The organism is Streptomyces sp. NPDC107528 (assembly GCF_055639295.1).
The window spans coordinates 702,771-758,891 of sequence record NZ_JBVKAV010000002.1 but is presented as its reverse complement, the minus strand read 5'-3'; the positions used below and the strand labels follow the sequence as shown (position 1 = coordinate 758,891).

The window sequence follows — 56,121 nt, the reverse complement described above, 5'->3', positions numbered from 1 at the left end:
ATGCCGTCGAAGGCGGCCACGATGTCGTCGATCGCCTCCACCGCCTGCGGCTTCTCCACCTTGGCGATCACCGGGAGGCGGCGGCCCTCCTCGTCCATGATGCGGTGGACGTCCTCGATGTCCCGTCCGGAGCGGACGAAGGAGAGCGCGATGACGTCGAAGCCGGTGCGCAGGGCCCAGCGCAGGTCGGCCTCGTCCTTCTCCGAGAGGGCCGGCACGGACACGGCGACACCCGGGAGGTTCAGGCCCTTGTGGTCGGAGACCATGCCGCCTTCGACGACGGTGGTGTTCACACGCGGGCCGTCGACGGAAGTGACCTCCAGGCACACCTTGCCGTCGTCGACGAGGATGCGTTCGCCGGGGATGACGTCCGCGGCGAGGCCGGCGTAGGTGGTCCCGCACTGCTGGCGGTCACCCTCGGCGCCCTCCTCGACGGTGATGGTGAAGGTGTCCCCGCGTTCAAGGAGTACGGGTCCTTCGGTGAAGCGGCCGAGGCGGATCTTCGGGCCTTGAAGGTCGGCGAGGACACCGACGCTGCGGCCGGTCTCGTCGGAGGCCTTCCGCACGCGCTCGTAGCGCTCCTCGTGATCGGCGTGGCCGCCGTGGCTGAGGTTGAATCGGGCGACGTCCATTCCGGCATCGACCAGTGCCTTTATCTGGTCGTACGAGTCGGTGGCGGGGCCCAGGGTGCAGACGATTTTCGCTCGGCGCATGTTTCGACTCTATGACTTACCGGCGGGTAGTGAATTGGCGCCGCATGACTACTCAACAACCTTTGCGTGAAGGGCTATTGACAAGTGTTGAATTGTGCACCGGGGTGCTCCGATGAGCGTTCGAAGCACCCCTAAAGGGCTATTCACCGATGCGTTCACAGATGCGGCGGCGCCATGGTGAATCGTGCATTGACCTCGGCATGGACGTGCTGACGCTCGGGTTCGAGGTCGAGGGGGGCGGCGGAGTCCTCTTCCGCGGCGTAGGCCATCGAGCGCATACGACCACCGCGGGTCTGCGGATAGGCCGGTGGAGCGTTCTCCGCGCCGATGTCGGCGAGTTCCACCAGCGCGGCCAGGGAGGTCCCCAGCGCCTCCGCGTACTCCCGCGCGCGCTGCACGGCCTCCCGTACCGCCTGCTGCCGCGCTTCCCGGTGGGCCGGCGAGTCGGGGCGCAGGGCCCACCAGGGGCCGTCCACGCGGGTGAGCTCCAAGTCGGCCAGGCGTGTCGTGAGTTCGCCGAGCGCCGTGAAGTCCGTGAGTTCGGCGGTGATGTGGACGCGGCCGTGGTGGGCGTGGATGCGTTCGCCGCGGCCCTTGTCCTTCAGTTCGGGGCTGATGGAGAAGGCGCCGGTCTCCAGGCGCTCGACCGCGTCGCCGTAGGTCTTGATGAGGTCGAGGACGGCGGCGTTGCGGCGGGTCAGGTCGTCCAGGGCGGCGCGGCGGTCCTTGCCGCGAGAGGCCACGGTGACGCCGATGCGAGCGATCTCGGGGTCGACCTCGAGGTGGGCCTCACCTCGGACGGCGATGCGGGGGGCGTCGGGGGTGCCGTAGGGGACGGCGGGCTGAAGTTCTCCTGAGGGGGAGGTCATACGTCCCACTCTGTCATCGCTTGGCCGGCCGGGAGCCCGGCAGTTCACAGCTTCGGTCACCAGATCGAAACGTGCGGGGTCTGTTGCAACTCGCCATGGGCAGGTCAGAATCTACGCGCGTTGTTGACCATTCGCCCAGGAGAAGCACTCATGCCGTTGAACCGCCGTAAGTTCCTGACGAAGTCCGCCGTGACCGGAGCGGGGGTGGCGGTGGCCGGTGCGGTGGGCGCCCCGGCGGCGCAGGCCGCGCAGCCGGCGAAGGGGTCCCGGCCGAAGAAGCGGTACGCGCTGACGGTGATGGGCACGACCGATCTGCACGGCAACATCTTCAACTGGGACTACTTCAAGGACGCGGAGTACTCCGACGCCAAGGGCAACGCGAAGGGCCTGTCCCGGGTCTCGACGCTGGTGAACCAGGTCCGCGACGAGAAGGGCCGCCGCAACACGCTGCTCATCGACGCGGGCGACACGATCCAGGGCACCCCGCTGACGTACTACTACGCCAAGGTCGACCCGATCACCGCCAAGGGCGGTCCGGTCCACCCGATGGCGGCGGCGATGAACGCCATCGGGTACGACGCGGTGGCCCTCGGCAACCACGAGTTCAACTACGGCATCGAGACGCTGCGCAAGTTCGAGGACCAGTGCCACTTCCCGCTGCTGGGTGCCAACGCGCTGGACGCGAAGACGCTGAAGCCCGCCTTCCCGCCGTACTTCATCAAGAAGTTCCGTGTGCCGGGCGCCCCGCCGGTCAAGGTCGCGGTCCTCGGTCTGACCAACCCCGGCATCGCGATCTGGGACAAGGCGTACGTCGAGGGCAAGATGGTGTTCCCGGGTCTGGAGGAGCAGGCCGCGAAGTGGGTGCCGAAGCTGCGCTCGATGGGTGCGGACGTGGTGGTCGTGTCGGCGCACTCCGGTTCGTCGGGGACGTCGTCGTACGGTGACCAGCTGCCGTACCTCGAGAACTCGGCGGCGCTGGTCGCCCAGCAGGTGCCGGGCATCGACGCGATCCTCGTCGGGCACGCGCACACGGAGATCGCGGAGCTGCTGGTCACGAACGAGAAGACGGGCAGGACCGTGGTGCTGTCCGAGCCGCTGTGCTATGCCCAGCGGCTGACGCTGTTCGACTTCGAGCTGGTCCTCGACAAGGGCTGCTGGAAGGTCGAGTCGGTGAAGGCGACGGTGCGCGACTCGAAGACGGTCGCCGACGACCCGAAGATCACCAAGCTGCTGAAGGACGACCACGACATCGTGGTGGAGTACGTCAATCAGGTCGTCGGCACGGCGACCGAGAAGCTGACGACGGTCGACGCCCGCTACAAGGACGCCCCGATCATCGACCTGATCACCAAGGTCCAGGAGGACGTGGTCAAGGCGGCCCTGGCGGGCACGGAGCACGCCTCGCTGCCCGTCATCTCCCAGGCCTCCCCGTTCTCGCGCACCTCGGAGATCCCGGCCGGCGACGTGACCATCCGGGATCTGTCGAGCCTGTACGTGTACGACAACACGCTGGTCGCCAAGCTGATGACGGGTGCGCAGGTCAAGGCGTACCTGGAGTACTCGGCGGAGTACTTCGTGCAGACCGCCGCCGACGCGGTCGTCGACGTCGACAAGCTCACGAATGCCGGCAACCGCCCCGACTACAACTACGACTACGTGTCAGGGCTGTCGTACGAGATCGATGTCGCGCAGGCGGCGGGTTCGCGGATCAAGAACCTGGCCTACAACGGTGCCGCGCTCGACGACGCCCAGAAGTTCGTGTTCGCGGTGAACAACTACCGGGCCAACGGCGGCGGCGCGTTCCCGCATGTGGCGTCGGCTCATGAGCTGTGGTCGGAGTCGACGGAGATCCGCACCCGGATCGCGGAGTGGGTGACCGCCAAGGGCGTGCTGGACCCGAAGGACTTCGCGTCGGTGGACTGGAAGCTCACGCGGAACGGCACGCCGGTGTTCTAGCCGGAGTCGGACCAACCGGTCAGGAGCCTCAGATCCCGTCCATCAGCGGTGTCAGCACCCTCGGCTGACGCGCCCGCGGGATCCGGGGCTCCTGCTGTGCGAGGCCGAAGGTGGTGAACGCCGTACGGCTGGGCAGCGGGTAGGTCTCCTTGCCGGTGACGGAGTTGAGGATGCTGGCGCTGCGCCAGGCCGCGAGGCCGAGGTCGGGGGTGCCGACGCCGTGGGTGTGGCGCTCGGCGTTCTGGACGTAGACGTTGCAGCCCGAGCCGGTGACGGACGGGTCCATGACCAGGCGGTACTGGTCGTCGATGCGCGGGCGTTCCCGGCTGTCGAGGCGCATGTAGGGGTCGAGGCCGGCGAGGATGCGGGTGAGGGGGCGCTCACGGTAGCCGGTGGCGAGGACGACCGCGTCGGTGGTCAGGCGTGAGCGGGTGTTCTGGTGGACGTGCTCCAGATGGAGCTCCACCTTGGTCGTGGCGATCCGGCCCGCGGTGCGCACCTGCACGCCTGGCGTGAGGACGGTGTCGGGCCAGCCGCCGTCCAGGGTGCGGCGGTAGAGCTCGTCGTGGATGGCGGCGAGGGTTTCGGCGTCGATGCCCTTGTGGAGCTGCCACTGCGAGGCGACGAGGCTGTCGCGGACCGGCTCGCCGAGTGCCTGGAAGTAGCGGGTGTAGTCGGGGGTGAAGTGCTCCAGGCCGAGCTTGGAGTACTCCATGGGCGCGAAGGCCTCGGTGCGCCCGAGCCAGTGCATCCGCTCGCGCCCGGCCGGCCGGCGCCGCAGCAGGTCGAGGAAGATCTCGGCACCGGACTGTCCGGAGCCGATGACGGTGATGTGCTCGGCGGCGAGCAGCCGCTCGCGGTGTTCGAGGTAGTCGGCGGCGTGGATGACCGGGACGGCGGGCGCCTCGACGAGGGGCCTGAGCGGGTCGGGGACATCCGGTTCGGTGCCGATGCCGAGGACGATGTTCTTCGCGTACGTACGGCCGAGCGCCTCGGCTTCTCCGTCGGGGGCGAGCTGGGTGAAGTCGACCTCGAAGACGTCGCGTTCGGAGTTGAAGCGGACCGCGTCGACCTGGTGGCCGAAGCGCAGCCCGGGGAGGTTCTCGCAGACCCAGCGGCAGTAGGCGTCGTACTCGGCGCGCTGGATGTGGAAGCGCTCGGCGAAGTAGAAGGGGAAGAGCCGGTCGCGGGTCCTGAGGTAGCTGAGGAACGACCACGGGCTCGCGGGGTCGGCGAGCGTCACCAGGTCCGCGAGGAAGGGGACCTGAATGCGGGACCCCTCGATGAGAAGGCCCGGGTGCCAGGCGAACGCGGTGCGCTGCTCGTAGAAGACGGCGTCGAGTTCGGCGAGGGGGTGGGCCAGGGCGGCGAGGGAGAGGTTGAAGGGGCCGATACCGATGCCGACGAGGTCGCGGGGGGTCTCGGGGTCCTGGCCCGGGGGGGTGGAGTGCCGGTCGGCTGGGTTGGTCTGCGGGGTCATCCGGGGGTGTTTCCTTCCACCAGTTTCAGGAGGGCGGCCAGGTCGTCCGGGCGCGTGTGGGGATTGAGGAGGGTCGCTTTCAGCCACAGGCGACCGTCTATGCGGGCCCGGCCGAGGACGGCGCGGCCGTCGGTGAGGAGCGTTCGGCGTACGGCGGCGACGGCGTCGTCGGTGGCGTGTGCGGGCCGGAACAGGACCGTGCTGATGGTGGGCTGGTCGTAGAGCTCGAACGCGGGGTGACCGTGGACGAGGTGGGCGAACTCCAGGGCTCTTGCGCAGACTTGCTCGACGAGCCGGCCGAGGCCGCTGCGGCCGAGGGCCCTGAGAGTGACGGCGATCTTGAGGACGTCGGGTCGGCGACTGGTGCGCAGGGACCGGCCGAGCAGGTCCGGCAGGCCGGCCTCGACGTCGTCGTCGGCGTTGAGGTAGTCGGCGCGGTGATGGAGCACGGCGAGGCCGCCCGGGTCACGGACGGCGAGGAGCCCCGCGGCGACGGGCTGCCAGCCGAGCTTGTGCAGATCGAGGGTGACGGTGTCGGCGGCGCCGAGGCCGGCGAGCCGCTCGCGGTACCGGTCGCTGAACAGGAGGCCTCCGCCGTAGGCGGCGTCGACGTGCAGCCGGGCGCCGTGGGCGGCGCACAGGGCGGCGATCTCGGGGAGCGGGTCGATGAGCCCGGCGTCGGTGGTGCCCGCGGTGGCCGCGACCAGGTGGGGGCCGGGCAGCTGGGTGAGGGCCTCGTCGAGTGCGGCGGGGTCGAGGACGCCGGCGGGCGCGGGCACGACGACGGGGTCCGGCAGCCCGAGCAGCCAGGCGGCACGGGGCAGCGAGTGATGAGCGTTCGCCCCGTGCACCAGCCTGACTCCGGCGCCGTGCGCTTCGCGGGCGATCAGGAGGGCGAGTTGGTTGGATTCGGTGCCGCCGGTGGTGATCAGGGCGGTGGGGGGCCGGTGGGGTGGGGTGGCCCGGGGAGCCGGGGTGACGCGGCGACCCCGCTCCCCTTCCCCGCCACCGAAGACCTCCCCCGCGAGCGCCCCCGTCACCAGCGCCTCCAGCTCCGACGCCCCCGGCGCCTGGTCCCAGGAGTCCAGGGAGGGGTTGAGGGCGGAGGCGGCCAGATCGGCGGCGGTGGCGAGGGCGAGGGGCGGGCAGTGGAGGTGGGCGGTGCACAGGGGGTCCGCCGGGTCGGCGGCGGCTTCTGCGAAGGCCCGGACGAGGGTGTGGAGTGCGTTCGGGTCGCCCTCGTCCGGCAGCGGATCCCCGACGGCGGCGCTCATGCGCTCGGCCACCGCGTCCGGGCCACCCGAGGGCAGAGGGCCCCGGCGTGCGCGGGCGCCCTCGCCCAGCGCGTCGAGCACGGTGTCGAGCAACGGCCGCAGGGCGTGGGAGCCTTCCGGGCCTGAAGCGAGCGACGGCAGCGTGCTCATCGTGGCCTCCCGGGCGCTGGACATGAGGGACTTCCAGCTTGTACGCGGATACGCGATGACGCCCGAAAAGCCCAATGATCGGAACCCGAAAGGGGGTATTTCCGTACGGGGAACGCGTGTCGGAGGCGGCGTGCCGAGGCCGGCGGAGTAAGGGGTGCCTCAGTGCCGGAAGTGGTCGGCGTGGTCCGCGGCCCACCGGGCGAAACCGCGGGCCGGAGTCCCCGTGATCCGCTCCACCGCGTCGGTGATCTCCGGCTGCACGCCTACCGTGGCCTCGAAGGCCTGAGCAGGTCCTTGACCATGTGCGGCGGAACGAACGGGAACAGCTCGGGCCCGGCCTGGTCCGGCGGCACCTCGACGAACTGAAGCTCGCGGCCGACGGCCCGCCCGATCGCCCCGACCTGCCCGGCGTTGGATATCGCCTCGGGCCCGGTGAGCCGCTGGGCGGCGCCCTCGTGGCCGTCGTCGAGGACAGCCCGTTCGGCGACGGCGGCGATGTCGCCCTCGATGGGGTCCCCCCGCTGGAGCGCATTCGAGAGTGGGAGGGCGCGCCGAGCCCGTCGGCGAAGACGCCCCGGACCCGGTCGTCGGCGCGGATCTGCGCGGCCCACTGGAAGGCGTCCACGGCGAAGGCGTTGGGGCGCGGGAAGGTCCACGCGAGGCCGCTGTCGAGGATCTGCCGCTCGGCGGTGGCGTGCATGACGTGGATGGGGTGGGACTCGTCGGCGCCCTCCAAGATGATCCCGGAGGACAGCAGGACGACATGCCGGACCCCGGCCGCTCGCGCCGCCGCCAGGAAGGCCGGGTCTGTTCGCCGACGGCCTGGACGTACAGGAACAGCCTGGTCGGGCCCTCGAACAGGGCGGCAGGCCGGTCGGGTTCGAACCGGACCACCTCGGCGCCCGCGGGCAGTCCGGCCCGCTGCGGCTCGCGGGTCAGCGCACGCACCGGCCGGTCCGCGGCGGCGAGACGTTCGACGAGGGCACGGCCGACGTTGCCGGTGGCGCCGGTCACTACGATCACGGTTTCTCCAGGGCTGAATGCCGAGGACGGACTGATCGACCTCTGACTCGTTCGAGCCCAGGAAGGAAGATCAGCCCACCGCATCGGCCATGGGAACCAGCGCCGTCCTACTTCGCAGGGCCCAGGCCGTGTCCGACCTAGCCCTTTTGGCCCTCCCGCACCCGCAACGCCCGCGCCAGGTCGTCGAGGTGGTCGGCGAGCCGGCGTCGCAGTGCCGGGACCGGCTCGCCGTCGCGCAGGCACTCCTCGCCCAGCCGCAGGGACTCGGCGTCGACGGCGTACCCCGGGAAGGCGTAGCGGCCGGCTGCGTCGGCGATGGCCGGGCCGCGGCGGGCGGCGACGGCGACCGAGTCCTTGTAGTAGCGCGGCACGTACTGCCGCAGCAGGTCGGTCTGTTCGGGCTGCCAGAAGCCCTGGGCGGTGGCGGTGAAGAGGTAGTTGGACAGGGCCGTGGCACCGTCGCCGGCGAACATGGCGTCCCACGCCTTCGCCTTGGCCTCCTCGTCCGGCAGGGCGGCCCGGCAGCGGGCGGCGCCCTCCTGGCCGGTGGCGCTCGGGTCGCGTCCCAGTTCGGCGGCGATGGCGGCCTCGTCCACGGCGCCGAGGACGGCGAGGCGGCCCAGGACGCGCCAGCGCAGCTCGGGGTCGAGTTCGGGTCCGCCCGGCACGGTGCCGTCGGCGAGCCAGGCTGCGATGGTGTCGGGGTGGGCGGCGACGTCGATGAAGTGGCGTACGGCGATCAGGCGCAGGCCGGGGTTGTCGCCGTCCTCGGTGCGGCGGATCAGGTCGCGGCACAGGGCAGAGAGGGTGGCCAGGGCGGCGGGCCGCTCCTCGGGGGTGAGGTAGCGGTCGGTGACCTGGGCGGCGGCGAAGGCGAGGACGCCCTGGACGATGGCGAGGTCGGTCTCGCGCGGGAGGTGGGCGCGGGCGGCCTCCAGGTAGGCGCCGGCGGCCAGTTCGCCGTCGCGGACGGCGTCGCGCAGGGCGTTCCAGACGACCGCGCGGGTGAGCGGGTCGGGCAGACCGGCGAGGCTGCTGCGGACGGTCTCGAAGGACCCGGCGTCGAAGCGGACCTTGGCGTAGGTCAGGTCGCCGTCGTTGACCAGCAGCAGGGCCGGGCGCTTGCCGATGGGCTGCGAGGCGCTCTGCGGGACGTCGACGTCGAGGCGTTCGCGCAGCGTGAGGTTGCCGCCGTTGTCGCCGAGGTCCTGGTCGTACAGGCCGACGGTGACGCGGTGCGTGCGGCTGCCGGCGTGGTCGACGGTGAGGGTGCAGGTGCCGTTGTCGCCGGGGGTGACGGCCGGGGTGAGGGTGTCGACGCCTGTGGTGCGCAGCCAGGAGTCGGCCCAGGCGTGGACGTCGCGCTCGGTGGCGGAGGCGAGGGAGTCGATGAAGTCGGCGAGGGTGGCGTTGCCGAACTTGTGGCGGGCGAAGTGGGTGTTGATACCGGCGAGGAAGTCCTTCTCGCCGAGCCAGGCCACCAGTTGCCGCAGCGCGGAGGCGCCCTTGGCGTAGGAGATGCCGTCGAAGTTGAGCATGGCGGCGGCCGTGTCGTCGACGGCCTCGGGGGCCACGGGGTGGGTGGAGGGGCGCTGGTCGGCGTCGTAGCCCCAGGCCTTGCGGGCGATGCCGAAGTCGACCCAGGTGTCGGTGAAGCGGGTGGCTTCGGCGCAGATCTGGTAGCCCATGTACTCGGCGAAGGACTCGTTCAGCCAGATGTCGTCCCACCAGCGCAGGGTGACGAGGTCGCCGAACCACATGTGGGCCATCTCGTGGGCGATGACCATGGCGCGGACCAGCCGCTCGGTGTCCGTGACGGCGGAGCGGTACACGAACTCGTCGCGGAAGGTGACCAGTCCGGGGTTCTCCATCGCGCCGGCGTTGAACTCGGGGACGAAGGCCTGGTCGTAGGAGTCGAAGGGGTAGGGCTCGTCGAACTTCTCGTGGAAGCGGTCGAAGCACTGCCGGGTGACTTGGAAGAGCTCGTCGGTGTCCACGTCCAGGTAGGGGGCGAGGGAGCGGCGGCAGTGCAGGCCGAAGGGCAGGCCGCGGTGCTCGGTGCGCACCGAGTGCCAGGGGCCGGCGGCGACGGCGACCAGGTAGGTGGAGATCGGCGGGGTGGTCGCGGCCTGCCAGCGGCCGGAACCGAGGGGCTCGGTGACGCCGTTGGCGAGGACGGTCCAGCCCTCGGGGGCGGTGACGGAGAGGTCGAAGACGGCCTTCAGGTCGGGCTGGTCGAAGGCCGGGAAGACCAGCTTGCAGTCGTCCATCGCCAGTTGGGTGTAGACGTAGCTCTCGCCGTCGGTGGGGTCGGTGAAGCGGTGCATGCCCTCGCCGGTGCGGGAGTAGCGCATGGCCGCGTCGACGCGCAGTTCGTGCTCGCCGGCGGTGAGGTTCTTCAGCGGCAGCCGGTTGTCGTCCAGCGTCTCCGGGTCGAGGGGGTGTCCGTCCAGCGTGACGGAGCGCAGCTCGGCAGGCTTGATCTCGACGAAGGTGTCCGCGTCGGCGCGCGTGGTGAACCTGATGACGGTGCGCGAGTCGAAGGTCGTGTCCCCGGTGGTCAGATCGAGTTCGATCGTGTAGCGGTGGACATCGAGAAGCTGGGCACGGGTCTGCGCTTCGTCGCGCGTCAGTACGGACATGCAGGACATGCTGCCTGATGCCGCTGACAAGGCACAGGGGTGGATCACTACGTACGTTATGTCCGGTTCCCCGCCGGGGTGTCGCACTGTGGCGGAACGCGGGCGTCCGGGTGGGGCAGGGCCGGGCGCGGTCCGGGTTCCTCGACCTCGGCGTGGCCCTTGACCAGGGCGCGTAACTCCCGGACCTCCGCCTCCAGTGCGCGGTGGCGCTCGTGGGCGTCGTACAGGTAGCGGACCTTGGTGCGCAGCGCCCACGGGTCGATGGGCTTCAGGACGAGGTCGGCGACGCCGAGCCGGAAGGCGGTGGAGGTCAGTTCCTGGTCCGCACCGAAGCCGGTGAGGAGGATGACCGGTATGTGCTGGGTCTGCTCCACCCGCCGCATGTAGCGCACGACGTCCAGGCCGCTGACGCCGGGCATGCGCACGTCCAGCAGCAGGAGACCGACCTTTCCGCGGAGCACCTGCTTGAGCGCCTGGTCACCGCTGGTGGCCCGGGCCAGCAGGTACCCAAGCGGGGCCAGGGCACTCTCCAGCGCGTACAGCGTGTCCTCGTGATCGTCGACGATGAGGATCTTGGCATCCGACGGCATGGCCCGACGTCCCTCCCGCGTGGACATCCAGGGTATGTCCGGGGCGCTGACGGGGAGTGCGTGTCAGCTGACATGCGGTGCACAGCGCAGCATGCACCGCCCGGAGCGCCGTGTCACTCCCTCGGGGAGGGTCTGTCTGCATCCCGTCGTCCCGGTCGGGCTCTAGGAGCGATTCGGCGTGGACGCGGAGCCGTTGACGGTGTCCTCGGCGATGCTCTCGTGGTGCCTGATGACCTCGGCGATGATGAAGTTGAGGAACTTCTCCGCGAAGGCCGGGTCCAGCTTGGCGTTCTCGGCGAGGGTGCGCAGGCGGGCGATCTGGCGGGCCTCGCGGGCCGGATCGGCGGGCGGGAGCTGGTGCTCGGCCTTGAGGAGGCCGACCTGCTGGGTGGCCTTGAAGCGCTCGGCGAGCATGTGGACGACGGCCGCGTCGATGTTGTCGATGCTGTCGCGCAGCCGGGCGAGCTCTTCACGGACGGCCGGGTCGACGTCGCCGGGGGACGTGTTGCTGGTCATGAGCGCCCAGCCTACGGGGCCCGCTCAGGTGATCGTTCGTTCGATCACGGGTGGATCGTCGGGGTCGGGGACCTGGTTGCTCCAGCCGCCCGGGACGGTCCGGCCCTGCTGGGCGCGGAAGCGGACCGGGGCCATGCCGACGCGGCGGGTGAACAGGCGGGAGAAGTAGGCGGGGTCGTCGTAGCCGACGCGGCGGGCGACGGCGGCGACGGGCAGTTCGGTGGCGGCGAGCAGTTCCTTGGCGCGGCCCAGACGGATGCCGAGCAGATAGTCCTTGGGGCTGCAGCCGGCGCCGCGCCGCACGGCGGTGCGCAGTTCGGCGAGGGTCATGCCGTGCCGGGCGGCGTGGTCGGCGACCGTCAGTGGCAGGCACGCGTCGCGGGCGAGGGCCTTGAGGACCTGGTCGCCGTCGGGGGCGAGGTCGGCGCGGGCGCGGCGCAGGGCGACGAGGAGCTCATGGACGGCGGCGCCGGTCTCCACCTCCAGCAGGGGGTTGTCGCGGCGCGCGGCGCGGGCGATGCGCCCGATGACGGCACGTGGGCCGGCGGCGTCGGACAGCGGCACGACGGGCCTGCCGGGCTCGATGTAGCCGAGTTCGGTGTAGGTCGGTGCGGCGGGCCCGGTGAAGTCGACGAAGCCCTCGTCCCAGCCGGTGCCGGGGTCCGGCGCGTAGTGGTGCGGCACGCCGGGGGTCAGCCACAGCAGCGCGGGCGCGGTGACGCTCGTACGGCGGCCGTCGGGGGCGGCGTACCAGCCGGCGCCGGTACTGATCACGACGGCGACATGGTGGTCCAGGACCCTCGGCCCGACGGTCGGCAGGGCGCCGTACTGGAGGCCCACGCCGAGGCAGACGAGGCCCAGGCGATGGTGGGCGGGGCCGGGCGTGAAGAAACGCATCCAGGTGTGATACATCCGCGTGCCCGCCTCCCGTCCGCTCCTTCGGTCCAAGCAGCGCCGATCTTTGTCCATGGACCCTGCACTGCGCCAGGGGCGAGGGTGGGCGCATGAGCGAGTTCACGGTGGGGGACGAAGACTTCCTGCTGGACGGGCGGCCGGTGCGGCTGCTGTCCGGCGCGCTGCACTACTTCCGGGTGCACGAGGCGCAGTGGGGGCACCGGCTGGCGATGCTGCGCGCGATGGGGCTCAACTGCGTGGAGACGTACGTGCCGTGGAACCTGCACGAGCCGAGGCCGGGCCGGCACCGGGACGTGGGGGCGCTCGGCCGGTTCCTGGACGCGGCCCGGGAGGCGGGGCTGTGGGCGATCGTGCGGCCGGGGCCGTACATCTGCGCCGAGTGGGAGAACGGCGGGCTGCCGTACTGGCTGACGGCCGAGATGGGCGCACGCGCGCGTACGCGTGACGAGCGCTACCTGGGGCGCGTGGCGAGCTGGTTCCGGCATCTCCTGCCCGAGATCGTGCCCCGGCAGCTGGACCGCGGCGGCCCGGTGATCATGGTGCAGATCGAGAACGAGTACGGCAGTTACGGTTCCGACGCGGTGTACCTGGGATGGCTGGCCGACCTGCTGCGGGCCGAGGGAGTCACGGCTGCGCTGTTCACGTCGGACGGCCCCGAGGACCACATGCTCTCCGGCGGCTCGGTCCCGGGGGCCCTGGCGACGGTGAACTTCGGCTCCCACGCGCGAGAGGCGTTCGAGACGCTGCGCCGGCACCGCCCCGACGGCCCGCTGATGTGCATGGAGTTCTGGTGCGGCTGGTTCGACCACTGGGGCGGCGAGCACGTCGTGCGGGGTCCGGGAGACGCGGCGGCGGCGCTGCGGGAGATCCTGGAGTGCGGGGCGTCGGTCAACCTGTACATGGCGCACGGCGGCACGAGCTTCGCGGGCTGGGCGGGCGCCAACCGGGGCGGCGGCGCGCTGCACGACGGGCCGCTGGAGCCCGATGTGACGTCGTACGACTACGACGCCCCGATCGACGAGTACGGCCGCCCCACGGAGAAGTTCTGGGCCTTCCGTGAGATCCTCGCCGACCACGCCGCCGGCCCCCTGCCCGAAGTCCCGCCCGCGCCCGCGCCGTTGGGTGCGCCGGCCGAGGCGGTGCTGACCGACTGGGCGCCCCTGAGTGACGTACTGGAGACGCTGGGCGGCCCGGAGACATCCGGGCCCGTCCCGCCCGCCTTCGAGGAACTGGGCGTCGAGCGGGGTCTGGTGCGGTACGAGGTGACGGTGCCGGGACCGCGGCAGCCGTATCCGCTGACGGTGCGCGGGTTGCGGGACCTCGCCGTGGTGTACGTCGACGGGGAGCGGGCCGGGGTGCTCACGGAGGACGACGCGTGCCTCAAGGAGCCTGTCGCGGGGCACGCGCGCGTGGAGCTGTGGGTGGAGTCCCTGGGGCGGGTGAACTACGGGCCGCGGCTGGGCGAGCCCAAGGGGATCACCGGGGGCGTCCTGCACGAGCGGCAGTATCTGCACGACGTACGCGCGCGTGGGCTGAGTCTGGAGGCGCTGGACGAGATCGAGAGGCTCCGGGCGGTGCCGTCGCGGGAACTGCCCGAGGACGGTGCCCCGGGGCTGTACCGGGGCACCGTCATGGTGCGGGGCGCCGGTGACGCCCGTCTGGAGCTGCCGGACCGGACCCGGGGGTTCGTGTGGATCAACGGCTTCAACCTCGGCCGCTACTGGTCCACCGGCCCGCAGTGCTCGCTGTACGTCCCTGGGCCCGTCCTGAGGGAGGGCGGCAACGACGTGTGGCTGCTGGAGCTGGAGGGGACGACCCGGTCCGGTGAGGCGCAGGCGGCCCCCGTTCTCCGGGCCGTCTGACGCCCGCGGGTGCTGCGGCTGCCTACAGGGCGTCCGCCGCGCGGGCGATGTCCTTCGCGAAGTGGCTGACCTCGGTGTAGATGCCGGGCACACCGGGCCGGGCGCAGCCGTCGCCCCAGCTGACGATGCCGACCTGGAGCCACTTGCCGGCGTCGTCCTTGCGGAACATGGGGCCGCCGGAGTCGCCCTGGCAGGTGTCGACGGCGCCGCGCTGATAGCCGGCGCACAGTTCCTCCTTCGACACCAGCCGGTTTCCGTAGTGCCGCTTGCACACGCGGTCGGCGACGAAGGGGACGGTCGCCTTGCGGAGCTTGGTCGTGCCCGTGTTGGCTCCCTCCTTCATGTCACCCCAGCCGGCGATCGTGAACATGCCGCGGTTGTAGCGGTCCGTGGTGGCGATCTTCAGCGTCGGCTTGTCGATGGGCCGGGCGAGCTTGATCAGTGCCCAGTCCTTGCCGGTACCGTCGTAGCCCGGGGCCACCTTGACCTTGGTCGACTTGACCTTGATCGCGGAGGCGGAGGTGATGTCGTTGGCACCCGCGGTGACGGTGATGCGGGTGTTGTTGCCGGAGCCCTCCATGCAGTGGGCCGCGGTCAGGACGACGTCCTTCTTGTAGAGCGCCCCGCCGCACCCCATCGAGAGATGGACCATGAACGGGAACTCATTCTGCGCGGCGGGCGTTCCACCGACGATGCGGGTGGACGCGGCCTGCGCGCTGAGGGGCTGGAGGGAGGCGACCGCGAGCGCGACGGCACCCACCGCCGCGGCCCTCTTCGCCAGGGTTATGCCGCTTCTCTTCGGGGAGCTGGGGGTCAACATACGTCCTTTCATGGCGTGTTGAGCGGCCCGCAGTATGAAGATCAGGTGGCATGCCTGGCAAGGACGGATCTCACGCCCAGGGCGTGGAACCCCGCCAGGGAAAATCCCCTCACATCCCCGTAGAGTGGAATCGGGTTCAAGGCGTCTTGGGGGTAAGGGCGTGGCGAACGGCGGACCGGTCCAGCACGGCTTCCCGCACCTGGAGACGGTGCGGGCCTCGATCACCGCGCTCTACAGGCGGCTTTCCTATGACACCGTCCAGACGTTCGGGACCAGTGTGGTGCCGGCCGATGTGGCGTTCTGCGACACGGACGATCTGTATCTGGGTGCGCAGCGGGTGGCCCGCGAACTGGTGCGGCACTACCGTCTGCCGGACGCCCGTCCGATCGTCAGCTTCCGGGAGATGACGCACGCGGCGAGCGTCGAACTCGCCGCCGGGCCCGAGTACTTCATCGAGCTGAACGACCGTTTCCGCACCCATCGCCGGGACATCGGAGCGGCCCTGGCCCATGAGGTGATGCACGTGTACCTGCATCGCCTCGGGCTGTCCATGCCCGGCACGCGCGACAACGAGATCCTCACGGACACGGCGACGACGTATCTCGGCGCGGGCTGGCTGCTCCTCGACGCCTACCGGGAGGACTCGGCGTCCTCGCAGAAGCTGGGGTATCTGACGCCGGAGGAGTTCGGGTACGTCCTCGCCAAGCGGGCGCTGGTCTTCAACGAGGATCCGTCGGTGTGGTTCACGAGTCCGCAGGCGTACACGGCGTACGGGAAGGGCATGGCCGAGGCCCGCCGCGACGAGCAGCAGCCTCCGCTGACGGCGGCCGGGTGGGCGGGGCGGCGCCGCTACGCCCGCGATCGGCGTCACGCCCAGGACCAGCACGGGGCCGGTCCCGGGTCCGGGGTGCCGTACGAGTTCACACCGGATGGGCGGGGGCCGCTACGGGTGTCGTTCCCGTGTCCCACGTGCCGGCAGCGGATTCGGGTGCCGGTGCAGGGGCGGGTTCGGGCGCGGTGCGGGTTGTGCAGGACGGTGTTGGAGTGCGACACCTAGGGTTTTCGCCCCCGCCCCTGTCCGGCCCGTCTGGGAGTGCCCCCTCTGGGGGAGTTTGAGGACGAGGCCGTGCAGACCGAAGCGGGGGTCTGGGGGCGGCAGCCCCCAGGGACGGGACGGGTAGAGGCGGCGAGGGCGGCGAAACCTCACGCCCCGTACACCGCCCCCGGCACCCCCGCCTCCCCCAGCAGCTTCACCGCCACCTCCCCCGCCTCCTCCGGAGTCCACCGCGCCCCCTTGTCCACGGTCGGCCCCGCCCGCCACCCCTCCATCACCGTGATCCGCCCGCCCTCCACCTCGAACACCCTCCCCGTCACGCCGTCACTCGCCGCCGAACCCAGCCACACGACCAACGGGGAGACGTTCTCCGGAGCCATGGCGTCGAAGCCGGCCTCGGGGGCCGTCATCGACGCGGCGAAGGCACGCTCCGTCATCCGCGTACGCGCCGCCGGGGCGATCGCGTTGACCTGGACGCCGTAGCGGGCGAGCTCGGCCGCCGCGACCAGGGTCAGCCCGACGATTCCGGCCTTCGCGGCGCTGTAGTTGCCCTGCCCGAGCGAGCCCAACAACCCCGCCCCACTGCTTGTGTTGACGATCCGGGCGACCGGGGTACGGCCCGCCTTCGCCGCCGCCCGCCAGTGCGCGGCCGCGTGCTTCAGGGGGAGGAAGTGGCCCTTGAGGTGGACGCGTACGACGGCGTCCCAGTCGTCCTCGTCGAGGTTGACCAGCATCCGGTCGCGCAGGAACCCGGCGTTGTTGACGAGCGTGTCGAGCCGCCCGTACGTCTCCAACGCGGCCGCCACCAGGGACGCGGCCCCGGCACTGGTCGCCACGTCTCCCCCATGCGCCACCGCCTCACCGCCCGCCGCGCGGATCTCGTCGACCACGTGCTGGGCGGGGCTGCTGCCGACCACCACTTCCCCGGCCGGACCGCCGCCGGCCGTCACACCGACCGGGATGCCGCCGGCCGCCTCCTCGGTCGAGCCGTCCGCGCCCCCTCCCCGGAGCGACCGGCCGTCGACGGCGCCTCGCTGGCGCGGCGGGCTGTCGGACGCCGGCTGCCGGGGGCGCTGCGTGTCCGCGGCCACCTCCCCGGCCGGGCCGCGAACGGCCCCTTGCGCACGCGGCGCTCCATCGGCGGCCTCCCCGCCCGAGCCCTCGCCCCCCGCCACCCCGTCGAGCCCCACACCAAGGTCGTTGACGACCACCTTCGCCCCCGCGGCAGCGAACGCAAGAGCATGCGCACGCCCGAGCCCGCGCCCCCCACCCGTCACGACGACGACCCGTCCCTCGCATATCCGGCTCATGTCAGGCCTCCCTTCACGTTCGTGCCTCCTTGTTGACCGTCGCGGCATCCAGGAACACCGGCCGCTCACCCCCGCCGTGCACGAGCAGGCTCGCCCCGCTGATGTAGGCGGCGGCGTCGGAGGCGAGGAAGGCGGCGGCCGCGCCGATGTCGGACGGTTCGGCGAGGCGGCCGAGCGGGACGGTGCGGGAGACGCCGGCGATGCCGTCCTCGCCGCCGTAGTGGAGATGGGACCGCTCCGTCCGGACCATGCCGACGACCAGCGTGTTGACCCGTACCTCCGGCGCCCACTCCACCGCCATCGAGCGGGCCAGGCTCTCCAGCCCGGCCTTGGCCGCCCCGTACGCGGCCGACCCGGGCGACGGACGGCCGCCGCTGACGCTGCCGATCATCACCACCGAGCCCCGCACCCGCTTCAGATGCTCGTACGCGGCCAGGGACGCCGTCAGCGGCGCGACGAGGTTCAGCTCGATCACGCGCGCGTGCCGGACCGCATCCGCGTCCGCCAATCGCCGGTACGGCGTGCCACCCGCGTTGTTGACCAGGACGTCGAGGCGGGGCAGGGCCGCGAAGAAGGCCTGTACGGCTTCCGGGTCACGGAGGTCGAGCGCCCTGAACTCGGCCCCTGGGAGCGGGACTTCGGGCGGCCTGCGTGCGCAGACGACGACGTCCGCGCCGGCCTCCACGAACGTCTTCGCAATCCCGGCGCCGACACCGCGCGTACCGCCCGTGACGATGACGACCTTCCCGTTCAGCCCCATTCCCGGCTACCCTTCACCTAACAAACGTTTGGTGGAAAGGTAGCTGATGCGGCCATGAGTGTCTCCACCTCGTCTCCGGAAAAGGGGGCGGAGAAGAATGGAATCGCCGTCGTCACGGTCGACTTCCCGCCGGTGAACGCCCTGCCGGTGGACGGCTGGTTCGCCCTGGCCGACGCCGTGCGCGCGGCCGGCCGCGATCCGGAGACCCGGTGTGTCGTCCTCACGGCCGAGGGGCGCGGGTTCAACGCGGGCGTGGACATCAAGGAGATACAGCAGGACGGGCACCGTGCGCTGATCGGTGCCAACCACGCCTGCGCGCAGGCCTTCGGCGCCGTGTACGACTGCGAGGTGCCCGTCGTGGCGGCGGTGCACGGCTTCTGCCTGGGCGGCGGCATCGGTCTGGTGGGCAACGCGGACGCGATCGTGGCGAGCGAGGACGCCACCTTCGGACTGCCCGAGCTGGACCGGGGAGCTCTGGGCGCGGCCACGCATCTGGCCCGGCTGGTCCCCCAGCACCTGATGCGCGCGCTGTACTACACCTCGCGCACGGCGACCGCGGCCGAGCTGCACGCGCACGGCTCGGTGTGGCGGGTCGTACCACGCGCGGAACTGCGTGCCGCCGCACTGGAGTTGGCCGGCGAGATCGCCGCGAAGGACGGGCAGCTGCTGCGCCTGGCCAAGGCCGCCATCAATGGCATCGACCCCGTCGACGTGCACCGCAGCTACCGCTTCGAGCAGGGATTCACCTTCGAGGCCAACCTCAGCGGGCTGGCCGACCGGGTCCGTGACACCTTCGGAGAGAAGGGTGCGTAGGTGAGTGACAAGACGATGACCGCCGACGAGGTCGTCTCGAGGCTGCGGAGCGGCATGACCCTCGGCATCGGCGGCTGGGGCTCGCGCCGCAAACCGATGGCCCTGGTCAGGGCCCTGCTCCGGTCCGACATCAGCGACCTCACCGTCGTCTCGTACGGCGGTCCGGACGTGGGGATGCTGGCCGCGGCCGGGCGGATTCGGAAGCTGGTCGCGGCTTTCGTGACCCTCGACTCGATCCCCCTCGAACCGCACTACCGGGCGGCACGCGAGGGCGGCGCCTTCGAGCTGACGGAGATCGACGAGGCCATGTTCATGTGGGGCCTGCACGCGGCGGCGAACCGGCTGCCGTTCCTGCCGGTGCGGGCCGGGATCGGCTCGGACGTGATGCGGGTCAACCCCGGCCTGCGGACGGTGACTTCGCCGTACGACGACGGGGAGACTTTCGTCGCCATGCCCGCCCTGCGCCTGGACGCGGCCCTGGTCCATGTGAACCGCGCCGACCGGCTGGGCAACGGTCGGTATCTGGGCCCCGACCCGTACTTCGACGACCTGTTCTGCGCGGCGGCGGACGAGGCGTACGTCTCCTGCGAACGGGTCGTCGACACGGCCGAGCTGACGAAGGAGGCGCCACCGCAGTCGCTGCTGATCAAGCGGCACACGGTGACGGGCGTGGTCGAGGCCCCGAACGGCGCGCACTTCACGTCCTGCGCCCCCGACTACGGCCGGGACGAGGCCTTCCAGAAGACGTACGCGACCACCCCCTGGCCGGAGTTCGCGGCGCGCTTCCTGGGCGGGGACGAGCAGGCGTACCAGACGGCGGTCAAGGAGGGGACATGAGTCAACGCGGCGACATGAGTCAGGCCGTGGGTCGGGCCACTCGCGCCGAGTACTGCGTGATCGCCTGCGCCGAGGCCTGGCGGGACGCCGGTGAGATCCTGGCGAGCCCGATGGGCCTCATCCCGTCCGTGGGGGCCCGGCTGGCCCGGCTGACCTTCGCGCCGGACCTGCTGCTGACCGACGGCGAGGCGATGCTCGTCCGCCCGGACGGCACGACCGAGGGCTGGCTGCCGTACCGGCAGCATCTGGCGCTGGTCAGCAGTGGCAGGCGGCACGTGATGATGGGCGCGAGCCAGATCGACCGCTTCGGCAACCAGAACATCTCGTGCATCGGCGACTGGGAGCAGCCGAAACGGCAGTTGCTGGGGGTGCGGGGCGCGCCCGTCAACACCCTGAACAATCCGACCAGTTACTGGATCCCCCGGCATTCCCGGCGGGTCTTCGTCGAGAAGGTCGACATGGTCTGCGGAGTCGGCTACGACCGCGCGGGCGACGCCCGGTACCACCGCATCCCCCGTGTCGTCTCCGACCTCGGCGTGTTCGACTTCGCCACGCCGGACCACTCCATGCGGGCGGCTTCGCTGCATCCGGGAGTCACGCCGGCGCAGGTCAGGGAGGCCACCGGCTTCGACCTGGCCGTCCCGGACGAGGTACCGCCGACCCGCGAGCCCACCGCCGAGGAGCTGCGGCTCATCCGCGAGGTGATCGACCCGGAGGACACCCGTGCCAGGGAGGTCGGTGCGTGATGGAGACACCGCTGACCCGGCTCGTCGGCGTCCGCCACCCGATCGTGCAGACGGGGATGGGCTGGGTGGCGGGCCCCCGTCTGGTCTCGGCGACGGCGAACGCGGGGGCGCTGGGCATCCTGGCCTCGGCGACGATGACCGTCGACCGGCTGCGGGAGGCGATACGCGAGGTCAAGTCCCGTACGGACGCGCCGTTCGGCGTGAATCTGCGGGCGGACGCCGCGGACGCCGGCGACCGGGTCGGCGTCATGATCGAGGAGGGGGTGCGCGTCGCCTCGTTCGCCCTCGCGCCGTCGCGTGAGCTGATCGCCGTGCTCAAGGACGCGGGCGTGGTCGTCGTGCCCTCGATCGGGGCCCGGCGGCATGCCGAGAAGGTCGCGGCGTGGGGCGCGGACGCGGTGATCGTGCAGGGCGGGGAGGGCGGCGGCCACACCGGCGAGGTGGCGACGACGGTGCTGCTGCCGCAGGTGGTCGACGCCGTGGACATACCGGTGGTGGCGGCGGGCGGTTTCCACGACGGCCGGGGGCTGGTCGCCGCGCTGGCCTACGGGGCGGCCGGCATCGCCATGGGCACCCGGTTCCTGCTGACCTCGGACTCGACGGTGCCGGACGCGGTGAAGTCGCGGTATCTGGCGGCGACGGTACGGGACGTCACGGTCACGCGGGCGGTCGACGGGCTGCCCCACCGCATGCTGCGTACGGAGCTGGTGACGGAGTTGGAGGACGCCGGCCGCGCGAGCGTGCTCTTCCACGCCCTGCGGCGGGCGGCGGGCTTCCGGCGGCTGTCCGGTCTGACCTGGCGGCAACTGGTCCGCGACGGTCTCGCCCTGCGGCACGGCAGGGACCTCACGTGGAGCCAGGTCCTGCTCGCCGCCAACACCCCGATGCTGCTCAAGTCGGCCATGGTGGACGGCCGTACGGATCTGGGGGTGATGGCGTCCGGGCAGGTCGCCGGGGTCATCGACGACCTGCCGTCGTGCGCGGAACTGGTGGAGCGGATCATGGCCCAGGCCTCGCAAACCGTGAGCGGACTGTCGGTGGGCGGTGCTTCAATGCCCGCATGACGGAGACGATCAAGGAGCCCTGGGGGCTCAGTGTTTTTGGCGCGGGCAGTGTACGGGCGGAGCCGCAGCTGGTGCGGGTGAAGCTGGGGGTGGAGGTGCTGGAGCCCGCCCCCGGCCAGGCGTTCCACGAGGCCGGCAGTGCTGTGACAAGGCTGCGCGAGGTGCTGCGCCGGCACGGGATACCGGACTCCTCGGTCTCCGGCTCCCGGCTGAGGCTCAGTTCGGAGTACGGCCATGCCAATGGCGCTCGTAAGTTCCTCGGCTACCTCTGCAAGGCCCAGTACGTCGTCGAGACCGAGGCGCTGGACGACCTCCAGCAGCTCATCGTGGAGGCGGTGGAGGCCGGCGCCCGCAGCATCGACGGCGTCGAGTTCGACGTGCACGACAAGCCCGCGCTGCGGGACGAGGCGCGCCGCCGGGCGGTGGCGGCCGCCCGGCGCAAGGCCGAGGTCTACACGGAGGCCGCCGGCGTGCCCCTGGGTCCGGTGGTGCACATCCAGGACGTGGACTCCGAGTCGTACGAGTTCCGCCAGTACCGCGGGCACGGCGGCGGTGGCGGCGCTTCCGCGGGCGACCTCGCGCCGGGGATGGTGGAGGTGTCCGCGGGCGTGGTGCTGGGCTTCTCACTGGGCGGCTGAGGTCACAGCCGCTCGATGATCGTCACGTTGGCCTGTCCCCCGCCCTCGCACATCGTCTGAAGCCCGAACCGGCCGCCCGTGCGCTCCAGTTCGTGCAGGAGGGTCGTCATCAGTTTCACGCCGGTCGCGCCCAGCGGGTGGCCGAGGGCTATGGCGCCGCCGTTGACGTTGACCTTGTCGGGGTCGGCGCCGGTCTCCTTCAGCCAGGCCAGGACGACCGGCGCGAAGGCCTCGTTGATCTCCACGAGGTCGATGTCGTCGATCGCCAGGCCGGTCTTCTTCAGGGCGTGGGCGGTGGCGGGGATGGGTGCGGTGAGCATGCGGATCGGGTCCTCGCCGCGCACCGAGAGGTGGTGCACCCGGGCCCGGGGCCTGAGCCCGTGCTCGCGCACCGCCCGCTCCGAGGCCAGCAGCATCGCCGCCGCACCGTCGGAGACCTGCGAGGAGCAGGCGGCCGTGACCGTGCCGCCGTCGATGACGGGCTTCAGCCCTGCCATCTTCTCCAGGGAGGTGTCCCGGCGCGGCCCCTCGTCGACGGCGACGTCCCGGTAGGGCACGACCTCCCGCTCGAAGCGCCCTTCGTCGATCGCCCGCAGTGCCCGCCGGTGCGAGCGCAGCGCGAACTCCTCCTGGTCCTGCCTGCTGATCCCCCACTTGGCGGCGATCATCTCGGCGCCGGCGAACTGGTTGACCGGCTTCTCGCCGTACCGCGCCCGCCAGCCCTCGCTGCCCGCGAAGGGGCCCGCCGTGAGGCCGAGCGGCTCGGCGGCCTGCCGGGTGGCGAAGGCGATGGGGATCATCGACATGTTCTGCACGCCGCCCGCAACCACCAGGTCCTGGGTGCCGGACAGCACGCCCTGCGCCGCGAAGTGCACGGCCTGCTGCGAGGACCCGCACTGCCGGTCCACGGTCACCCCTGGCACCTCCTCGGGCAGCCCCGCCGCCAGCCAGCAGGTCCGCGCGATGTCCCCGGCCTGCGGCCCGACGGCGTCCAGGCAGCCGAAGACGACGTCCTCGACGGCCACCGGGTCCATGCCCGCGCGCGCCACCAGCTCCTTGAGCACATGCGCGCCCAGGTCGGCCGGATGGACCGCGCTGAGCCCTCCTTTGCGCCGCCCCACGGGCGTACGGACCGCTTCGACTATGTAGGCCTCGGCCATGGCAACTCCCCAATGGGAACGGTGGGTTATGTGCGTACGGCGATCCCGTCCAGCACCATCGACAGGTACTGCCGGGCGATCTCCTCCGGGGTGTGCTGTCCGCCGGGCCGGTACCAGGACGCCGCGACCCACACCGTGTCCCGCACGAAGCGGTAGGTGAGCCGGACGTCGAGGTCGGACCGGAACACCCCGGCGGCGACCCCGCGCTCCAGCGTGGACAGCCACGCCTTCTCGAACTTGCGCTGCGAATCGGCGAGGAACGCGAACCGCTCCTGCGCCACCAGCTGCCGGTTCTCCTTCTGGTAGATCGCGACGGCGGCGCGGTGCCGGTCGATCTCCCGGAACGACTCGGTGACCAGCGCCTCCAGCGTCTCGCGCGGGCCGGCCTCGGCCTCAAGGACGGCGTCGTAGCCGCTCCACAGCTCGTCGAGGAAGGAGCGCAGGATCTCTTCGAGCATCGACTCCTTGGAGTCGAAGTGGTAGTAGAGGCTGCCCGCGAGCATGCCCGCGTGGTCGGCGATCTTGCGTACGGTGGTGGCGTTGTAGCCCTGCTCGGCGAAGACCTCGGCGGCGGTGTCGAGGAGTTCGCGGCGGCGCGCCTGGGCGGCGGCGGCCGCGGGCTTTCCGGTGGCGGTCACCTGGGGCTTCTTCTTGGTCGGCACGGGTCCATTGTCGTCCTAGGCGTGCCGGCTGCTGACGGAGACGACCTCGCCCGTCATGTACGAGGAGTACTCCGAGGCCAGGAAGACGATCACGTTGGCCACCTCCCAGGGCTCGGCGTACCGGCCGAAGGCCTCGCGCGCGGTCAGTTCCTCCAGCAGCTCGGGGGTGGTCACCTTCGCCAGGTGCGGGTGCATGGCGAGGCTCGGTGCCACCGCGTTGATCCGCACCCCGTACTCGGCCGCCTCGATCGCGGCGCACCGGGTCAGCGCCATCACGCCGGCCTTCGCGGCCGCGTAGTGCGCCTGCCCGGCCTGGGCGCGCCAGCCGACGACGGAGGCGTTGTTGACGATCACGCCGCCGGCGTCCCGCATCCGGCGCAGGGCGGCCCGGGTGCATCTGAACGTGCCGTTCAACGTCACGTCGAGGACCTTCGACCACTGCTCGTCGGTCATGTCGACGAGCGGCGAATTCCCGCCGAGGCCCGCGTTGTTGACGACCACGTCGAGCCGGCCGTGTTCGGCCACGGCGGTCTCGAACAGCCCCTGGACCTGCGTCTCGTCGGTGACATCGCACACCGCCGAGGCCACCGCGCCCTCGAACTCCCGCGCCAGCTCCGCCTCGTACTCCTTCAGCCGCCGCGCGTGCGCGTCGCTGATCAGCACGCGGGCGCCCTCTTCGAGGAAGCGGCGCGCGGTCGCCCCGCCGATGCCGGCACCGGCAGCCGCGGTGACGACGGCCGTGCGTCCGCGGAGCAGTCCGTGCCCGGGAACGTACGTCGGCGCCTCGACGTTTGTCATGGCAGCACGCTAACCTACCAAACACTTGTTAGGGAAGAGTCGCAGGGCTCCGGGGAGGGAGGGCGACGGTGGAACTGACCCACACGAGCGCCGACGAGTCGTTCCGAGCCGAGGCCCGTGCCTGGCTGCGCGCGCGGGTGCCGCCCGATCCGCTCCCCTCCCTGGAGACCGAGGAGGGTTTCGCGGCACATCGCGCGTGGGAGGCCGACCTCGCCGCGGACCGCTGGTCGGTGGTGAACTGGCCGACGTCGTACGGCGGCCGGGACGCCTCGCTCGTGCGGTGGCTGCTGTTCGAGGAGGAGTACTACGCGGCGGGCGCACCGGGCCGCGTCAACCAGAACGGCATCAGCCTCCTCGCCCCGACCCTCTTCGACCACGGCGCCGAGGAGCAACGCGCCCGGGTCCTGCCTCCCATGGCCACCGGCGAGGTGATCTGGGCACAGGCGTGGTCGGAGCCGGAGGCGGGCTCGGACCTGGCGTCCCTGAAGTCGAGGGCCACGCGCGTGGCGGGGGGCTGGCTGCTGACCGGCCAGAAGACGTGGTCCTCGCGCGCCGCCTTCGCCGACCGCGCGTTCGGCCTGTTCCGCACCGATCCGGATGCCCCGAAGCCCCACCATGGCCTGACCTACCTGATGTTCGACCTGCGCGCCCCCGGCGTCACGGTCCGCCCCATCGCCCGCCTCGACGGAAAGCCCGCCTTCGCGGAACTGTTCCTGGACGAGGTGTTCGTGCCGGACGAGGACGTGATCGGCGAGCCGGGCCAGGGGTGGCGCATCGCGATGTCGACGGCGGGTAACGAACGCGGCCTGATGTTGCGCTCCCCCGGCCGTTTCCTGGCGAGCGCCGACCGCCTGCACGCCCTCTGGCAGGCCCAGGGCAGCCCGCAGAGCGCGAGGAACAGCGTGGCCGACGCTCTGATCGGCGCCCGCGCCTACCAGCTCTTCACCCTCGCCGCGGCCTCCCGCTTCCTCGACGGCGAGTCCCTCGGCCCGGAGTCCAGCCTGAACAAGGTCTTCTGGTCGGAGTACGACATCGCCCTGCACGAAACGGCCCTCGACCTCCTGGGCCCCGAAGGCGAACTGACCGACACCGACTGGTCCGAGCGCTACGTCTTCTCCCTCGCCGGCCCCATCTACGCCGGCACGAACGAGATCCAGCGCGACATCATCGCCGAGCGGCTGCTGGGCTTGCCGAAGGGCCGACGCTGATGCCCGGGGCTCCGCCGAGCCTAGGGGCGCCTCGGACAGCGGGAGTGCCGCGGGCAGGGGGACGCCTCAGGCAGCAGAGGTGCCGCGGGCAGCGGAGGTGCCGCGGGCAGCGGAGGTGCCGCGGGCAGCGAAGGTGCAAGGCGCCGCAGAAACCCAGGGCGCACCGCATTCCCGCCAGGCCAGCCACCACTCCCGACGCGGCAGTCACCGGGGCGCCGCATTCCCCCGGCACGAACAGCACCACCCCCGGCGAAGGGCCGGTGCTGATGCGACAGAGCCCGGATCCGACGCCAACGCGAACGCCTGCCGACATCGGCACAGCCGAAGGGACCCCCTGATGAGGTTTCTCCTCGACCCCGAGCAGCGGGCCTTCGCGCACTCGCTGGACTCGATGCTCACGGCAGCCGGCACGCCCTCGGTCGTGCGGGACTGGAGCCGGGGCGAGCATGCGAGTGGCCGGGCGCTGTGGTCCCGTATCGCGGAGGCGGGGGTCTTCGCGCTCGCCGTACCGGAGGGGTACGAGGGGCTGGGTCCACGGCCCGTCGAACTCGCCCTCGCTTTCGTCGAGTTGGGGCGGCATGCCGTGCCCGGGCCGCTGGTGGAGACGGTCGCGGCGGCGGCACTGCTCGCCGACCTGCCCGACCCCGGCCCCGCCAAGCGGCTCCTGCCGGCCCTCGCGGCGGGCGAGGCCGTGGCGACGCTGGCGTGGCAGGCGCGGTATGCCCTGGACGGTGACGCGGCCACGACCCGCCTCGCTCTCACTTCCGCCGGCCTGTACCTCTCCCCCGGCCATGGCCCCGTACGCCCTTCCCTGGACCCGGCCCGCCGCCTCGCCCCCCTCGAACCCGGCGGCGAACTCCTCAGTCCGGATCCGCCGACCGCCCAGGCCCTCGCCCACGCCCGTCTCGCCACTGCCGCCCAAGCCCTCGGCGTCGGTCTCGCGCTGCTCGACAGAACCGTCAGCTACGTCAAGCAGCGCACCCAGTTCGGCGCGGCCATAGGTTCGTTCCAGGCGGTGAAGCACCGGCTGGCCGACGCGAAGACCGGCCTGGAGTTCGCCCGGCCGCTGCTCTTCGGGGCCGCGCTCACCATGGCGCCCGCCGACATCGCCGCCGCGAAGGTCACCGCCTGCGAGGCCGCGTACGCCGCCGCCCGCACCGCGCTGCAGTTGCACGGCGCGATCGGCTACACGGCGGAGTACGACCTGTCGCTGTGGCTGACCAAGGCCCGCGCTCTGCGCACCGCCTGGGGCACCCCGGACCTGTGCAGGGCCGAGGTGCTCAGTGGTGATCGCCGCTGGTGACCTCGCGGTACTCCTCCACCGTCGGCTTGGTGATCCGCGTCGTCGGCCCGAACATCGCCCGCGCCAGCCGGGCCCGTACCCGCTGGACCGGGCTGACCCGGCGCCGGACGCCGTTCGCGTCGAGGAGCGGGCCGATCTCGTACGGCGGCTCCTGCTCGTGCTGGGTGAGGGTGAACAGCTGCCCCTGCGACAGAGGCTCGTGGACCTCGACGTACGCACCGTGCGGGAGCCGCTTGATGGTGCCCGTCTCCCTGCCGTGCAGCACGTTCGCCCGGTCCCGGCGCTGCAGCCCGAGACAGATCCGCTTGGTCACGTAGAAGGTGAGGACCGGCACGACGAAGACGGAGATCCGCACGAACCACGTGATGGCGTTGATCGACAGATGCAGATGGGTGGCCACGATGTCGTTGCCGCCGCCGATCAGCAGCACCGCGTACAGGCTCAGCCAGGCCGCGCCGAGGCCGGTGCGCACGGGCATGTTGCGCGGCCGGTCGAGGATGTGGTGCTCGCGTTTGTCGCCGGTGATCCACGCCTCGATGAAGGGGTACAGGCCGAGCGCGATCAGGATCAGCGGGAACAGCGAGAAGGGGATGAAGACGCCCAGTTCCAGGGTGTGGCCCCAGGCGTTGAGCTCCCATCCCGGCATCACCCGGATCAGGCCCTCGGAGAAGCCGAGATACCAGTCGGGCTGGGCGCCCGTGGTCACCAGGTCGGGACGGTAGGGCCCGAAGGCCCACACCGGGTTGATGCTGGCGATGCCGCCCATGATCGTCAGCACGCCGAAGACGAGGAAGAAGAAGCCGCCCGCCTTGGCCATGTACACGGGCAGGAAGGGCATGCCGACGACCGTCTTCTGGTTGCGGCCGGGGCCCGGGTACTGCGTGTGCTTGTGGTAGAAGACCAGGATCAGATGGGCCACCACCAGGCCGAGCATGATGCCGGGCAGCAGCAGGATGTGGACCGGATAGAGGCGTGCGATGAAGTCCTCGCCGGGGAACTCCCCACCGAAGAGGAAGAACGCCACGTACGTGCCCACGATCGGGATCGACAGGATCGCGCCGTGCGCGAACCGCAGGCCGGTGCCGGACAGCAGGTCGTCGGGGAGGGAGTAGCCGGTCAGGCCGGTGATGATGCCGAGCATCAGCAGGGTCCAGCCGAACACCCAGTTCAGCTCGCGCGGCTTGCGGAAGGCGCCCGTGAAGAACACCCGCATCATGTGCACCAGCATGCCGGTGACGAAGACCAGCGCCGCCCAGTGGTGGATCTGCCGGATCAGCAGCCCGCCGCGCACGTCGAAGCTGATGTCGAGGGTGGACTCGTACGCCCGGGTCATCAGGACCCCGTTGAGGGGCTCGTACGAGCCGTTGTAGACGACCTCGGTGGTGCTCGGGTCGAAGAACAGGGTGAGGTAGACGCCGGTGAGGATCAGGATGAGGAAGCTGTAGAGGCAGACCTCGCCCAGCATGAAGGACCAGTGGTCCGGGAAGACCTTGCGCATGTTGGCCTTGGCCAACGCGTACAGCCCGAGCCGTCCGTCCGCCCAGTCGGCGACCTTCTCGCCCTTCCCGGGCGGTGCGGGCCGCCTTGCCGCCGTTTCCTCGTTCCCCGATCGTGCGCCGTACATAGGTCGTCGCCTCCCCGTCGGATCACCCACAGGGTGACATGACCCCACGGGCCGCGCCAACGGGGCGAACAGGCCGCATGCCGGTCAGGCGGGCCGTACGATCCCCTGCGCCCGGGCCGCGACGAGCCACTTCGGGAACTCCGCGACCAGGCGGTCGTACAGCTCGGCGTCGGACACCTGCCGCGGATCCGAACCGGCGTGGAAGAACCCGGCGTTGTCGATCACCCTTTTGCCCGGCACCGCCAGCTCGTCGAGCTTGCGCAGGAAGTCGAACTGCCGGCTCGCCGGGTCTCCGAAGCCGATGAACTGCCAGAACAGCGGAAGCGGAGCCGCCTTGCACAGGTACCGTTCCGCAGCGAGCTTGTTGATGGGCCCGCCGTCGGTCTGGAACACGACCAGAGCCGGCTCCCGCGATCCGCTGTCCAGGTAGTGGTCGATGACGGCGTCCATCGCCAGGTGGTAGCTGGTCTTGCCCATGTGGCCGAGCCCGGCCACGATCCGCTCGATCCGCCCCTGGTGGTCGGCGAGCGCGATCTCGGTCTCGGCGTCGACGTCGGTCGAGAAGAAGACGACCGGCACGGTCCCGTCGTCGTCGAAGTGCGCCGACAGTCCGAGCACGCGGTCGGCGAGCGCCTGCACACTGCCGTCCTTGTAGTACGGCTTCATCGAACCGGAGTAGTCGACCACCAGATAGACCGCCGCCCGCACCCCGTCCAGCCCGTGCTCGCGCAGCGACACCCCGGCGCTCTTGTACAGGCTGACCAGCGCGGGCGCGGTCTCCTCGACCTTGCTGAGACTGATCGCCGCCATACGTTCTCCCCCAAGTGCGTCCGTACGGCTGCCGAGATTACGGCACCACCGGCCCCACCTTCCCCTCCGTCCACAGGTGTTCGCTATTTTGATCGCCGCCGTCCCCACCGGCTCATCGTCCGTCCAGTCCTCCGAGGAGCCGGCTGTGGAGCCCGAGTCCGCAGAGTCCGAGGCCGTCAGGCCCGACGTCACCACCTGCTATCGCCACCCGAAGGTGGAGTCCCACGTCCGCTGCACCCGCTGCGACCGGTACATCTGCCCGGACTGCATGCGCGAGGCCGCCGTCGGCCATCAGTGCGTGGAGTGCGTGAAGGAGGGCTCGCGGTCGGTGCGGCAGGCCCGGACGCTAGTCGGCGGGCGGATCTCCGCGACCCCGCTCGTGACCTCCGTACTCATCGGGCTCAACGTCCTCGCCTATCTGGCCGAGGTGGTGCGCCCGGAGATCCTCGACCGGTTCTCGATGCTCAGCGCCCGGCTGGTCGGGCCGGACGGCGGCTACTACATCTACGTCTCCGGTCACCCCTCGGACTTCCACGCCGAAGGCCTGGTCGCCGGGCAGTGGGAGCGGCTGCTGACCAGTGGTTTCCTCCACCTGCCGCCGACCGAGGGCACCTTCGGGCTGCTGCACATCGTGATGAACATGCTCTCGCTGTGGCAGCTCGGCCGGGTCGTGGAGCCCATGCTGGGGCGGGTCCGCTACCTCGCGCTGTACCTGCTGGCGACGCTGGGCGGGTCGGTGCTCCAGCTGCTGCTCGGGGACGTGAACGTGGACTCGGTCGGAGCGTCGGGCGCGATCTTCGGGCTCGGTGCCGCGTACTACGTCCTCGCCCGCCGGATCGGCGCGGACATGCGAGCCGTCAACCGCTTCATGGCGTTCCTGCTCCTGTGGCTGCTGCTCTCCGCCGGCCTCACCTCCTGGCAGGGCCACCTCGGCGGACTGCTGACGGGAGCCGCGGTGACCCTCGCCTACGCGTACGCCCCGCGCGGCCCGCGCCAGGCCCTGATCCAGACGGCCGCGTGCGCGGGCGTACTGGTGCTGCTGATGCTGCTCGCGGTCGTGAAGGTCTCGGAGCTGACGGGCTGAGGGACTGAGGGGCACCCCCTTCGGCACAAGGCGGCGGCGCCTGCCCATTCGTCCGGTCGGGGACTGTGGGCAGGCGCCGTCTGTGTTCCGTACGCCTTTGTACGGGACGTATATGAGTGACCGTCAGGTCACTTGTGGTGCCGTCAGACCATCAGCGAGCGGTCCGTCGGACGGATCGGCGCGGGCAGCTCGCTGGCGCCGGTCAGGAAGCGGTCGCAGCCGCGGGCGGCCGAGCGGCCCTCCGCGATGGCCCATACGATGAGCGACTGGCCGCGGCCCGCGTCGCCGGCGACGAACACACCCGGCACGTTGGTCTGGAAGTCTGCGTCGCGGGCGATGTTGCCGCGCTCGTCGAGGTCCAGGCCGAACTGGTCCGTCAGGCCGTTGTCACGGTCGGGGCCGGTGAAGCCCATGGCCAGCGTGACCAGCTGGGCGGGGATCTTGCGCTCCGTGCCCGGCTTCTGGGTCAGCTTGCCGTCGATGAACTCGACCTCGGTGAGGTGCAGCCACTGGACGTTGCCGTCCTCGTCGCCCTCGAAGTGGGTGGTGGAGACGGAGTAGACCCGCTCGCCGCCCTCCTCGTGCGCGGACGTGACCTTGTAGAGCATCGGGAAGGTCGGCCACGGCTGGTGCGGCGCGCGGTCCTCGCCCGGGCGGGGCATGATCTCCAGCTGCGTGACGGAGGCCGCGCCCTGCCGGTGGGCGGTGCCCACGCAGTCGGCGCCGGTGTCGCCGCCGCCGATGACCACGACGTGCTTGCCCTCGGCGGAGATCGGGGAGGTGACGTAGTCGCCCTCCTGGACCTTGTTCGCCAGCGGCAGGTACTCCATGGCCTGGTGGACGCCCTTGAGCTCGCGGCCGGGGACCGGCAGGTCACGGGCGGTCGTGGCGCCGGCGGCGATGACGACGGCGTCGTACCGCTTCTTGAGGTCGGTCGCCTTGAGGTCGCGGCCGATCTCGATGCCGGTACGGAAGCGGGTGCCCTCCGCGCGCATCTGCTCGATACGGCGGTTGATGTGCCGCTTCTCCATCTTGAACTCGGGGATGCCGTAGCGCAGGAGGCCGCCGATGCGGTCCGCGCGCTCGTACACGGCCACGGTGTGGCCGGCCCGGGTCAGCTGCTGGGCGGCGGCGAGGCCCGCCGGGCCCGAGCCGATGACGGCGACGGTCTTGCCGGACAGGCGCTCCGGGATCTGCGGCTCGACGTCACCGCTGTCCCACGCCTTGTCGATGATCGAGACCTCGACGTTCTTGATGGTGACGGCCGGCTGGTTGATGCCGAGCACGCACGCCGACTCGCACGGAGCGGGGCACAGGCGGCCCGTGAACTCCGGGAAGTTGTTCGTGGCGTGCAGACGCTCGGAGGCGGCGGCCCAGTCCTCGCGGTAGGCGTAGTCGTTCCACTCGGGGATCAGGTTCCCCAGCGGACAGCCGTTGTGGCAGAACGGGATGCCGCAGTCCATGCAGCGGCTGGCCTGCTTGCTGATGATCGGCAGCAGGGAGCCGGGGACGTAGACCTCGTTCCAGTCCTTGAGACGTACGTCGACGGGGCGGGACTTGGCGACCTCGCGCCCGTGGTTGAGGAAGCCCTTCGGGTCAGCCATTGATCGCCGCCTCCATCATCTTCTCGGTGATCTCGGTCTCGGAGAGACCGGCTCGCTCGGCGGCGTCCTTGGCGGCGAGCACTGCCTTGTACGTGCTGGGGATGATCTTGCTGAAGCGCTCGACAGCGGTCTCCCACTCGGCCAGGAGCTTCTCGGCGACCGTGGAGCCGGTCTCCTCCTGGTGGCGGCGGACCACGTCGTGCAGCCACTGCTTGTCGGTGTCGTCGAGGGCCTCGACGGCGCTCACGTTGCCGACGTTGACGTTGTCCCGGTCGAGGTCGATGACGTACGCGATACCGCCGGACATGCCGGCCGCGAAGTTACGGCCCGTCTCGCCGAGGACCACCGCGTGGCCACCGGTCATGTACTCGCAGCCGTGGTCGCCCACGCCCTCGGAGACGACCGTCGCGCCGGAGTTGCGGACACAGAACCGCTCGCCCGTACGACCGCGCAGGAACAGCTCACCGCCGGTCGCACCGTACGCGATGGTGTTGCCCGCGATCGTCGAGTACTCGGCGAGGTGGTCGGCGCCCCGGTCGGGACGGACGATCACCCGGCCGCCGGAGAGGCCCTTGCCGACGTAGTCGTTGGCGTCGCCCTCCAGGCGCAGCGTGACACCGCGCGGCAGGAAGGCACCGAAGGACTGGCCCGCCGAGCCCGTGAAGGTGATGTCGATGGTGTCGTCGGGCAGGCCCGCGCCACCGAACTTCTTCGTCACCTCGTGGCCGAGCATGGTGCCGACCGTGCGGTTGATGTTGCGGACCTTGATCTGGGCGCGCACCGGCTGGGCGTCGGTCGCGGAGTCCGCGGCGAGCGCGTCGGCGGCGAGCTTGATGAGCTCGTTGTCGAGCGCCTTCTCCAGGCCGTGGTCCTGCTCGACCAGCGCGTGGCGCACCGCGCCGTCGGGCAGCTCGGGCACGTGGAACAGCGGGGCCAGGTCCAGGCCCTGTGCCTTCCAGTGGTCGACCGCGCGGGTCACGTCGAGGGTCTCGGCGTGGCCGACGGCCTCCTCGATGGAGCGGAAGCCCAGCTCGGCGAGGATCTCGCGGACCTCTTCGGCGATGTACTGGAAGAAGTTCACGACGTACTCGGCCTTGCCGGAGAACCGGTCCCGCAGGGTCGGGTTCTGGGTGGCGATGCCGACCGGGCAGGTGTCCAGGTGGCAGACACGCATCATGATGCAGCCGGAGACGACGAGCGGCGCGGTCGCGAAACCGAACTCCTCGGCGCCGAGCAGCGCGGCGATGACGACGTCGCGGCCGGTCTTCAGCTGGCCGTCGGTCTGCACGACGATGCGGTCGCGCAGGCCGTTGAGCAGCAGGGTCTGCTGGGTCTCGGCGAGACCGAGCTCCCAGGGACCGCCGGCGTGCTTCAGCGAGGTGAGCGGGGAGGCACCCGTACCACCGTCGTGACCGGAGATCAGGACCACGTCCGCGTGTGCCTTGGAGACACCCGCGGCGACCGTGCCTACGCCGACCTCGGAGACCAGCTTCACGTGGATGCGGGCCTGCGGGTTGGCGTTCTTGAGGTCGTGGATCAGCTGAGCCAGGTCCTCGATGGAGTAGATGTCGTGGTGCGGCGGCGGGGAGATCAGGCCCACGCCCGGCGTCGAGTGACGCGTCTTGGCGACCCACGGGTAGACCTTGTGGCCGGGCAGCTGGCCGCCCTCGCCGGGCTTGGCGCCCTGGGCCATCTTGATCTGGATGTCGTCGGCGTTGACGAGGTACTCGGAAGTCACACCGAAGCGGCCGGACGCGACCTGCTTGATGCTGGACCGCCGCGCCGGGTCGTACAGCCGGTCCGCGTCCTCGCCGCCCTCACCGGTGTTGGACTTGCCGCCCAGCTGGTTCATGGCGATGGCGAGGGTCTCGTGCGCCTCCTTGGAGATGGAGCCGTACGACATGGCGCCGGTGGAGAAGCGCTTGACGATCTCGCTGGTCGGCTCGACCTCGTCGATGGAGATCGGCTGCCGGTCGGACTTGAAGCCGAAGAGCCCGCGGAGCGTCATCAGGCGCTCGGACTGCTCGTTCACGCGCTCGGTGTACTTCTTGAAGATGTCGTAGCGACCGGTGCGCGTGGAGTGCTGGAGGCGGAAGACCGTCTCCGGGTCGAACAGGTGCGGCTCGCCCTCGCGGCGCCACTGGTACTCGCCGCCTATGTCCAGCGCGCGGTGCGCCGGGGCGATGCCGGAGGCCGGGTAGGCCTTGGCGTGGCGGGCGGCTACCTCCTTGGCGATGACGTCGAGGCCGACGCCGCCGATCTTGGTGGCCGTGCCGTTGAAGTACTTCTCGACGAAGGCGGTGTCGAGACCGACGGCCTCGAAGACCTGCGCGCCGCGGTAGGAGGCGACGGTGGAGATGCCCATCTTGGACATGACCTTCAGGACGCCCTTGCCGAGGGCGTAGATCAGGTTGCGGATGGCCTTCTCGGCCTCCATGCCCGGCAGGAAGGTACCGGCGCGGACGAGGTCCTCGACGGACTCCATCGCCAGGTACGGGTTCACGGCCGCGGCACCGAAGCCGATGAGCAGGGCGACGTGGTGGACCTCGCGGACGTCGCCGGCCTCGACCAGCAGGCCCACGTGGGTGCGCTGCTTGGTGCGGATGAGGTGGTGGTGGACGGCCGCGGTGAGCAGCAGCGACGGGATCGGCGCGTGCTCGGCGTCGGAGTGGCGGTCCGACAGGACGATCAGACGGGCGCCGTTCTCGATGGCGGCGTCGGCCTCGGCGCAGATCTCCTCTATGCGCGCGGCCAGCGCGTCGCCGCCGCCGTGCACCCGGTACAGGCCGGACAGGGTCGCGGCCTTGAAGCCGGGCATGTCGCCGTCGGCGTTGATGTGGATGAGCTTGGCCAGCTCGTCATTGTCGATCACCGGGAACGGCAGGGTGACGCTGCGACAGGACGCGGCCGTCGGCTCCAGCAGGTTGCCCTGCGGGCCGAGGGAGGAGAACAGCGAGGTGACGAGCTCCTCGCGGATGGCGTCCAGCGGCGGGTTGGTGACCTGCGCGAACAGCTGGGTGAAGTAGTCGAAGAGCAGCCGCGGGCGGTCGCTCAGCGCGGCGATCGGCGAGTCGGTGCCCATCGAACCGATCGGCTCGGCGCCGGCCTTGGCCATCGGCGCGAGGATGACACGCAGCTCCTCCTCGGTGTAACCGAAGGTCTGCTGGCGGCGGGTGACCGACGCGTGCGTGTGCACGATGTGCTCGCGCTCGGGCAGGTCGGACAGCTCGATCTCGCCGGCCTCCAGCCACTCGGCGTACGGCTTCTCCGCCGCGAGCTGGGCCTTGATCTCGTCGTCCTCGATGATGCGGTGCTCGGCGGTGTCCACGAGGAACATGCGGCCGGGCTGCAGGCGGCCCTTGCGGACGACCTTGGCGGGGTCGATGTCGAGGACGCCGACCTCGGAGCCGAGGACGACGAGGCCGTCGTCGGTGACCCAGTAGCGGCCGGGGCGCAGACCGTTGCGGTCGAGCACGGCGCCGACCTGGGTGCCGTCGGTGAAGGTGACACAGGCCGGGCCGTCCCAGGGCTCCATCATCGTGGCGTGGAACTGGTAGAAGGCGCGCCGGGCCGGGTCCATGGAGTCGTGGTTCTCCCACGCCTCCGGGATCATCATCAGCACGGAGTGCGGCAGCGAGCGGCCACCGAGGTGGAGCAGCTCCAGCACCTCGTCGAAGGACGCCGAGTCGGAGGCGTCGGGCGTGCACACCGGGAAGATGCGCTCAAGGGCCTTGTCGTCGGAGCCGAACAGGTCGGACACGAGCTGCGACTCACGGGCGCGCATCCAGTTGCGGTTGCCCTTGACGGTGTTGATCTCACCGTTGTGCGCGACGAAGCGGTACGGGTGCGCGAGCGGCCACGACGGGAAGGTGTTCGTGGAGAAGCGCGAGTGGACGAGGGCGACGGCCGAGGCGAAGCGGCGGTCGGACAGGTCCGGGAAGAAGGGCTCCAGCTGGCCGGTGGTCAGCATGCCCTTGTAGACGATCGTGCGGGCCGACAGCGACGGGAAGTACACGCCGGCCTCCCGCTCGGCGCGCTTGCGCAGCACGAAGGCCTTGCGGTCGAGGTCGATGCCCTCCGAGGAACCGTCCGCGACGAACACCTGCCGGAAGGCGGGCATCGTCGAACGGGCGGTGGCACCCAGCAGTTCGGGGGCGACGGGGACCTCACGCCAGCCGAGGACGTTCAGGCCCTCTTCGGATGCGATCGTCTCGATCTGCGAGACAGCGTCCTGAGTTCCGTCCTCCGGCAGGAAGGCGATACCGACGGCATACGCACCGGCCTGGGGCAGCTCGAATTCGGTCACCTCACGCAGGAAGGCGTCCGGCACCTGGGAGAGGATGCCCGCGCCGTCGCCCGAGTCGGGCTCGGAGCCCGTGGCGCCGCGGTGTTCGAGATTGCGCAGAACGGTGAGCGCCTGCTCGACCAGCGTGTGGCTCGCCTCGCCGGTGAGGGTGGCCACGAAGCCGACGCCACAGGCGTCGTGCTCGTTGCGGGGGTCGTACATACCCTGCGCAGCAGGGCGAGCATCCATGAACGACCAGTTCTGGCCATTCGTGGAGTGCTGGGACGGCTGGCGCGGCGTACGCATCGGCTCTCCCGTCGTCGTCATCTGGCATATGCAAATTGCCGAGGGACGACGTTGGCCCTCTGCGTGAGTGCAAAATTTCGTGCAGGTTACATGATGGAGCGGTTCTCGGGAAGCGGGATAATCCGTTCCAACATGCGGACACCACGGGCATAGAGCGGGGGTTCCGCGCACATGGCTTGAAGTATGTGGGGACCGAACGGGACAGGTCCATGTCCGTCGATCCAGGGGGCGGAGGAGGGCGTCTTCGCCCACCCCGCGAGTGCGTCACAGGCCTCATTGCCCGCAGTGCTTACGGCTCATGCCCGGTGGTTAAGCATTCGAAACCAGCGAGTAACGGCTACTTATGCGGCCCAACGCATAAGTCCGAGCCGAGCTATCCTACGGCCGTTCCGAACAGGCTGCCCAGGGCGTACGTCACACCGGCCGCGGCACCACCGAGCGCGAGCTGCCGCAATCCGCTGAACCACCAGCTCCGCGCGGTCACCTTGGCCACGACCGCACCGCACAGGAACAGCCCGGCCAGCGCCAACAGCACGGCCGGCCACAACGCGGTCGCACCGAGCAGATACGGCAGTACGGGCAGCAGGGCGCCCAGCGCGAAAGACGCGAACGACGACACGGCCGCGACCAGCGGCGACGGCAGATCACCGGGGTCGATGCCGAGCTCCTCCCGGGCATGTATCTCCAGAGCCACTTCAGGATCGCGGGAGAGCTGCTCGGCGACGGCCTTCGCGAGCTGCGGCTCGACACCCCGAGCCTCGTAGAGAGCCGCGAGCTCGGCCTCTTCGTCCTTCGGGTGCTTTCTCAGCTCCCGACGCTCGACGTCCAGCTCGGCCTCGACCAGCTCACGCTGGGAGGCGACGGAGGTGTACTCACCGGCGGCCATGGAGAAGGCGCCGGCGGAAAGACCGGCGAGCCCGCTCAGCACGATGGTCTGATGGCTGACCGCCCCGCCCGCGACACCGGTCATCAGGGCGAGGTTGGAGACCAGACCGTCCATCGCGCCGAAGACGGCGGGGCGCAGCCAGCCGCCGTTCACATCCCGGTGCGTGTGGTTGTCACGGTGCGCCTCATGCAGGGCGGCTTCGGTCTCGATGATGGCCACGAGGTTCCCCCAAAAAAGCTCAGGCAGGGCTTAGGCAAGGCTGCCTTTAGACAAGTTCCATTCTTTGACAACGCCAAATCTACGCTTCAAGATTCCCTGTCGCCAGCAAGGAAAGGCTGCGCTAACCTGCGGTTTTCCCTCAGAACGCTCATTCGTAGCCGATCATGCACAGATGTCGACCGGGTGACACTGAGGCTTCCGAGGCTCGGGTCAACCGCCGACGGTGGGACATATCCGCAAAGGGCTCCGCGCCCTGGGCGGAGCCCCCGGAGGAGAGGCCACGCATGCCATCGACCGCCTGCATCCCCTCGGTCCCGGCGCCCGGGGACGCCGCCGAACTCCGCGGACGGGCACGCGGCGCACTGCTGGGCCTGGCCGTCGGCGACGCGCTGGGCGCCCCCGCGGAGAACATGAAGCCCTCCGAGATCCGCGCCCGCTGGGGCCGTATCACCGGTTTCGTCACCGACAACCCCTCCGGTACGGACGACACGGAGTACGCGATCTTCTCGGGCCTCCTGCTCGCCCGCCACGGCTCGGCCCTGACCCCGGCCCACGTGGAATCGGCCTGGCACCAGTGGATCGCCGACCGGGCCGAGGGCCCCTTCCGGGGCGCCGGCTTCAGCGAGCGCGGCACGCTGGAGAACCTCCGCCGGGGGCTTGCCGCCCCCATCTCGGCCCAGCACCGACACGCCTGGAGTGACGGCCTCGCCATGCGGGCGGCCCCCTTCGGCGTCTTCGCGGCGGGCCGCCCGGCGGAGGCGGCCCGTCTGGTGGCGATCGACGGCTCGGTGAGCCACGAGGGCGAGGGCATCTACGGCGGCCAGGCAGTGGCGGCGGGTGTGGCGGCGGCGATGGCGGGAGCGCCGACGATCGCCGTGGTGGCCTCCGCGCTGGCGGTGGTCCCGGACGACTCCTGGACGGCCCGCTCGCTCCGCCGTGCCGTGGCGGTGGCCCACCGCGGCGAACGCGCGGTCCGCTCCGCGGTCGTCATCGGCGGCTACCCCTGGACCGACCTGGCGCCCGAGGCGGTCGCACTGGCCTTCGGGGCGTACGCGGCATCGGACGGCGACTTCGTCCAGGCGGTCCTCACGGCCGTGAACATGGGCCGGGACGCAGACACGACGGCGGCGGTGGCGGGCGCACTGGCGGGCGCGACCCAGGGTGAGTCGGCGATCCCGGCGGAGTGGGCGGCGGCGATCAGGCCGGCGCGGGGCAGCTGCCTGCCGTCGATGTCCGGGCACCACGTCCTGGATGTGGCGGAGCTGCTGGTGCCGGGGGAGGGCGGGAAGTGGGGGGCGAGGGGGTCCACGCCAGGTGAGGTGCCGGTGGGAGGCGAGGCCTTGGCGCACCACTCCCTCGCCCTGGTCACGGACGACGAGGCGGAGGCCCGACCGTGACGCCGCCCCGGCCCTTGGACGAGGGATCCCCGACTTCCGCACCCCCGAATGACGCCGCCACGGCCCTCACGTCGCCGAACGGTCTCGCGGTCGCCGACGGCGAGCACGCCCCGCTGGGGCCACCCGCACCCGACGCCGAGAGTCGCACGGGTGGTGCGGGTGGGAGACAAGCGGCCGAAGGCGAAGACGAGGCCGGTCGACGAGTCCTCGGCCTCCTCCTGGGCCTCGCCGCAGGCGACGCCGCCGGCTGGCCCGCGGCCCGCCACAGAGCCGCCCGCATGCCCGAGTGGACACGAAGGCTCACCCGCGAACTCGACACCTTCGCCGAACACAACGCCACCACCACCCTCCCCCTCCCCCTCGCACTGAACCAACCCCCGGAGCCCCTGCGCCTGGGCCCCTCCGACGACGCGGAATGGGCCGCCTTCGCAGCCGAGGCGCTCCTACGCGCCGGCGACGACACGGCCCTCGGCGACCTCAGCCGAGAACGCCGCACCCGAGCCGCGATCGACCTGACCTGGAACGCTGTGGCCAGCGAGGTCGCCGCCGCAGCCGACCGCGCCCCCGAGGTCGAGTCGGCGATCCTCCCCCTGCGCGCCCGCATCTCCGTCCGCGCCGGCCTCGGCAACCTCGCCACCGGCCTGCGCCCGCCCGCCACCGGCCACGACAACCCGCACTACTTCGACGACGCCGCCTGCGTCAGGGCCTGCGTCCTCGCCGTGGCCCACCCCGGCGACCCCCGCAGCGCCGCCGACCTCGCCGAGTTCGACGCCCGCTACACCCAGGACGGCGACGGCGTACACGGCGCGAGGGCGATGGCAGCGGCCCTCGCGCTGGCGCTGACCGGCGCGAGGACCGAGGCCTGCGTCAGCGCCGCGCTCGCCGAACTCCCCGAGGAGACGGAGATCGGCCGCAACGCCCGCCACGCGCTGAAGCTGGCGCGGGCCGCCGACAGCGCCTTCGCCCTGATCCCCCTCCTCGAACACCAAATCGTCGACCACGTCTACAGCTACGGCGTCGCCGCGGCCGAAACCGTCCCGGTGGCCCTGGCCCTCACGGTCGCGGCGGACGGCCGTATCGCCGAGGCGGTCCCCGCCGCCGCGTGTCTCTCCCGGGTCGCGGACTCGGCACCGGCCCTGGCCGGCGCGCTCACGGGTGCGCTGGGCGGCGGCGCGGCGATCCCCGCGAGCTGGCGCGACGCGTGCCGCACCCTCTCCGGCTGCGTACTCCCCCGGCTCACCGGCACTGACCTGGTGGAACTCGCCGAACTCCTGGAAGCCACGCAACCGGCCCGACCAGGAGGATGATTCTGGGCATGACGCCCAAAGCAGAAGAAAGCGGTGGCCCGCGTCTCGACGAGCGGATCACCGGCGCCCTGGTCGGCGCGGCGGTCGGCGACGCCCTCGGCGGCCCGGTGGAGGGCTACTCCCCCGACCAGATCCTCGAACGCCACGGCGGCCGTATCCACGGCATCGTCGGGCCCTGGAACGGCGACGCCTGGCGCACGGCCCGCCCCATCGCGCCGTATCACAAGGGCGACGGGCACGTCACCGACGACACGTTGATGACGCATGCGCTGATCCGCGTCTACGGGACGGTCCGCGACCACCTCGACGCGTACGCGATCGCCGACCACCTGGTCCCGGACCTGATGACGAACCCGCGCTGGATCCCGGAACTGGAGTCGCAGGCCCTGCCCCTCCACCGCATCTTCCTGGCGGAGAAGTGGCTGGTGACGCGCCTCCACTACGGCCACGTGGACCCGCGTGAGGCGGGCGTCGGCAACATCGTCAACTGCGGGGCGGCGATGTACATGGCCCCGGTCGGCCTGGTCAACGCGGCCGACCCGAAGGCCGCGTACGCCGAGGCGCTGGACATCGCGGGCGCCCACCAGTCGTCGTACGGCCGTGAGGCGGCGGGCGTCTTCGCGGCGGCGGTGGCGGCGGCGTGCACGCCGGGTGCCACACCGGACTCGGTCGTCCAGGCCTCCCTCTCCCTGGCCAAGGACGGCACGCGGACCGCGATCGAGAAGGTCTGCGAAGCGGCCGGCGCCCACAGCGACTTCGAGTCGGCCCTGGTCCCGCTCCGGGAGGCGGTCACCCCGTACGACACGGTCGGCCCCGACTACCGACAGCCCTCGCTCGGCGCCCGCCGCCCGTCCCGCCTGCACGCCATCGAGGAACTCCCCGTCGCCCTGGGCATGTTGCTGGTCGCGAGCGGCGACTACCGCCAGGCGGTCCTGGGCGCCGTGAACTACGGCCGTGACTGCGACTCCATCGCGACGATGGCGGGCGCCCTGTGCGGCGCCCTGGGCTCACCGGTCCCGGAGGACTGGTCGAAGAGGGTCGCGGAGGCCAGCCGCCTCGACCTCTGGGAACCGGCTCGCACACTGACCGAGGTGGCTGGGGAGATCCACGCGAGTGACGTCCGCCGGCACCGTGCCCGGGAGGCGGCCTTCACCGCACTGGAGGGCCGAGCATGCTCCGGCTGACCTGGGTCCAGCCCGAGGACCTGCTCGGCCACGAACTGCGCCAGGCGGCTCTGGACGGCAGGGAGCCGTCGAGGATCGCGGCGCGGTGGAGGGCGGCGGGCGGCAGCCAGGCCCCGCTGCGGGCCGGCTCGTCCCCGGAGCCGGCGTCGAGATATCTGCGGACACTGGCGAAAGACCTGCTGGACGAACTGGCGGACCTGCCCAGCAGGTTGAAGGACGACGAGCCGACGGATCTGGAGAAGATCAAGTCCCGGTGCCCGGACTGGCCGAGCGGTCCCCGTACCTCCACAGCACCGCCCGCCCCCGCCCGCTACGAGGCCGCCTGGCTGGGCCGAGCCGTCGGCTGCCTTCTGGGCAAGCCCGTGGAGAAGCTCCCCCTCGAAGCCATCCGCCAACTGGCCGCATCCACCGGCAACTGGCCGCTGAGCACCTACTTCACCGCTCGCGGCGTTCCCGAGGACCTCCTCACCGCCCACCCCTGGAACCGCCGCTCGGCCACCACCTCCCTCGCCGAGAACATCGACGGCATGCCCGAGGACGACGACCTCAACTACCCCCTGCTCAACCTCCTCCTGCTGCAACGCCACGGAATGGCCTTCACCACCGCCGACGTGGCCCGCCTCTGGCTCGACGAACTCCCACCGGGCCGCACCTTCACAGCCGAGCGCATCGCCCACCGCAACCTCCTCCTCGGCATCGAGCCCCCGCACACGGCCCGCCACCGCAACCCGTTCCGCGAATGGATCGGCGCCCTCATCCGCGCGGACGTCCACGGCTGGACCAACCCCGCCGATCCGGCATCCGCGGCCGAACAGGCCCACCGCGACGCCACCCTCACCCACACCGCCAACGGCGTCTACGCGGCGATGTTCACGGCGGCGGTCATCGCACAGGCAGCGACGGCGACCGGCCCCCAGGACATCCACGCCTGCCTGCGCACCGGCCTCACGGTGATCCCCCCGGCCTCCCGCCTGGCCGAGGCGATCCACCACGCCGTCCTGCTCGCCCGGGCCCACGAGGACTTCGACACGGTCGTCGACGGACTCCACGCCGCCTACGCGGACACCCACCACTGGGTCCACGCCATCCCCAACACCGCCCTGCTCGCCGCCGCCCTCACCCACGCGGACGGCGACTTCACCGGCTCCGTCTGCCGTGCCGTGTCGGGGGGCTGGGACACGGACTCCAACGGCGCGACCGCGGGCAGCGTCGCCGGCCTCCTCGCCGGCACCCCCACCGCCCTCCCCGACCGCTGGACGGCCCCTCTCAAGAACCGCCTCGCCACCTCCGTCGCCGACTTCAACGGCACCGGCTTCGACACGCTCGCCCGGCTGACGCACGAGCTCACCCACCGGCTCACCCCCTTGGAGGCCGCTCACCCATGACCGACATCGTCGTGCTCGGCAGCACGAACATGGACCTCATCACGTACGTCGAGAAGGCCCCGCAGCGCGGCGAGACCGTGACGGGCCGGGAGTTCCTTACGATCCCGGGCGGCAAGGGCGCCAACCAGGCGATCGCGGCGGCCCGCGCGGGCGGCAACGTCCTGATGATCGGCGCCGTCGGCAACGACGCCTACGGCACCCGGCTGCGCTCCACCCTCGAACACTCCGGCGTGGACACCGACGACCTCCGCACGGCCGACGGCCCCTCCGGCACCGCGCACATCGTCGTGGACGACGAGGGCGGCAACGCGATCGTCGTGATCCCCGGCGCGAACGGCACACTGGACCACCTCGGCCCGGGCGACGAGGGCGTCATCGCCTCCGCCGACACGCTGCTGCTCCAGTTGGAGATCCCGCTGGCCGCGGTCCTCGCCGGCGCCCAGGCGGCCCGCCGCCACGGCGTCCGCACGATCCTCACCCCGGCCCCCGCACAGCCTCTTCCGGACGAACTCTTCGCCGCCGTCGACCTGTTGGTCCCCAACGAGCACGAGGCCGCCACCCTCACCGGCCGCACCGACCCCCGCGACGCGGCCATCGGGCTGCTCGACCTGGTCCCCGCGGTCGTCGTCACCCTGGGCGCGCTCGGCAGCCTGTACGTCAGCCGAGGCGCAGATCCCGTGACCGTCCCCGCCCCGAAGGTCAACGCCGTCGACTCCACCGGCGCCGGCGACACCTTCGTCGGCGCCCTCGCGGTGGCGCTCGGCGAAGAGCGGCCCATGCACGAGGCTCTGGCCTGGGCGGCCGCGGCAGCCGCCTTGTCGGTCCAGCGCGAGGGCGCCACGGCGGCGATGCCGTACCGCCCCGAGATCGAGGAACGGTACGCGTCATGACCGAGGCATCGCAGGCAACCCGGGTGACGGACACCGCCAAGGCTCCGCTGACCGGCCTCCGTGTCCTCGACCTGGCCACCCTCTTCGCCGGTCCCCTCGCGGCCACGATGCTCGGCGACTTCGGCGCGGAGGTCGTCAAGGTCGAGCACCCCGAGAAGCCGGACCCCTCCCGTGGCCACGGCCCGTCGAAGGACGGCGTCGGCCTGTGGTGGAAGGTCCTCGGCCGCAACAAGCGCACGATCATCCTGAACCTCTCCAAGCCCGGCGGTCGCGCCACCCTCCTGCGCCTGGTCGCCACCGCGGACGTCGTCATCGAGAACTTCCGCCCCGGCACCCTGGAGAAATGGGACCTCGGCTGGCCGGAGCTCTCCGCCGCCAACCCCCGGCTGGTCCTCGCCCGGATCACCGGCTTCGGACAGTTCGGCCCCTACGCCCACCGCCCGGGCTTCGGCACCCTCGCCGAGGCGATGAGCGGCTTCGCCGCGCTCACCGGCGAACCGGACGCGCCCCCGACGCTCCCGCCCTTCGGCCTGGCCGACTCGATCGCGGGCCTCGCCACCGCGTACGCCGTGATGACGGCCCTGGCCGCGCGCGAGCGCACCGGGGAGGGTCAGGTCGTCGACATGGCCCTCATCGAGCCGATGCTGCTGGCGCTCGGCCCGCAGGCGACCTGGTACGACCAGCTCGGCTACGTCCAGGAACGCACCGGCAACCGCTCCGCCAACAACGCCCCGCGCAACACCTATCGCACCGCTGACGGCACCTGGGTCGCCGTCTCCACCTCGGCCCAGTCGATCGCCGAGCGCGTGATGCACCTGGTGGGGCGCCCCGAGCTGATCGACGAGCCGTGGTTCGCGACGGGCGCCGACCGGGCCCGCCACGCCGACGTCCTCGACAAGGCGGTCGGCGACTGGATCGCCCGCCACACCCGCACCGACGTGCTAGCGGCCTTCGAGAAGGCGGAGGCGGCGGTGGCCCCCATCCAGGACGTACGGGACGTGATGACGGACCCCCAGTACGCGGCCCTCGACACGATCACCACCGTCGACGACCCCGAACTGGGTCCGCTCCGCATGCAGAACGTCCTCTTCCGCCTCTCCGCCACCCCCGGCACGATCCGCTGGACGGGCCGCCCGCACGGCGCGGACACGGACGAGATCCTCACCGATCTGGGCCTGACGGCCTCCGAGCTGACGGCCCTGCGCGAGGAGGGCGCGCTGTGACGTCCTACCCCCTGACCTGGCTGTACGCCCCCGGCGACCGCCCCCATGTGGTGGCCAAGGCCCTGACGTCCGGCGCCGACATCGTCATCGTCGACCTGGAGGACGCGGTCGCCCCGGACCGCAAGGACTACGCCCGGTCGGCCACCGCCGACCTGCTCGCCGAACCGGAGCACCCCGTCCCCGTCCATGTCCGCGTGAACGCCCTGGACACCCCGGCGGCGGCCAAGGACCTTCAGGCTCTGGCCACGCGCCCCGGCCTGTCCGGGATCCGCCTGCCCAAAGTGCGGTCCGCCGACCAGATCGTCCACCTCGCGGAGACCACACCGCCCAGCGCGGGAGGCGCCCCGCCGCTGCACGCCCTGCTGGAGTCGGCCCTGGGCATCGAGCGCGCGTACGCGATCGCCTCCGCCCATCCGTCCCTGCGCGGGATCGCCCTCGGCGAGTCGGACCTGCGGGCCGACCTGGGCATCCGGGGCGACGCGGGCCTCGACTGGTCCCGCTCCCGGGTCATCGTCGCGGCCAGGGCCGCGGGCCTGGCCCCGCCGCCCCAGTCGGTCCACCCCGACATCCGTGACCTGGACGGCCTGGCGGCAACCTGCGCGCACGGCCGTGCCCTGGGCTTCCTGGGCCGTACGGCCATCCATCCGCGCCAGCTCCCGGTGATCGAACGGGCCTACCTCCCCACGGAGGAAGAGCTGGAGCAGGCGGAGACGATCATCAAGGCGGCGGCGACGAACTGCGGCGCCCAGGCCCTCCCGGACGGAAGCTTCGTCGACGCGGCGGTGGTCGCGACGGCCCAGCGAACCCTGTCCCTGGCGCGCCGCACCTGAATACGCGACGAGGGCGCCCGGCACACCTTTCGGTATGCGGCGGGCGCCCTCGTCGACGTACGACCGACCGTCAGCTCTTCTTGGCCGACTCGGCCGCGTCGCTGGATTCCTTCTTGCTCTCCGCGTCCGATGCATCCGAGGTGTCGGAGTCGTCGGACGCCTCCGAGGCCTCCGAGCGGTCCGAAGAGTCCGTCGCGGCCTTCTCGCCGTCGGCCTCGTCACCGCCCTCGACCTCAGCGTCGGCGGCGGCACCCGGCTCCACGACCTCTTCCCGGCCGGGCCGCTTCTTCGCGGACACCACGAGGTACGTCACCGCCAGCGCGAAGACGATCAGCGCGGTCCAGACGTTCAGTCGCAGGCCCAGGATGTGGTGGGCGTCGTCGACCCGCATGTACTCGATCCAGGCGCGCCCCGCGCAGTACGCGGCGACGTACAGCGCGAACGCCCGACCGTGGCCCAGCTTGAAGCGGCGGTCGGCCCAGATCACCAGCAGGGCGACGCTGATGCACCACAGCGACTCGTACAGGAACGTCGGGTGGTAGGTGCCCGGCACCCGCCCGTCCGTCGAGGACGTGATCTCCAGCGCCCACGGGAGGTCGGTCGGCCGCCCGTAGAGCTCCTGGTTGAACCAGTTGCCCCAGCGGCCGATCGCCTGGGCGAGGGCGATGCCGGGGGCGACGGCGTCGGCGTACGCGGGCAGCGGGATGCCACGGCGGCGGCAGCCGATCCACGCGCCCAGCGCACCGAAGGCGATGGCGCCCCAGATGCCGAGGCCGCCCTCCCAGATCTTGAAGGCGTCCACCCAGTCGCGGCCCTCGCTGAAGTACAGCTGGTAGTCCGTGATCACGTGGTAGAGGCGCCCGCCGACCAGGCCGAACGGCACGGCCCAGACCGCGATGTCGGCCACCGTGCCGGATCGCCCGCCGCGGGCGATCCAGCGTTTGTTGCCGAGCCAGACGGCTACGAAGACACCGATGATGATGCAGAAGGCGTAGCCGCGCAGCGGAATGGGACCGAGGTGGATCACCCCGCGCGACGGGCTGGGAATGTAGGCAAGTTCCATGGCAAGGTCGACGCTACCCTGCCGGGCGGCAGCGATGTCGGGCAGCCCGGCTACGGGTCCATAACAGGCAGTGCCCGCAAGTGGCCCTGCCCTGGGGGTCACCCCTTGACCGCCTCCTCCACCATCTGCTTCAGCTTGGCGGGAGTCATCGTCTGGTCCTGGTAGATGTTCTTGCCGTTCAGCAGCACGGTCGGCGTGCCGCTGAAGCCGCCCTTCTTGAAGGCCTCGTTGGACTTGTCGACCCAGCTGTTGTGGGTGCCGTCCTCGACGCACTTGCGGAAGGCGGGCGTGTCCAGGCCCTTCACCTTGCCCGCGAGCTCCAGGAGCTTGCTGTTCTCGGCGAAGGCGTCGTCGGGCTCGGGGGGCTGGTTCTGGAACAGCACGTCGTGGTACGGCGTGAACTTCCCGGCGTCCTGGGCGCAGGCCGCGGCGTTGGCGGCGTTGCGCGAGCCGGTGCCGCCCATGCCGCCGTCGATGATCGTCGCCAGGTGGTAGTCGACTCTGAGCTTTCCGGAGTCCGTCAGCTCATGAATCGTCGATCGGTAGGCCTCTTCGAAGGACTTGCAGGCCGGGCAGCGGAAGTCCTCCCAGACCGTGAGCGTCGACTTGGCGCTCTCCTCGCCGACCGGGATCGCGAGGCCGTCCTTGCCCTGCGCACCCGAGGGCCCCACGACCGGGCCCGACGACTCGCTGCTGTCGTCCTTCCCGGCGTTCGCCGCGACGACTCCGATCACCGCCGCGAGTCCGAGGACGCAGACGACGCTCGCGCCCACGATCAGCGCGCGGCGCCGCTTGTCGGCGGCCTTCTGCTTCTCACGCTCGACCGCCAGCCGCTCCCGGGCGGTCCGCTTTCCGTCACGATTCTTTTCGCTCACACCCGCAGAACGAACCGGGGAGGCGCTGCGCGCCTCCCCGGCCTCAGGTCCACCCGTTCGAGCGACTCGTACGGAAGACCCTTCGTCTGAAGATGTATTCCGCTGCCGAGAACACTGCGCGGAACACTGCCTACGCCTGCCCGCGCACGCCCTTCGCCAGCTCACCGGCGAGCGCCCGCACGGCCTCGACGCCGGCCGCGTCGTCCGGCGCGTCCAGCATCCGCTTGACGAAGGCCGAGCCGACGATCACGCCGTCGGCGAAGCCGGCGACCTCGGCGGCCTGCCTGGCGTCGGAGACGCCGAGCCCGACACAGACGGGCAGGTCGGTGCCGGCGGCCCGGGTGCGCTCGACCAGGTCCTGGGCCTGCGCGCCCACCGACTCGCGGGTACCGGTGACGCCCATCAGCGAGGCGGCGTAGACGAAGCCGCTGCCCGCCGCGGTGATCTGCGCGAGCCGCTCGTCCTTGCTGCTGGGCGCCACGACGAAGACCGTCGCGAGCCCGTGCTTCTCGGCGTGCTCCCTCCAGAGGGCGGCCTCCTGGACGGGCAGGTCGGGCAGGATGCAGCCCGCGCCGCCCGCTTCCGCCAGCTCGGCGGTGAAGCGCTCGACGCCGTAGCGGTCGATGGGGTTCCAGTACGTCATGACGAGGATCGGCTTCCCGGTGGCCTCGTGCGCCTCGCGGACGGTACGCATGACGTCCGCGATCTTGACCCCGCCCTTGAGGGCGATGTCGTCGGCGGTCTGGATGACGGGGCCGTCGAGGACGGGGTCGCTGTGCGGCAGACCGACCTCGACGACGTCCGCGCCGCCGTCGAGTGCGGCCTTGATCGCCTCGATGCCGCCGGCCACGGTGGGGAACCCGGCCGGCAGGTAGGCGATGAGCGCGGAGCGGCCCTCGGCCCTGGCGGCGTGCAGGGTGTCCGTCAACAGCTGGATGTTTCCGCTCACTTGGCGTCCCCCTGGATCTCGGCGGCGCCACCGTTGGCATCGGCGGCGACCTCGGCGTCGGTGTCGTAGAGGCCGAAGTAGCGAGCGGCCGTGTCCATGTCCTTGTCGCCGCGCCCGGACAGGTTGACGACGATCAGCCCGTCCTTGCCCAGCTCCCGGCCGACCTCCAGGGCCCCGGCGAGCGCATGGGCGCTCTCGATGGCCGGGATGATGCCCTCGGTCTGCGACAGCAGGCGCAGCGCCTGCATGGCGGCGTCGTCGGTGACCGCGCGGTACTCGCCGCGGCCGCTGTCCTTGAGGTACGAGTGCTCGGGTCCGATGCCCGGGTAGTCCAGACCGGCCGAGATCGAGTACGGCTCGGTGATCTGGCCCTCGTCGTCCTGCAGGACGTAGGAGTGGGAGCCGTGCAGGATGCCGGGCTCGCCCGCGGTGAGGGTGGCCGCGTGCTCGCCGGTCTCCACACCGTGGCCCGCGGGTTCGCAGCCGATCAGGCGTACGTCCGCGTCGGGGATGAAGGCGTGGAAGAGGCCGATGGCGTTGGAGCCACCGCCGACGCAGGCGACGGCGGCGTCGGGGAGACGGCCGGCGCGTTCCAGGATCTGGCGGCGGGCCTCGACGCCGATGACGCGGTGGAAGTCGCGGACCATGGCGGGGAAGGGGTGCGGGCCGGCGACCGTGCCGAAGAGGTAGTGGGTGTGGTCGACGTTGGCGACCCAGTCGCGGAACGCCTCGTTGATGGCGTCCTTGAGGGTGCGACTGCCGGACTTCACGGCGATGACCTCGGCGCCGAGCATGCGCATCCGGGCCACGTTGAGGGCCTGGCGCCGGGTGTCGATCTCGCCCATGTAGATGGTGCAGTCGAGGCCGAACAGTGCGCAGGCCGTCGCCGTCGCGACGCCGTGCTGGCCGGCGCCGGTCTCGGCGATCACGCGGGTCTTGCCCATGCGCCTGGTGAGCAGGGCCTGGCCGAGCACATTGTTGATCTTGTGGGAGCCGGTGTGGTTGAGGTCTTCCCGCTTCAGGAAGATCCGTGCGTGGCCGGCGTGTCCGGCGAACCTGGGCACCTCGGTGAGGGAGCTCGGCCGGCCGGTGTAGTTGACCAGGAGGTCGTCGAGTTCTCTGGCGAACTCGGGGTCGTGCTTGGCCTTGTCGTACTCGACGGCCACCTCGTCCACGGCGGCGACGAGGGCCTCCGGGATGAACTTGCCGCCGAAGGCACCGAAGTAGCCTTCAGGGGTGGGGACTTGACCCTCCGGGTCGGGGATGAAGAAGTCGCTGGGCATGCTGATACCTCACGGTGAGTGCGTGAAAAAGACACTATTCGCCGTGGGGGCGGGGTTGTCCGACGGCGAAAGGCCGCCTGTGGCTTGTCGCGCAGTTCCCCGCGCCCCTAACAGGGGCGCTGCCATCGACGTCCGTTGACCTGCCCGGGTTCGTCACCGATGACGTACCGCACCCGACGGCCGTGGACGCGCCTCGCCGGGGCTCGGCAGCCCCTCGGGCGGCAGCCGCGCGCGAGGCGGGCGTACCGATCCACGGTGGTCACAGTGCGATTCATCGGGGTCAGCCTAACGGGTGATCAGCCGCGCCCGTGCCGCAGTGCCGGGTGCTCGCCCGCCGCGACCAGGTCCGAGACCGCCGACTTCGGGTCCTTCCCCGTCACCAGCGACTCGCCCACCAGGACCGCGTCGGCGCCGGCGTTGGCGTAGGCGATGAGGTCGTGCGGGCCGCGGACGCCGGACTCGGCGATCTTGACGAGGTTGGCGGGGATCTCGGGGGCGACGCGCTCGAACGTCCCGCGGTCGACCTCCAGGGTCTTCAGGTTCCGCGCGTTGACGCCGATGATCTTCGCGCCCGCGTCCACGGCACGCTCGACCTCGTCCTCGTCGTGCACCTCGACCAGCGGGGTCAGGCCGATGGACTCCGCGCGCTCGATCAGCGACTCCAGCGCCGCCTGGTCGAGGGCCGCGACGATCAGCAGCGCGAGGTCGGCGCCGTAGGCCCGGGCCTCCCACAGCTGGTACGACGTGACGATGAAGTCCTTGCGCAGGACCGGGATGTCCACGCGCGCGCGGACCGCCTCCAGGTCGGCCAGCGAGCCGCCGAAGCGGCGCTGTTCCGTCAGCACGGAGATGACGGCCGCGCCGCCCGCCTCGTAGTCCGCGGCGAGGCCGGCCGGGTCGGCGATCGCGGCCAGCGCGCCCTTGGAGGGGCTGGAGCGCTTGACCTCGCAGATGACCTTGACGCCGTCGCCCTTGAGCGCGGCGACCCCGTCCTTGGCCGCGGGCGCCTTCGCCGCGCGCTCCTTGAGCTCGTCGAGGCTGACGCGCGCCTGCCGCTCCGCGAGGTCGGCACGGACTCCGTCGATGATCTCGTCGAGCACACTCACGCGAGCGGCCCCCTTCCAGACGGTTGACTGAGAAAGCGGTACGAAACCTATGGTCACTGCGATGGTATCCGCAGGAGGGCGTAGGCCCCGCATCCGGTTGACGCCGGTCCCACTACCTGGACGTTCCTCAATTGATCAAGGGTGTAGCCAGCCACCGAACGGCAGGTTCCGGACAACCGTGAAGACCAGCAGCAACGCGCCCGCGGCCCACAGCTGCGCCGGCCCGAGATCGACCCTGAAGGGCCGCCCGCGCACCGCACGGACCACCCAGACGGTCCACACCACGGCGAAGAGCCCGTAGCCGACGACGGCCAGGGCGTTGTCCTGGAGCGCCGCCGCGAAGTCCCCGTGGGCGACGGCATGCGCACTGCGCAGTCCGCCGCAGCCGGGGCAGTAGATGCCGGTGAGCCGCAGGAGCGGACAGGCGGGGTAGTGGCCGGGCTCGTTCGGGTCGACGGCACCGACGTAGGCGAAGGCGCCGGCCACGGCCGCGAGGATCCCGGCCGGTACGGCCAGCCGTCCGAGCACACTCCCGGTGCCGGGCGGCGTCACCCTCTGACTGTTGGCGTTCACACCATGCATTGTGCCCGCACACGCGTGAGGGGCGCCCCCCGCGCCCTGTTTTGGCGCCGGGTCGCCCCTCAGCGAAGTCGCACGTGTGTCAGCTCTCGACGCCCGCCGGCTCGCGCTGCTGCTCGATGAGCTCCTGGTGCGCGTTCTTGGGCTGGCCGAGTCCCATGCCGCGCATGATCCAGCCGATGACGCCGCCGAGGACCACGACACCGATGCCGGCCCAGAAGCCCGCGGGCTGAGCCAACACCATGAAGGCGCCCGAGACGCAGAAACCGATGAAGGCGATCGTGACACCGGTCCAGGCGGCCGGGGTGTGACCGTGGCTGCTGCCCGCCATTGCTTGCTCCTCGTTGCTGTGTACGTGTCGTACGTGGTTGAGCCGGTCGCTCGCAGTCATTGTCCCGCACGCGTGCGCGTGCGGTGATCGGGGGTCACGGCGCGGCCGGGACGGGTCTCAGGCTCCGGTCGGGTCCTCGCCCCGGTCGAGGGCCTTCCACAGCTCCTCGGGCCGGTCGGGGTCGGCGGCCGGGGCCTTCCTGCCGCGCGGCCGGGGTGCGCCGGAGCGCTCGTAGCGGCCGGACATGCCGGGCCACAGCCGGCCGTAGCGCAGGGCAAGCAGTCCGGCGAGCAGGATCAGGGCGCCGCCGACGGCCGCGACATACGGCCAGGCGGTGTGGGTGAGCGCCTGGACGGTGGCCGAGGTGTCGCCGGAGGCCTGCGCGGCCTTCTCGTCCAGGGCGGAGCTGTCGGAGGCGCCGAAGAGGGCCGCGGCGACGGTGCCGGCGCCGGAGAGCGCGAGCAGTCCGGCGACCATGAAGCGGCCGGCCCGGCGGACGGCGAAGACGGCGACGAGCGCGGCGAGCCCCACTATGGCCAGGGCCGCTGGGACGCCCGTGACGTCGCTGCCCTTGGCGGTCAGGGGGAACGCGCCGCCGGGCACCATCGCGGTGCCCTCCGACCAGCGCTGCCGGGTGGAGAGCAGCGCCACGGCCGCGCCGAGCGCACCGCACAGCAGGGCGACGGCGAGGCTCATACGGCCGGCCCGGGCGGAAGCCGGGGCTTCGGAACGGGGAGGAGGAACAGCAGTCACGTACCCCACTATCACCCGAACCCCGAACGATCAGACACCCGGGGTTCAGGTGATGGCCGCCACCCGGGTGCACGGAGGGCGGCCGCGAGGGGTCGGTGAGGGTCAGTCGAGCCGGTTCGCGGTGTGCACGGCCCGCAGTACGGCGGCCGCCTTGTTGCGGCACTCGGTGTCCTCTGCGACGGGGTCGGAGTCGGCGACGATGCCTGCGCCCGCCTGGACGTACGCCGTGCCCTGCCGCAGCAGAGCCGTACGGATCGCGATGGCGGTGTCGGAGTCGCCCGCGAAGTCGAGGTAGCCGACGCAGCCGCCGTACAGCCCCCTTCTGGACGGCTCGAGTTCGTCGATGATCTGCATCGCGCGGGGCTTGGGGGCGCCGGAGAGGGTGCCCGCCGGGAAGCAGGCCGTCAGGACGTCGAAGGCGGTGCGGCCCGGCGCGACGCGGCCCGTCACCGTGGAGACGATGTGCATCACGTGGGAATAGCGCTCGATGGACATGAAGTCGACGACCTCCACCGAACCCGGCTCGCAGACCCGCCCCAGGTCGTTGCGGCCCAGGTCGACGAGCATGAGGTGCTCGGCACGCTCCTTGGGGTCGGCGAGCAACTCGTCGGCGAGGGCCTGGTCCTCCTGCGGGGTCGCCCCGCGCCACCGGGTGCCGGCGATGGGGTGGACCATGGCCTGCCCGTCCTCGACCTTCACGAGGGCCTCGGGGGACGAGCCGACGACGTCGAAGCCGTCGAACCTGAAGAGGTACATGTACGGCGACGGGTTGGTCGCCCTGAGGACCCGGTAGACGTCCAACGCGCTTGCCGTGCACGGCGTTTCGAAGCGCTGGGAGGGGACCACCTGGAAGGCCTCGCCGGCCCGGATGCGCTCCTTGATGTCCTCGACGGCCTCCTGGAAGTCCTCGCCGCCCCACAGGGCGGTGTACTCGGGGAGCTCCGAAGGGGGCAGCACCGCCGGGGGCTGCGGGACCGCGCGCGAGAGGTCGGCCTGCATGGCGTCGAGGCGGGCGATCGCGTCGGCGTAGGCCTCGTCGACGCCTGTGTCGAGGTCGTTGTGGTTGATCGCGTTGGCGATCAGCAGGACGGAGCCCTCCCAGTGGTCCATGACGGCGAGGTCACTGGTGAGCAGCATGGTCAGCTCGGGCAGCTTCAGGTCGTCGCGCTCGCCGGGGCCGATCTTCTCCAGGCGGCGCACGATGTCGTAGCCGAGGTAGCCGACCATGCCGCCGGTGAAGGGTGGCAGGTTCAGGTCGTGGGCGAGGTCGCGCGGGGTGTGCAGGGCCTCGATGGTGGCGCGCAGGGCGGCCAGCGGGTCGCCCTCGACGGGGACGCCGACGGGCGGGGCGCCGAGCCAGTGGGCCTGTCCGTCGCGCGCGGTGAGCGTGGCCGCGGAGCGGACGCCGACGAACGAGTAGCGGGACCAGGACCGGCCGTTCTCCGCGGACTCCAGCAGGAAGGTGCCGGGGCGCTCGGCGGCGAGCTTGCGGTAGAGCGCGACCGGGGTGTCGCCGTCGGCGAGGAGCTTGCGGGTGACCGGAATGACGCGGCGGTCGGTGGCCAGCTTGCGGAACGTCTCGAGGTCCATGGCGGCTGACCCTACTGATCCGTGGCCGGTGCGCCGGAATCGGCGCCGGGAGCGCCGGCGGCGCCGTCCTTGAGCAGCACGTCCTCGTCGAAGCAGGTACGCGCGCCCGTGTGGCAGGCCGCGCCCACCTGGTCGACCTTGACGAGCACGGTGTCGGCGTCGCAGTCCAGGGCCACGGACCTCACCCACTGGAAGTGGCCGGAGGTGTCGCCCTTGACCCAGTACTCCTGGCGGCTGCGGGACCAGTAGGTGCAGCGGCCTGTGGTGAGCGTGCGATGCAGCGCCTCGTCGTCCATCCAGCCGAGCATGAGCACCTCTCCGGTGTCGTACTGCTGGGCGATGGCGGGCAGGAGTCCGTCCGCGCTGCGCTTGAGGCGCGCGGCGATCTCGGGATCCAGCGGACTGGGCTGACGGGGCGTGCTGGTGGTCATGCATGCCATTGTGCCAAGCGCGACTGACAGTGACGGGCTGCTGTCCATTGGGCGGACCCGGTACGCGGTCGTAGGCTGACTCCATGTCGACTTTCGCCAAGCGTGAACGACTTCTCCTGGCCGACCTCTTGGAGGCCGAGGGCCCCGAGGCCCCCACCCTCTGCGAGGGCTGGACGACCCGTGATCTGGCTGCGCACGTCGTGGTGCGCGAGCGCCGCCCCGACGCCGCCGCCGGCATGCTGATCAGGCCCCTCGCGTCGCGCCTGGACAGGGCGATGGAGGAGTTCGCGGCCAAGCCGTACGAGGAGCTGATCCAGCTCATCCGCACCGGCCCGCCGCGCTTCTCGCCGTTCCAGCTCAAGCAGATCGACGAGGCGTCCAACACGCTCGAGTTCTACGTCCACACGGAGGACGTCCGCCGCGCCCGGCCCGACTGGACGCCGCGCGAACTCGACCCGGTCTTCCAGGACGCCCTCTGGTCCCGCCTGGAGCGCTCCGCCCGCCTGATGGGCCGCACCGCCCCCACGGGCGTGGTGCTGCGCCGCCCAGACGGCCAGACGGCGGTCGCCCACCGCGGCACCCCGGTCGTCACGGTGACCGGCGAGCCTTCCGAGCTGCTGCTGTTCTCCTACGGCCGCCAGAGCGCCGCCAAGGTCGAACTGGACGGCGACGCGGACGCCATCACCAAGCTGCACGCGACGAAGCAACTCGGCATCTAGCCGGGCTCGGGAAGCGGTTCGCGTGCTGCGCCGGTCGGCGGGGGCGGTTCCGCGGGCCGACGGCGCGGTGGTCTGCACAGGTCAGCGAGGCAGTGCGCACAGGCCGATCGTGACGCCGGTCAGGAGACCGCGAGCCGGGCGACGCCCAGCCCGGTGACGGTCGATGCCGATGACTCTCGCCAGGGACGCGCCTCGGCCCACATAGGCCCCGTCGGACAGAGCCACGACCACGGCCCGCCGGTCCG

Annotated in this window: 50 protein-coding genes (1 of these 50 cut by a window edge); 19 read left to right on the top strand and 31 right to left on the bottom strand. The window is 71.4% G+C overall.

Translation table 11 applies throughout. From position 1 onward, the window contains the following. On the bottom strand, positions 1 to 713 hold the 5' portion of the coding sequence (gene pyk, locus ACZ7L5_RS08495; protein WP_471515430.1) for a pyruvate kinase. 724 nt of this gene lie to the left of the window's left edge; only the first 713 of its 1,437 coding nucleotides appear in the window; its start codon is at positions 711 to 713; its stop codon lies off the left edge, out of view. 155 nt (positions 714 to 868) lie between these two features. Further along, a complete protein-coding gene (locus tag ACZ7L5_RS08490; RefSeq protein WP_471515429.1) occupies positions 869 to 1,582 on the bottom strand; it encodes an SIMPL domain-containing protein in 714 nt (237 codons plus the stop codon). Positions 1,583 to 1,732: 150 nt separating this feature from the next. On the opposite strand from ACZ7L5_RS08490, the gene ACZ7L5_RS08485 reads away from it, so the two are divergent. Then, positions 1,733 to 3,538 carry a bifunctional metallophosphatase/5'-nucleotidase gene (locus ACZ7L5_RS08485; protein ID WP_471515427.1) on the top strand — a complete coding sequence of 602 codons (1,806 nt, stop codon included), beginning with the start codon at positions 1,733 to 1,735 and terminating at the stop codon, positions 3,536 to 3,538. A 28-nt stretch (positions 3,539 to 3,566) separates the two neighbouring features. Here the strand turns inward: ACZ7L5_RS08485 and ACZ7L5_RS08480 are convergent, their stop codons facing one another. The 7 genes from ACZ7L5_RS08480 to ACZ7L5_RS08450 form a co-directional block, all read right to left on the bottom strand. Beyond that, complete coding sequence (locus ACZ7L5_RS08480) at positions 3,567 to 5,018, bottom strand: lysine N(6)-hydroxylase/L-ornithine N(5)-oxygenase family protein (protein WP_471515425.1); 1,452 nt, start codon at positions 5,016 to 5,018, stop codon at positions 3,567 to 3,569. Beyond that, on the bottom strand, positions 5,015 to 6,442 hold the full coding sequence (locus ACZ7L5_RS08475) for a pyridoxal phosphate-dependent decarboxylase family protein (RefSeq protein WP_471515870.1): 1,428 nt from the start codon (positions 6,440 to 6,442) through the stop codon (positions 5,015 to 5,017). Before ACZ7L5_RS08475 ends, ACZ7L5_RS08480 begins: the two co-directional genes overlap by 4 nt. 263 nt (positions 6,443 to 6,705) lie before the next feature. Further along, complete coding sequence (locus ACZ7L5_RS08470) at positions 6,706 to 7,053, bottom strand: hypothetical protein (RefSeq protein WP_471515423.1); 348 nt, start codon at positions 7,051 to 7,053, stop codon at positions 6,706 to 6,708. Between the two features lie 549 nt (positions 7,054 to 7,602). Then, a complete protein-coding gene (pepN, locus tag ACZ7L5_RS08465) occupies positions 7,603 to 10,107 on the bottom strand; it encodes an aminopeptidase N (protein ID WP_471515421.1) in 2,505 nt (834 codons plus the stop codon). A 56-nt stretch (positions 10,108 to 10,163) separates the two neighbouring features. Next, positions 10,164 to 10,697, bottom strand: coding sequence for a response regulator (locus ACZ7L5_RS08460; protein ID WP_471515419.1), 534 nt, complete (start codon positions 10,695 to 10,697; stop codon positions 10,164 to 10,166). A gap of 162 nt (positions 10,698 to 10,859) precedes the next feature. Next, on the bottom strand, positions 10,860 to 11,213 hold the full coding sequence (locus tag ACZ7L5_RS08455; protein WP_365064076.1) for a chorismate mutase: 354 nt from the start codon (positions 11,211 to 11,213) through the stop codon (positions 10,860 to 10,862). Positions 11,214 to 11,237: 24 nt separating this feature from the next. Then, positions 11,238 to 12,125, bottom strand: coding sequence for a helix-turn-helix domain-containing protein (locus ACZ7L5_RS08450; RefSeq protein ID WP_471515417.1), 888 nt, complete (start codon positions 12,123 to 12,125; stop codon positions 11,238 to 11,240). Positions 12,126 to 12,217: 92 nt separating this feature from the next. Between ACZ7L5_RS08450 and ACZ7L5_RS08445 the strand changes: the two genes are divergently transcribed. After that, positions 12,218 to 13,990, top strand: a complete 1,773-nt coding sequence (locus ACZ7L5_RS08445) for a glycoside hydrolase family 35 protein (protein ID WP_471515415.1) — start codon at positions 12,218 to 12,220, stop codon at positions 13,988 to 13,990. A gap of 22 nt (positions 13,991 to 14,012) precedes the next feature. On the opposite strand, the gene ACZ7L5_RS08440 is transcribed toward ACZ7L5_RS08445, so the two are convergent. Further along, a complete protein-coding gene (locus tag ACZ7L5_RS08440; RefSeq protein ID WP_328882311.1) occupies positions 14,013 to 14,810 on the bottom strand; it encodes a S1 family peptidase in 798 nt (265 codons plus the stop codon). A gap of 160 nt (positions 14,811 to 14,970) precedes the next feature. Here ACZ7L5_RS08440 and ACZ7L5_RS08435 point away from each other — a divergent pair, with 160 nt between their 5' ends. Further along, positions 14,971 to 15,867, top strand: coding sequence for a hypothetical protein (locus ACZ7L5_RS08435; RefSeq protein WP_471515413.1), 897 nt, complete (start codon positions 14,971 to 14,973; stop codon positions 15,865 to 15,867). Positions 15,868 to 16,013: 146 nt separating this feature from the next. Here the strand turns inward: ACZ7L5_RS08435 and ACZ7L5_RS08430 are convergent, their stop codons facing one another. Then, positions 16,014 to 16,955 carry an SDR family oxidoreductase gene (locus ACZ7L5_RS08430; protein ID WP_471515869.1) on the bottom strand — a complete coding sequence of 314 codons (942 nt, stop codon included), beginning with the start codon at positions 16,953 to 16,955 and terminating at the stop codon, positions 16,014 to 16,016. Between the two features lie 232 nt (positions 16,956 to 17,187). Beyond that, positions 17,188 to 17,934 (bottom strand): SDR family oxidoreductase, encoded by a 747-nt coding sequence (locus tag ACZ7L5_RS08425; RefSeq protein WP_471515411.1) that lies wholly within the window; start codon positions 17,932 to 17,934, stop codon positions 17,188 to 17,190. A 54-nt stretch (positions 17,935 to 17,988) separates the two neighbouring features. On the opposite strand from ACZ7L5_RS08425, the gene ACZ7L5_RS08420 reads away from it, so the two are divergent. From ACZ7L5_RS08420 to ACZ7L5_RS08400, 5 genes are read left to right on the top strand one after another with little or no spacing between them, the layout of a single operon-like run. Next, positions 17,989 to 18,747: an enoyl-CoA hydratase family protein gene (locus tag ACZ7L5_RS08420; RefSeq protein WP_471515409.1), complete on the top strand. Its 759-nt coding sequence runs from the start codon at positions 17,989 to 17,991 to the stop codon at positions 18,745 to 18,747. After that, positions 18,748 to 19,584: a CoA transferase subunit A gene (locus tag ACZ7L5_RS08415; protein WP_471515407.1), complete on the top strand. Its 837-nt coding sequence runs from the start codon at positions 18,748 to 18,750 to the stop codon at positions 19,582 to 19,584. It begins immediately after the preceding gene. Beyond that, on the top strand, positions 19,581 to 20,330 hold the full coding sequence (locus ACZ7L5_RS08410; RefSeq protein ID WP_471515405.1) for a CoA-transferase subunit beta: 750 nt from the start codon (positions 19,581 to 19,583) through the stop codon (positions 20,328 to 20,330). Before ACZ7L5_RS08415 ends, ACZ7L5_RS08410 begins: the two co-directional genes overlap by 4 nt. After that, complete coding sequence (locus tag ACZ7L5_RS08405; RefSeq protein WP_471515867.1) at positions 20,330 to 21,394, top strand: NAD(P)H-dependent flavin oxidoreductase; 1,065 nt, start codon at positions 20,330 to 20,332, stop codon at positions 21,392 to 21,394. Before ACZ7L5_RS08410 ends, ACZ7L5_RS08405 begins: the two co-directional genes overlap by 1 nt. Further along, complete coding sequence (locus tag ACZ7L5_RS08400) at positions 21,391 to 22,032, top strand: SIMPL domain-containing protein (protein ID WP_471515403.1); 642 nt, start codon at positions 21,391 to 21,393, stop codon at positions 22,030 to 22,032. The genes ACZ7L5_RS08405 and ACZ7L5_RS08400 overlap by 4 nt, the downstream gene beginning before the upstream one ends. Positions 22,033 to 22,034: 2 nt before the next feature. Here the strand turns inward: ACZ7L5_RS08400 and ACZ7L5_RS08395 are convergent, their stop codons facing one another. Genes ACZ7L5_RS08395 through ACZ7L5_RS08385 form a run of 3 tightly spaced genes read right to left on the bottom strand, consistent with a single transcriptional unit; the run spans position 22,035 to position 24,652 of the window. Further along, positions 22,035 to 23,192, bottom strand: coding sequence for an acetyl-CoA C-acetyltransferase (locus ACZ7L5_RS08395; RefSeq protein ID WP_471515401.1), 1,158 nt, complete (start codon positions 23,190 to 23,192; stop codon positions 22,035 to 22,037). A gap of 26 nt (positions 23,193 to 23,218) precedes the next feature. Next, positions 23,219 to 23,854 carry a TetR/AcrR family transcriptional regulator gene (locus ACZ7L5_RS08390; protein ID WP_328882302.1) on the bottom strand — a complete coding sequence of 212 codons (636 nt, stop codon included), beginning with the start codon at positions 23,852 to 23,854 and terminating at the stop codon, positions 23,219 to 23,221. A gap of 15 nt (positions 23,855 to 23,869) precedes the next feature. Next, on the bottom strand, positions 23,870 to 24,652 hold the full coding sequence (locus ACZ7L5_RS08385; protein ID WP_471515399.1) for an SDR family oxidoreductase: 783 nt from the start codon (positions 24,650 to 24,652) through the stop codon (positions 23,870 to 23,872). Between the two features lie 68 nt (positions 24,653 to 24,720). Between ACZ7L5_RS08385 and ACZ7L5_RS08380 the strand changes: the two genes are divergently transcribed. Continuing rightward, on the top strand, positions 24,721 to 25,860 hold the full coding sequence (locus ACZ7L5_RS08380) for an acyl-CoA dehydrogenase family protein (protein ID WP_471515397.1): 1,140 nt from the start codon (positions 24,721 to 24,723) through the stop codon (positions 25,858 to 25,860). 337 nt (positions 25,861 to 26,197) lie between these two features. Next, positions 26,198 to 27,163 (top strand): acyl-CoA dehydrogenase family protein, encoded by a 966-nt coding sequence (locus ACZ7L5_RS08375; RefSeq protein ID WP_471515395.1) that lies wholly within the window; start codon positions 26,198 to 26,200, stop codon positions 27,161 to 27,163. On the opposite strand, the gene qcrB is transcribed toward ACZ7L5_RS08375, so the two are convergent. Continuing rightward, complete coding sequence (gene qcrB, locus ACZ7L5_RS08370; protein WP_471515393.1) at positions 27,141 to 28,787, bottom strand: cytochrome bc1 complex cytochrome b subunit; 1,647 nt, start codon at positions 28,785 to 28,787, stop codon at positions 27,141 to 27,143. The genes ACZ7L5_RS08375 and qcrB overlap by 23 nt on opposite strands. Positions 28,788 to 28,871: 84 nt before the next feature. Continuing rightward, positions 28,872 to 29,597 carry a vWA domain-containing protein gene (locus tag ACZ7L5_RS08365; RefSeq protein ID WP_471515391.1) on the bottom strand — a complete coding sequence of 242 codons (726 nt, stop codon included), beginning with the start codon at positions 29,595 to 29,597 and terminating at the stop codon, positions 28,872 to 28,874. 145 nt (positions 29,598 to 29,742) lie between these two features. Here ACZ7L5_RS08365 and ACZ7L5_RS08360 point away from each other — a divergent pair, with 145 nt between their 5' ends. Then, entirely contained in the window at positions 29,743 to 30,681 is a 939-nt protein-coding gene (locus ACZ7L5_RS08360) for a rhomboid family intramembrane serine protease (RefSeq protein ID WP_471515389.1), read from the top strand. Between the two features lie 143 nt (positions 30,682 to 30,824). On the opposite strand, the gene ACZ7L5_RS08355 is transcribed toward ACZ7L5_RS08360, so the two are convergent. From ACZ7L5_RS08355 to ACZ7L5_RS08345, 3 genes are all read right to left on the bottom strand, one after another. Next, complete coding sequence (locus ACZ7L5_RS08355; RefSeq protein ID WP_328882295.1) at positions 30,825 to 32,285, bottom strand: glutamate synthase subunit beta; 1,461 nt, start codon at positions 32,283 to 32,285, stop codon at positions 30,825 to 30,827. After that, on the bottom strand, positions 32,278 to 36,876 hold the full coding sequence (gltB, locus tag ACZ7L5_RS08350; protein WP_471515865.1) for a glutamate synthase large subunit: 4,599 nt from the start codon (positions 36,874 to 36,876) through the stop codon (positions 32,278 to 32,280). Before gltB ends, ACZ7L5_RS08355 begins: the two co-directional genes overlap by 8 nt. Positions 36,877 to 37,249: 373 nt before the next feature. Continuing rightward, positions 37,250 to 37,981 (bottom strand): VIT1/CCC1 transporter family protein, encoded by a 732-nt coding sequence (locus ACZ7L5_RS08345; protein WP_362378290.1) that lies wholly within the window; start codon positions 37,979 to 37,981, stop codon positions 37,250 to 37,252. Positions 37,982 to 38,265: 284 nt separating this feature from the next. Between ACZ7L5_RS08345 and ACZ7L5_RS08340 the strand changes: the two genes are divergently transcribed. The 7 genes from ACZ7L5_RS08340 to ACZ7L5_RS08310 all read left to right on the top strand — a co-directional run bounded on the left by ACZ7L5_RS08340 (position 38,266) and on the right by ACZ7L5_RS08310 (position 46,197). Further along, positions 38,266 to 39,378 carry an ADP-ribosylglycohydrolase family protein gene (locus ACZ7L5_RS08340; RefSeq protein WP_471515386.1) on the top strand — a complete coding sequence of 371 codons (1,113 nt, stop codon included), beginning with the start codon at positions 38,266 to 38,268 and terminating at the stop codon, positions 39,376 to 39,378. Positions 39,379 to 39,491: 113 nt separating this feature from the next. After that, on the top strand, positions 39,492 to 40,685 hold the full coding sequence (locus ACZ7L5_RS08335; protein ID WP_471515864.1) for an ADP-ribosylglycohydrolase family protein: 1,194 nt from the start codon (positions 39,492 to 39,494) through the stop codon (positions 40,683 to 40,685). Between the two features lie 8 nt (positions 40,686 to 40,693). Continuing rightward, complete coding sequence (locus tag ACZ7L5_RS08330) at positions 40,694 to 41,869, top strand: ADP-ribosylglycohydrolase family protein (protein ID WP_471515384.1); 1,176 nt, start codon at positions 40,694 to 40,696, stop codon at positions 41,867 to 41,869. Next, positions 41,857 to 43,254 (top strand): ADP-ribosylglycohydrolase family protein, encoded by a 1,398-nt coding sequence (locus ACZ7L5_RS08325; RefSeq protein ID WP_471515382.1) that lies wholly within the window; start codon positions 41,857 to 41,859, stop codon positions 43,252 to 43,254. The genes ACZ7L5_RS08330 and ACZ7L5_RS08325 overlap by 13 nt, the downstream gene beginning before the upstream one ends. Beyond that, complete coding sequence (gene rbsK / locus ACZ7L5_RS08320) at positions 43,251 to 44,144, top strand: ribokinase (protein WP_471515380.1); 894 nt, start codon at positions 43,251 to 43,253, stop codon at positions 44,142 to 44,144. The genes ACZ7L5_RS08325 and rbsK overlap by 4 nt, the downstream gene beginning before the upstream one ends. Further along, a complete protein-coding gene (locus ACZ7L5_RS08315) occupies positions 44,141 to 45,367 on the top strand; it encodes a CaiB/BaiF CoA transferase family protein (protein ID WP_471515378.1) in 1,227 nt (408 codons plus the stop codon). Before rbsK ends, ACZ7L5_RS08315 begins: the two co-directional genes overlap by 4 nt. Then, entirely contained in the window at positions 45,364 to 46,197 is an 834-nt protein-coding gene (locus tag ACZ7L5_RS08310; protein ID WP_471515376.1) for an HpcH/HpaI aldolase/citrate lyase family protein, read from the top strand. Before ACZ7L5_RS08315 ends, ACZ7L5_RS08310 begins: the two co-directional genes overlap by 4 nt. 70 nt (positions 46,198 to 46,267) lie before the next feature. On the opposite strand, the gene lgt is transcribed toward ACZ7L5_RS08310, so the two are convergent. The 11 genes from lgt to hisI form a co-directional block, all read right to left on the bottom strand. After that, entirely contained in the window at positions 46,268 to 47,260 is a 993-nt protein-coding gene (gene lgt, locus ACZ7L5_RS08305; RefSeq protein WP_471515374.1) for a prolipoprotein diacylglyceryl transferase, read from the bottom strand. A gap of 98 nt (positions 47,261 to 47,358) precedes the next feature. After that, on the bottom strand, positions 47,359 to 48,135 hold the full coding sequence (locus tag ACZ7L5_RS08300; protein WP_471515372.1) for a DsbA family protein: 777 nt from the start codon (positions 48,133 to 48,135) through the stop codon (positions 47,359 to 47,361). A gap of 130 nt (positions 48,136 to 48,265) precedes the next feature. After that, entirely contained in the window at positions 48,266 to 49,084 is an 819-nt protein-coding gene (trpA, locus tag ACZ7L5_RS08295) for a tryptophan synthase subunit alpha (RefSeq protein ID WP_471515370.1), read from the bottom strand. Then, a complete protein-coding gene (gene trpB, locus ACZ7L5_RS08290) occupies positions 49,081 to 50,367 on the bottom strand; it encodes a tryptophan synthase subunit beta (protein WP_471515368.1) in 1,287 nt (428 codons plus the stop codon). The genes trpA and trpB overlap by 4 nt, the downstream gene beginning before the upstream one ends. A gap of 107 nt (positions 50,368 to 50,474) precedes the next feature. Next, positions 50,475 to 50,642, bottom strand: coding sequence for a tryptophan biosynthesis modulator TrpM (gene trpM, locus ACZ7L5_RS08285; RefSeq protein WP_471515366.1), 168 nt, complete (start codon positions 50,640 to 50,642; stop codon positions 50,475 to 50,477). Between the two features lie 21 nt (positions 50,643 to 50,663). Further along, on the bottom strand, positions 50,664 to 51,473 hold the full coding sequence (trpC, locus tag ACZ7L5_RS08280; RefSeq protein WP_363034699.1) for an indole-3-glycerol phosphate synthase TrpC: 810 nt from the start codon (positions 51,471 to 51,473) through the stop codon (positions 50,664 to 50,666). A 135-nt stretch (positions 51,474 to 51,608) separates the two neighbouring features. After that, entirely contained in the window at positions 51,609 to 52,055 is a 447-nt protein-coding gene (locus ACZ7L5_RS08275; protein WP_471515364.1) for a DUF2752 domain-containing protein, read from the bottom strand. 79 nt (positions 52,056 to 52,134) lie between these two features. Then, positions 52,135 to 52,383, bottom strand: coding sequence for an HGxxPAAW family protein (locus tag ACZ7L5_RS08270; protein ID WP_362378266.1), 249 nt, complete (start codon positions 52,381 to 52,383; stop codon positions 52,135 to 52,137). A 117-nt stretch (positions 52,384 to 52,500) separates the two neighbouring features. Next, positions 52,501 to 53,145 carry a TIGR02234 family membrane protein gene (locus ACZ7L5_RS08265; protein ID WP_471515361.1) on the bottom strand — a complete coding sequence of 215 codons (645 nt, stop codon included), beginning with the start codon at positions 53,143 to 53,145 and terminating at the stop codon, positions 52,501 to 52,503. Positions 53,146 to 53,238: 93 nt separating this feature from the next. After that, on the bottom strand, positions 53,239 to 54,726 hold the full coding sequence (locus tag ACZ7L5_RS08260) for an anthranilate synthase component I (RefSeq protein ID WP_471515359.1): 1,488 nt from the start codon (positions 54,724 to 54,726) through the stop codon (positions 53,239 to 53,241). Positions 54,727 to 54,737: 11 nt separating this feature from the next. Beyond that, on the bottom strand, positions 54,738 to 55,166 hold the full coding sequence (hisI, locus tag ACZ7L5_RS08255) for a phosphoribosyl-AMP cyclohydrolase (protein WP_471515357.1): 429 nt from the start codon (positions 55,164 to 55,166) through the stop codon (positions 54,738 to 54,740). A gap of 74 nt (positions 55,167 to 55,240) precedes the next feature. Here hisI and ACZ7L5_RS08250 point away from each other — a divergent pair, with 74 nt between their 5' ends. Further along, positions 55,241 to 55,876 carry a TIGR03085 family metal-binding protein gene (locus tag ACZ7L5_RS08250; protein ID WP_471515355.1) on the top strand — a complete coding sequence of 212 codons (636 nt, stop codon included), beginning with the start codon at positions 55,241 to 55,243 and terminating at the stop codon, positions 55,874 to 55,876. Positions 55,877 to 56,121: the final 245 nt, after the last annotated feature.

Excerpts from the sequence above, each read along its gene's own strand:
- ACZ7L5_RS08490 (WP_471515429.1), bottom strand. The coding sequence starts at position 1,582 with ATGACCTCCCCCTCAGGAGAACTTCAGCCCGCCGTCCCCTACGGCACC.
- ACZ7L5_RS08485 (WP_471515427.1), top strand. The coding sequence starts at position 1,733 with ATGCCGTTGAACCGCCGTAAGTTCCTGACGAAGTCCGCCGTGACCGGA.
- ACZ7L5_RS08480 (WP_471515425.1), bottom strand. The coding sequence starts at position 5,018 with ATGACCCCGCAGACCAACCCAGCCGACCGGCACTCCACCCCCCCGGGC.
- ACZ7L5_RS08475 (WP_471515870.1), bottom strand. The coding sequence starts at position 6,442 with ATGAGCACGCTGCCGTCGCTCGCTTCAGGCCCGGAAGGCTCCCACGCC.
- pepN (WP_471515421.1), bottom strand. The coding sequence starts at position 10,107 with ATGTCCGTACTGACGCGCGACGAAGCGCAGACCCGTGCCCAGCTTCTC.
- ACZ7L5_RS08460 (WP_471515419.1), bottom strand. The coding sequence starts at position 10,697 with ATGCCGTCGGATGCCAAGATCCTCATCGTCGACGATCACGAGGACACG.
- ACZ7L5_RS08455 (WP_365064076.1), bottom strand. The coding sequence starts at position 11,213 with ATGACCAGCAACACGTCCCCCGGCGACGTCGACCCGGCCGTCCGTGAA.
- ACZ7L5_RS08450 (WP_471515417.1), bottom strand. The coding sequence starts at position 12,125 with ATGTATCACACCTGGATGCGTTTCTTCACGCCCGGCCCCGCCCACCAT.
- ACZ7L5_RS08445 (WP_471515415.1), top strand. The coding sequence starts at position 12,218 with ATGAGCGAGTTCACGGTGGGGGACGAAGACTTCCTGCTGGACGGGCGG.
- ACZ7L5_RS08440 (WP_328882311.1), bottom strand. The coding sequence starts at position 14,810 with ATGTTGACCCCCAGCTCCCCGAAGAGAAGCGGCATAACCCTGGCGAAG.
- ACZ7L5_RS08425 (WP_471515411.1), bottom strand. The coding sequence starts at position 17,934 with ATGGGGCTGAACGGGAAGGTCGTCATCGTCACGGGCGGTACGCGCGGT.
- ACZ7L5_RS08420 (WP_471515409.1), top strand. The coding sequence starts at position 17,989 with ATGAGTGTCTCCACCTCGTCTCCGGAAAAGGGGGCGGAGAAGAATGGA.
- ACZ7L5_RS08410 (WP_471515405.1), top strand. The coding sequence starts at position 19,581 with ATGAGTCAACGCGGCGACATGAGTCAGGCCGTGGGTCGGGCCACTCGC.
- ACZ7L5_RS08405 (WP_471515867.1), top strand. The coding sequence starts at position 20,330 with ATGGAGACACCGCTGACCCGGCTCGTCGGCGTCCGCCACCCGATCGTG.
- ACZ7L5_RS08400 (WP_471515403.1), top strand. The coding sequence starts at position 21,391 with ATGACGGAGACGATCAAGGAGCCCTGGGGGCTCAGTGTTTTTGGCGCG.
- ACZ7L5_RS08395 (WP_471515401.1), bottom strand. The coding sequence starts at position 23,192 with ATGGCCGAGGCCTACATAGTCGAAGCGGTCCGTACGCCCGTGGGGCGG.
- ACZ7L5_RS08385 (WP_471515399.1), bottom strand. The coding sequence starts at position 24,652 with ATGACAAACGTCGAGGCGCCGACGTACGTTCCCGGGCACGGACTGCTC.
- ACZ7L5_RS08375 (WP_471515395.1), top strand. The coding sequence starts at position 26,198 with ATGAGGTTTCTCCTCGACCCCGAGCAGCGGGCCTTCGCGCACTCGCTG.
- qcrB (WP_471515393.1), bottom strand. The coding sequence starts at position 28,787 with ATGTACGGCGCACGATCGGGGAACGAGGAAACGGCGGCAAGGCGGCCC.
- ACZ7L5_RS08365 (WP_471515391.1), bottom strand. The coding sequence starts at position 29,597 with ATGGCGGCGATCAGTCTCAGCAAGGTCGAGGAGACCGCGCCCGCGCTG.
- ACZ7L5_RS08355 (WP_328882295.1), bottom strand. The coding sequence starts at position 32,285 with ATGGCTGACCCGAAGGGCTTCCTCAACCACGGGCGCGAGGTCGCCAAG.
- gltB (WP_471515865.1), bottom strand. The coding sequence starts at position 36,876 with ATGCGTACGCCGCGCCAGCCGTCCCAGCACTCCACGAATGGCCAGAAC.
- ACZ7L5_RS08340 (WP_471515386.1), top strand. The coding sequence starts at position 38,266 with ATGCCATCGACCGCCTGCATCCCCTCGGTCCCGGCGCCCGGGGACGCC.
- ACZ7L5_RS08330 (WP_471515384.1), top strand. The coding sequence starts at position 40,694 with ATGACGCCCAAAGCAGAAGAAAGCGGTGGCCCGCGTCTCGACGAGCGG.
- ACZ7L5_RS08325 (WP_471515382.1), top strand. The coding sequence starts at position 41,857 with ATGCTCCGGCTGACCTGGGTCCAGCCCGAGGACCTGCTCGGCCACGAA.
- rbsK (WP_471515380.1), top strand. The coding sequence starts at position 43,251 with ATGACCGACATCGTCGTGCTCGGCAGCACGAACATGGACCTCATCACG.
- ACZ7L5_RS08315 (WP_471515378.1), top strand. The coding sequence starts at position 44,141 with ATGACCGAGGCATCGCAGGCAACCCGGGTGACGGACACCGCCAAGGCT.
- lgt (WP_471515374.1), bottom strand. The coding sequence starts at position 47,260 with ATGGAACTTGCCTACATTCCCAGCCCGTCGCGCGGGGTGATCCACCTC.
- trpB (WP_471515368.1), bottom strand. The coding sequence starts at position 50,367 with ATGCCCAGCGACTTCTTCATCCCCGACCCGGAGGGTCAAGTCCCCACC.
- trpM (WP_471515366.1), bottom strand. The coding sequence starts at position 50,642 with ATGAATCGCACTGTGACCACCGTGGATCGGTACGCCCGCCTCGCGCGC.
- ACZ7L5_RS08275 (WP_471515364.1), bottom strand. The coding sequence starts at position 52,055 with ATGCATGGTGTGAACGCCAACAGTCAGAGGGTGACGCCGCCCGGCACC.
- ACZ7L5_RS08270 (WP_362378266.1), bottom strand. The coding sequence starts at position 52,383 with ATGGCGGGCAGCAGCCACGGTCACACCCCGGCCGCCTGGACCGGTGTC.
- ACZ7L5_RS08260 (WP_471515359.1), bottom strand. The coding sequence starts at position 54,726 with ATGGACCTCGAGACGTTCCGCAAGCTGGCCACCGACCGCCGCGTCATT.
- hisI (WP_471515357.1), bottom strand. The coding sequence starts at position 55,166 with ATGGCATGCATGACCACCAGCACGCCCCGTCAGCCCAGTCCGCTGGAT.
- ACZ7L5_RS08250 (WP_471515355.1), top strand. The coding sequence starts at position 55,241 with ATGTCGACTTTCGCCAAGCGTGAACGACTTCTCCTGGCCGACCTCTTG.